This window comes from Collinsella aerofaciens (genome assembly GCF_027679495.1).
Lineage (GTDB): Bacteria > Actinomycetota > Coriobacteriia > Coriobacteriales > Coriobacteriaceae > Collinsella > Collinsella aerofaciens_AK.
Genome location: NZ_JAQEKC010000004.1, coordinates 56,976 through 114,646, shown reverse-complemented (window position 1 = coordinate 114,646; position 57,671 = coordinate 56,976). Strand labels below are relative to the sequence as shown.

Below are 57,671 nucleotides of genomic sequence, written 5' to 3'. Positions count from 1 at the left end.
CCAAGGAGGTCGTCGAGGGCGCTCCCAAGGCTGTTCTCGAGGGTGCCAAGAAGGAGGACGCCGAGGCTGCCAAGGAGAAGCTCGAGGCTGCTGGCGCTGCTGTCACCCTCAAGTAATCAGGCTTTCTCGCCAGATTTCTTTGCAGACGGGGTTCGCATTGCGAGCCCCGTCTTTTTTGTTTTTCGGTCCCTCGACATCGGTTGCTCAAACTGCCATGTTCTGTAATTTGCGTCGTATCGGGCACCCTGCCGTTGGGCAATAAAATTGCACCATTCGAGCAATAATTTGCGTTGACCTGCTGAAGAATTGTCTCTGCCTTGTAGCGACATATAGTTCCAGCGGTAAGATGCTTGGGTATCGCAATTTGGTCTGCGGCCGCCGTGCCGCACGCACAGGGCGCATCTTGCGCCTGCGAAAGGATCTTTGAATAACATGAAAGCAATCATCCCCGCCGCCGGTCTTGGCACGCGTTTTCTGCCTGGCACCAAGTGCACGCCCAAAGAGATGCTGCCGGTGCTCGACAAGCCCGTCATCCAGTACGTCGTCGAGGAGGCGCTCGATCCCGAGGAGGTCGACGATGCCATCATCGTTACTTCTCCCGGTAAGCCCGAGCTACTGAACTACTTCCAGCCCGATCGCTCGCTCGAGAACCTGCTGCGCGAGCGCGGCAAGAACGCCTATGCCGACGCCGTCGCCCACGCTGGCGGTATGCCGGTCGACTTCCGTTATCAGTACGAGCCCAAGGGCCTCGGCCATGCTATTCGCTCTGCCGCCGACGCCGTGGCAGGGGAGAACTTCCTGGTTCTTCTGGGCGACTACGTTGTGCCTAACCGCGACATCTGCGACAAGATGCTCGCCGTTTCCAAGGAGCACGGTGGCGCTTCGGTTATCGCCGTCGCTGCTTGCTCGCCCGAGGAAGTCAGCCGCTACGGCGTTATCGCCGGTGAGCGCGTCGGTTCGCTCGAGGGTGCCGAGGACGTTGCCGATGCAGAGCCGGGCGCTGTCTGGCGCATCGGCGGTCTGGTCGAGAAGCCCGCTCCCGAGGCGGCTCCGTCCAATCTGTACATCGTCGGTCGCTACCTGCTGAGCCCGCTGGTCATGGACCTGCTGGCAGATCAGCAGGCCGGCAAGGGCGGCGAGATCCAGCTCACCGACGCCATGGCCCGTTCGCTCGACCGCGAGGCCATGTATGCCGTCGTCATTGACCCGCTGTCGGGCTACGACACCGGCACTCCCTCTGGCTGGATGGCCACCAACGCCCTCATGGCCGCAAGCGACCCCCGCTTTGCCGATGCCTTCTGGGATGCCATCGACGAGCGCGGCGGATTGATGCGCAAGTAAGCCTTCGGGCATCGACATTTACGGGCGCGGACCTCGGTTCGCGCCCGTTTTTTATAAGAGCTGCGATTGCCGGCTCTCTGTTCACAGAAAATATATGAACAGATGTTCGATACACATACATCTACCTGCGTGTTTTCTGTCGAAAAACTTTGCTACTCCAAAAACTCAATCGCGTCAAGGCTTTTCTTGCCCAACGGTCGGTACCTGATAAACTATTAGGTTGCGATAACTGGCGAAGCTATGCCTCGCCAACCCACCGAGCATTTCCGTGAAGGAGGAAAAACCTGGTGACCTACGCATACACTGCCACTGAGCGCAAGCGCGTCAGCTTCGGGAAAATCCCGGAGGCCATGGAGCTCCCCAACCTTATCTCTGTTCAAAGGGAATCCTTTGAGCGTTTTAAGGACGAGGGCCTTCGTGAGGCGTTCAAGGAATCCAGCCCCATCCAGAGCCAGAACCATGTTCTCGAGGTTACCTTCGGCGAGCATCAGTTCGGCGACCCCGCGCACACCGTCGAGGAGTGCCGCGAGAAGGACATGACCTATCAGGCCCCGCTTCTGACCGACGTCCGTCTCACCAACAAGGAGACCGGCGAGATCAAGGAGCAGCTCGTCTTTATGGGCGACTTCCCCATGATGACCGATCAGGGCACCTTCATCATCAACGGTACCGAGCGTATCGTCGTCTCGCAGCTCGTCCGTTCCCCGGGTGTGTACTACAGCTCCGAGATGGATTCGGGCAAGCAGATCTACAAGGCCCAGATCATCCCGTCCCGCGGTGCCTGGCTCGAGTTTGAGGTCGACAAGCGCGACCAGCTCATGGTCTCCATCGACCGTAAGCGCAAGCAGAGCGCCACGATGTTCCTGCGCGCCCTTGGCATCGCCGTCACCAACGATGACATCATCGAGCTGCTCGGCAACTCCGATGTGATCAAGCGCACCCTGGAGCGCGACACCGCCCTCACTCGCGAGGACGCCCTCATCGAGATCTACCGTCGTCTGCGCCCGGGCGAGCCTCCCACCGTGGACGCTTCCCGCAGCCTGCTCGAGGGCCTGCTCTTCAACCCGCAGCGCTACGATCTGGCCCGCGTCGGTCGTTACAAGGTCAACAAGAAGCTCAACCTCACCACCGAGGAAGAGGTCACGGTGCTCACCGACGAGGATATCGTCGCGACGCTGCGCTACCTGCTGTCCCTCGCTGCCGGCGAGCAGGGCTTCAAGGTCGATGACATCGACCACTTTGGCAACCGCCGCATCCGCACCGTCGGCGAGCTCGTCGCCAACCAGTTCCGTATCGGCATGAGCCGTATGGAGCGCGTCGTCCGTGAGCGCATGAGCTCCCAGGACATCGACGAGATCACCCCGCAGTCGCTCATCAACATCCGCCCGATCGTGGCCTCCATCAAGGAGTTCTTCGGTTCCTCGCAGCTCTCGCAGTTCATGGACCAGGCGAACCCCCTGACCGGTCTGACCCACAAGCGCCGCCTGTCCGCACTCGGCCCTGGCGGTCTTGCCGGCCACAAGTCCGGCTCCAGCCGCCGCACCAACGTGCCGACGGCCGTCCGCGACGTTCACAACTCGCACTACAGCCGCATGTGCCCGATCGAGACCCCCGAAGGCCCCAACATCGGCCTGATCGGCTCGCTCGCCCTCTACGCCCGCGTCAACGAGTACGGCTTCATCGAGGCTCCGTTCCGTCGCGTCGAGAACGGCGTTGCCACCGACCAGATCGACTGGATGACCGCTGACGAGGAAGAGAAGCACGTCATCGCGCCGGCTAACACGCCGCTCGATCCCAAGACCAACGAGTTCATCACGACCGATGCCGAGGGCAAGCTTGTCCGCCCGCACACCGTGATCGCCCGTACCCGCGACTTCGACGGCTCCTTCGGCGCTCCCGCCGACGTGCCCGTCGAGGACGTCGACTACATGGACGTCTCGCCGCGTCAGATGCTCTCCGTCGCAGCCACGCTGATCCCGTTCCTCGAGCACGACGACGCCAAGCGTACGCTGATGGGTGCCAACATGCAGCGTCAGGCCGTGCCGCTGGTTCACCCTGCCGCTCCCTATGTCGGTACCGGCATGGAGCGTCGCGCCGCCCTGGACTCCGGCGAGGTCACCCTGGCCAAGAACGCCGGCGAGGTCATCTATGCCGACGCCTCCAAGATTATCGTCAAGCATGCCGGCGGCATGGACGAGTATCACCTGGCCAAGTACCAGCGCTCCAACCAGTCCACCTGCATCAACCACCGTCCGCTCGTGCGCGTCGGTGACACCGTTGAGCAGGGCGAGCCTCTGGCCGACGGTCCTTCGACCGATCATGGCGAGCTCGCACTGGGCCAGAACCTCACCGTGGCATACATGCCGTGGGAAGGCTTCAACTACGAGGACGGTATCGTCGTGTCTGAGCGCCTGGTGGCCGAGGACCTGCTGACGACCATCAATATCACCCGTCACGAGATCGACGCCCGCGACACCAAGCTCGGTCCCGAGGAGATCACTCGCGAGATCCCGAACCTCTCCGAGGACATGCTTGCCAACCTCGACGAGGACGGCATCATCCGCATCGGCGCCGAGGTCGGCCCTGGCGACATCCTGGTCGGCAAGGTCACGCCTAAGGGCGAGAGCGCTCTGACCGCCGAGGAGCGCCTGCTGCGCGCCATCTTCGGTGCCAAGGCTCACGATGTTCGCGACACCTCCCTTAAGATGCCTCACGGCGCTTATGGCCGCGTCATCGACGTCGTCCGCTTTAGCCGCGAGAACGGCGACGACCTGGCCCCCGGCGTTAACGAGCAGGTGCGCGTCTACGTCGCCCAGCGTCGTAAGATCCAGCAGGGCGATAAGATCGCCGGCCGCCACGGCAACAAGGGTGTTATCTGTAACGTTCTGCCGGTCGAGGACATGCCCTACATGGCTGACGGTACCCCGATCGACGTTATCCTCAACCCGCTGGGCGTTCCTTCGCGTATGAACGTCGGCCAGCTGCTCGAGTGCCACCTTGGCTGGGCTGCTGCCTGCGGTTGGGATACCGAGGATGCCGACTCCGACAAGTATGTCCCCGGTCCGTTCTTCGTCTCGACGCCCGTCTTCGACGGCGCCAAGGAGGACGAGATCGCCGAGGTCATCCGTCGCGCCAACAAGAACATGCTCAACAAGGCCACCGCTGCCTTTGGCGATCACATGCGCCCCGAGTTTGTCACCCAGCTTGACGAGCGCGGCAAGACCCGCCTGTTCGACGGCCGCACCGGCGAGGAGTTCCGCGAGCCCATTACCGTGGGTACGTCCTACATCCTCAAGCTCGGCCACATGGTTGACGACAAGATCCACGCCCGTTCGACCGGCCCTTACAGCCTGGTTACCCAGCAACCGCTGGGCGGCAAGGCTCAGTTCGGCGGCCAGCGCTTCGGCGAGATGGAAGTTTGGGCACTGTACGCATACGGTGCTTCCAACGTCCTGCAGGAGATCCTGACCGTCAAGTCCGACGATACCGTGGGCCGCGTCAAGACTTACGAGTCCATCGTCAAGGGCGAGAACGTCCCGGTTCCGGGTATCCCCGAGTCCTTCAAGGTTCTCGTCAAGGAGATCCGTTCCCTCGCACTGGACATCGAGCCCATGCACGATGCCGACGAGGACGCCTCCGCCCCTGTGACCGCCGAGGAGACCTCTGCTCTCGACGACCTGGCTGCGCTCGCCGGCGTTGACGCCGACGTCGAGGCCCAGGATGCCGAGACCGCCGAGGCACCCGAGGCTGTCGCCGCCACGACCACTGATAAGGAGTAGTTGACTGTGGCAGATTTCGAAGCTACTGATTTTGACTCGGTAAAGATCTCCCTTGCCTCCGCCGACCAGATCCGTTCCTGGTCGCACGGTGAGGTCAAGAAGCCGGAGACCATTAATTACCGTACCCTCAAGCCCGAGAAGGACGGCCTGTTCTGCGAGAAGATCTTCGGTCCCGCCAAGGACTGGGAGTGCTCCTGCGGCAAGTACAAGGGCATCCGCTTTAAGGGCATCGTCTGCGAGCGCTGCGGCGTCGAGGTCACCTCGGCCAAGGTGCGTCGCGACCGCATGGGCCACATCGAGCTCGCCGCTCCCGTGTCCCACATCTGGTACTTCAAGAGCCCCACGAGCTTCCCGATGAGCCGTATGCTCGACATCAAGTCCAAGGACCTCGAGAAGGTTCTGTACTTTGCCAGCTACATCATCACCGAGGTTGACTACGAGGCTCGCGAGGCCGATGCCGATGACCTGCGCGAGGAGCTCGCCGCCGATCTGGAAGAGATCGATGCTGAGTGCGCCCGCCAGATCGAGTCCCTCAAGGAGCAGGGCGACCCCGAGAACTTCGACGAGTTCTCCGACGAGGAGCCGCTGACCCCCGAGGAGATCGCCTCTGGCATCGTCGACATCGAGGAAGAGTGCAAGGACGAGAAGCAGCTCCGCACGGACGCCTTCAACGCCTTCATGAAGCTCAGCGAGCGCGACCTCATTTCCGATGAGCCGCTGTTCCGCGAGATGACCCGCTACTACTCCATGTACTTCAAGGGTGGCATGGGTGCCGAGGCCGTCCGCGACCTGCTCGCTGCCATCGACCTCCCCTCCGAGGCCGAGAAGCTCAAGGCCATCATCGCCGACGAGGACTCCCAGAAGCAGAAGCGCGAGAAGGCCGTTAAGCGCCTCGAGGTCGTTGACGCCTTCCTGAAGGGCGGTAACAGCCCCGCGAATATGATTCTGGACGTCATTCCGGTCATTCCGCCCGATCTGCGCCCGATGGTCCAGCTCGACGGTGGCCGCTTCGCCGCGTCCGACCTCAACGACCTGTACCGTCGCGTGATCAACCGTAACAACCGACTCAAGCGCCTGCTCGACCTGGACGCCCCCGCGATCATCGTGAACAACGAGAAGCGCATGCTCCAGGAGTCCGTGGACGCCCTGTTCGACAACGGCCGTCGTGGTCGCCCGGTCTCTGGCCGTGGCGGTCGCCCGCTCAAGTCGCTCGCCGAGGCGCTCAAGGGCAAGCAGGGTCGTTTCCGTCAGAACCTGCTGGGTAAGCGTGTCGACTACTCCGGCCGTTCGGTCATCGTTACCGACCCTAAGCTGCTGCTGCACCAGTGCGGTCTGCCCAAGACCATGGCGCTGGAGCTCTTCAAGCCCTTCGTCATGAAGCGCCTGGTCGAGCTTGGCAAGGTCGAGAACATCAAGGGCGCCAAGCGCGCTATCGACCGTGGTGCCACCTTTGTGTGGGACATCCTCGAAGAGGTCATCGACGGCCGCGTCGTGCTGCTCAACCGTGCACCGACCCTGCACCGTCTGTCTATCCAGGCCTTTGAGCCGGTGCTGGTCGAGGGCAAGGCTATCCACCTGCACCCGCTGGTCTGCTCGCCCTTCAACGCCGACTTCGACGGCGACCAGATGTCTGTCCACGTGCCGCTGTCCAGCCAGGCTCAGGCCGAGGCCCGCGTGCTCATGCTCTCTGCGAACAACCTGCGCTCGCCGGCATCCGGCAAGCCGGTCAACATCCCCTCGCAGGACATGATCATCGGTGTGTACTACCTCACCCAGGTTCGCGAGGGTCTGCCGGGCGAGAACCACGTGTTCTCGAGCTTCGACGACGCGCTGCACGCCTATGACTGCCGCTCCGAGGTCGACATGCAGGCCAAGATCCAGGTCCGCGTGTCCGCTGCCGATGCCAACGTCATCAACGAGGACGGCACCCGTATCTTCCGCGTCAAGAACGGCAAGAACGAGTTTGTCGACTACGACGTTACCGGCAACAAGACCGCGCGCTTCGAGACCTCTATCGGCCGCATCATCTTCAACCGCCAGTGCCTGCCCGAAGACTATGAGTTCATGAACTACAAGATGGTCAAGGGCGACGTGGCCAAACTGGTTGCGGACTGCTGCGATCGTTACCCCGAGGCCAAGGTCGGCCCGATCCTCGACGCCATCAAGTACTCCGGCTTCCACTACGCTACCCGCGCCGGCCTCACCATCTCGGTGTGGGACGCTCTCATCCCTGCCGAGAAGCAGGAGCTGCTCGATCGCGCCCAGGCCAACGTCGACCAGATCAACGAGTACTTCGAGGAGGGCTTCATCAACGAGACGGAGCGCCACATCGAAGTCGTTAACGAGTGGACCGCTTGTACCGATAAGGTCGCAGCGCTCATGCTCGACATGTTCGACGAGGAGAACCCGCTGTACATGATGGCCGACTCCGGCGCCCGTGGTTCTAAGACCCAGCTGCGTCAGCTCGGCGGCATGCGTGGCCTGATGGCAGACATGTCCGGCGAGACGATCGACCTTCCCATTAAGGCGAACTTCCGCGAGGGTCTGCTGCCGCTCGAGTACTTCATTTCGACCTACGGCGCCCGTAAGGGCCTGGTCGATACCGCATCCCACACCTCGGACTCTGGTTATCTGACCCGTCGTCTGGTCGATGTGGCCCAGGACGTCATTGTCCGCGAGGAGGACTGCGGTACGCACGAGGGCGTCACCTACAACCTCATCATCCCCGGCACCACCGACCTCAACACCGACCTCGTCGGCCGTTGCTTCATTGAGGACGTCGTGGCCCCCGATGGCACCGTGCTCTTTGAGCAGGACGGCTACATCGAGAAGGTCGCCGACATCCAGAAGATGGTCGATGCGGGCCTTAAGAAGGTCAAGCTTCGCGCGCTGCTCACCTGCCGCTCCAAGTACGGCGTGTGCCAGAAGTGCTACGGCTGGGATCTTTCCACCCGTCGTCCGGTCGCTATCGGTACTGCCGTCGGCATTATTGCCGCCCAGTCCATCGGCGAGCCCGGTACGCAGCTTACGATGCGTACCATTCACTCCGGCGGCGTCGCTGGCGTCGACGATATTACGCAGGGTCTGCCTACGGTCAGCCGTATGTTCGATATCGTCGGCAACGTCAACGAGAAGATCCTGGGCCGCGAGGCCGAGCTGGCTCCGTACTCCGGTCACCTCTCGATTAAGCCCGAGAAGTCCGAGTACGTGCTGACGCTCACCGACTCCGAGGATCACACCCGTGTCCTCGACGAGCGTCGCGTCCCCGCTTCGGTGCGCTTCATGCCTGAGATCGAGGACGGCTGCGAGGTTCGCGCCGGCGACCAGATCACCAAGGGCTTCGTCAACTTCCGCAACCTGCGCAAGCTGACCGACATCGAGTCGACGATGCACACCTTCGTCGAGAGCGTAAAGGACGTCTACACCAGCCAGGGCGTCGACCTGAACGACAAGCACATCGAGGTGCTCGCACGTCAGATGCTGCGTCGCGTTCAGATCACTAACCCCGGCGACTCCAAGTACCTGCTTGGTCAGTACGTTGACCGCTACGAGTTCGCCGACGAGGTCGAGCGCGTTGCCCGTCTGGGTGGTCAGGCTCCTGTGGCCGAGCCCGTCATCCTGGGTACGCTCAAGGTCGCGTCCAACATCGACTCCTGGCTGTCGAGCGCTTCGTTCATCCGTACCGCCGGCGTCCTTACCGAGGCTGCTATTGAGGGCAAGGTCGACCACCTGCTCGACCTTAAGTCCAACGTCATCGTCGGTAAGAAGATCCCGGCTGGTACCGGCCTCAAGCCGTACGCCAACGCCAAGCTGACGTATCGCACGGCCGACGGCTACGTGGACATCGACGGCCCGGCTTCGCCCAACGCCAAGTCGCTGCCCGAGTGGGCTCCTGTGGAGCTCAAGGACCTGGACGAGCAGCTCCCGCAGCAGCTCGACTGGGCCGGCTACGACGAGTTCGGTGGTGCTGACGGTTCGTTCACCCGCAACGGCCACACCATCTCCGCCGAGAAGGCTCGCCTGTACCTGTTCGACGACCTGGGCGTGTCGCAGCGCTGGACCAACAAGTTCAGCGAGGTCGGCATCGAGACGGTCGGCGACCTGGTCGGCAAGTCCGAGGAGGATCTGCTGCGCATCGATGGCATCGGTGCCAAGGCGATCGAGGAGCTCCGTGACGGCCTCGAGGCCCACGACCTGCTCTACATCCTCGAGAACAACGACGACGTTGCCGACGAGGAAGACCTCTCGCAGCTGCTGCAGATGGTCTTTAGCCCCGACGGTCCGGACGACATCCTGCTGGGCACCTCCGCCACGCCGACGCATCACGCCGACGCCGACGAGGAGCTCCTGGGCGCCCCGATCGACGACAAGAAGGCTCCCGCCAACGGCGCGATCAACGAGGACATGGCGTCCCTCGACGAGCTGCTCAACCAGCTCGTGGACACCGACGACGCCGAAGAGGCAAAGGACAACGACGAGGAGTAATTTCCTAGTACGTTAACCGTCCTTCCAAAGACCCGTTTCCCAACAGGGAAGCGGGTCTTTTTGTTAAAGAAAACCTGCCAAAAAGGGACAGGTATATTTTGGTAGGTTTTTCCTGCTTGAATTTGAAACATTTCGCCCGACAAGAGCGTATCTAAGGTGAGGGCCTCACTAAGAATTATTAACGTCACCGGGAGGTGATTATGGAAGAACAAGCATTTAGACAGGCGGTCGAGGATCACCGTGATGTCGTGTTTCGAATCGCATTGACGTACCTGCGCGATCGTGCCGATGCCGACGATATTGCCCAGGATGTCTTCTTAAGTTGCTTAAAAGCGATGGACACTTTGAAAGTTGGGAACATCTTCGCCGCTGGCTTATCCGGGTCACGATCAATGAATGTAAATCGCTCTTTCGAAAGCCATGGAGGCGTGTGGAGGATATTGAGAACCTGGCCGATTCGCTTTCGGCGGCGCAGGATGAGACCAAGGCGGTCCTGTCAGACGTTATGCGACTTCCGGAGCGATTCCGCGTTCCCATCGTGCTCTATTACTATCTGGGCTTTTCGACCTCAGAGATTGCCGAGTTGTTGCATGTACCAGCCGCGACCGTTCGAACGCGTTTGGCTCGCGGCAGGTCGAAGCTCAAGTTCATCCTAGAGGAGGGCGACCGTGAAATCCAATCAAATCAAGCAGGCCTTCGAGTCCATCCAAGCCGATAGCAATCTTGCAGATCGCGTTCTTAATACTGCTGCGGGTGAGCCGCTTCATCGAAAGGGCCATGCGAAGCCTCTCTATGTTGCCGTAATCGGGTGTCTTGTCGGAGTGTTGGCGACCGGAGGGGTCGCCTACGCAGTTATCAATTCCAGCTATTTTGCCTCAGCCTGGGGAAACCACGGCAACGGGGATTCCATTACCTGGACCAACGGCGGCTCATCGGGGACTCAATATACCTACACCAGAGAGTTCGGTGACGGCATCGCGCCCCAAAGCCTGGAGGGCACAGTCCAGAAGGTTGATCTGTCCGTCGAGGGTAATGGCTATACGCTCGATATCCATGAGATGGCTATTGACCAAAACGGCTGCGGAGCCGTGACGTTTACGTTGTCCAATCCAAATGGCGTTAACTACTACAAGCCGGCAGCAGAGACAGGCGAACTTGTTCTCTATGGTGAAGAAGAACAAGGCATCGGCACGCCCAGCATGAACTTCGGCGAGGAATGGGCTGACACACGCTGCACCATTGATAAGGACACATCAAGCGCCACGGTCATTAATGGCACGATGTACTTTGCCTCTATGGATCGCGAGCGAGGTTTTCAACATGCGGTCACCTGGAATATCTCGTGGACCGAGGGCGAAGGCGAGGATGCGAAGCCGTTCGAGGCATCGACGCCCGAGTTTAGCGTTGGAGCTTACGTCGATACAAAGGAACTCCGCTCCGATGACTCGCCTCTCGAGATCAGCCCGTTTTCTATCCAGACACACATCGATGATCTGGGCATTGGTGCAGTTGATAATAAGCTGACCGTCAGCTACAAGGATGGATCGGAGCAGATTATCGAAGATGACGACGCAGGGGTGTTCAACTTATATTTTTCTTATGCGCGCAATAGCGGAGAGAACATCTGGCTGCCAACGAAGTTGATCGATGTCGACCAAGTGGTCTCAGTAACGCTTGAGGGCACGAGGTACACGTCAACAGGAGAGACCGAAACAGAAGTACCCTTTACCATCGTTTATTCGTAAAGTCTGGGCCGCTTCCCAAGGGGGGAAGCGGCCTTTTAGCGTTATATGGACGAGTGGATTGGACGTTATTCGTCTGATTCTCGGAAGAACGTGGCAAATGGATGCGGATCACCGTGAAGAGTGGCGTTTTCCCAGATAAAACCGACCGAAATAAACCTGTCCCTTTTTGGCAGGGAACGTTGCCCCGACGAGCACGTCGGATTCCCGGGCCGGGCGGCACAGGGGTTAAGTTTGTCGCGAGTTCCGCACGAGCCGGAGGCCACTTAATGTGGCCTCCGTGCGAGCCAGGACTGTAGAGCAGCAAACTTAACCCCTGTGCCGCCCGGCCCGGGAATCCGCCCACGCGCACAGAAGGGGATTCCTTTTGTGTAGGCTTTGCGGAAATGTGGGTATTTTAGGATACGCCCGGCGGCGTGGTCTGTTGACGACACAGCTAACGCCACGTATCCTATCGAACTGCGTGTTTCGTAGGGGGATGCTGACCCCTCGATTCAAGCCGTTGCACTTTACAGAAAGCTGGAATCATTCGAGAAGGAGTACGCTTTGCCTACTATTAACCAGCTGGTTCGCCAGGGCCGTCGTTCCGTGCCCAAGAAGTCCAAGAACGCTGCTCTGCAGCACAACTCCCAGAAGCGCGGCGTGTGCACCCGCGTCTTCACCACGAGCCCCAAGAAGCCGAACTCGGCTCTTCGTAAGGTTGCCCGTGTTCGCCTCGTCAACGGCATCGAAGTTACTGCTTACATCCCGGGTGAGGGCCACAACCTGCAGGAGCACTCCATCGTGCTCGTCCGCGGCGGTCGTGTCCGTGACCTCCCTGGTGTCCGTTATCACGTCATCCGTGGCGCCTACGACGCTGCTCCGGTCCAGAACCGTATGCAGGCCCGTTCTAAGTACGGTGCTAAGCGCCCCAAGGCCAAATAAGCCAGATAACGTTTTGATACTTTCGCCGTGTGCCGCCTAAGCGCCGCACGGTAGACACTTAAGGAGATTTCACATGCCGCGTCGTGCAGCAGCTAATCGTCGTGAGGTTCAGCCTGACGCCGTTTACAACAACCGCCTGGTGACTCAGCTCATCAACAAGGTCCTTCTTGACGGCAAGAAGGCCACCGCTGAGCGCATCGTTTACACCGCTTTCGAGATCGTTGCCGAGAAGTCCGAGGGTGGCGACGCTCTCGCTACCTTCAAGAAGGCTATGGACAACGTCAAGCCCACGCTCGAGGTTAAGCCCAAGCGTGTCGGTGGCGCTACCTATCAGGTCCCGATGGAGGTCAACTCCCGTCGTTCCACCGCTCTGGGTATCCGCTGGATCGTCAACTTCTCCCGCGCTCGCAAGGAGAAGACCATGGCCGAGCGTCTCGCCAACGAGATCCTCGACGCTTCCAACGGCCTGGGTGCTTCCGTCAAGAAGCGTGAGGACGTCTTCAAGATGGCCGAGGCCAACCGCGCTTTCTCTCACTATCGTTGGTAAGTTAAGGTAAGGAACTAACATGGCTAAGCCTAAGTACAAGCTTTCCGATACCCGTAACATCGGCATCATGGCCCACATCGATGCCGGTAAGACCACCACGACCGAGCGTATTCTTTACTACACCGGTAAGACCCACAAGATCGGTGAGGTCCATGAGGGCGCTGCCACCATGGACTGGATGGTTCAGGAGCAGGAGCGCGGCGTAACCATTACCTCCGCTGCTACCACGTGCTTCTGGAACAAGGACGGTAAGGACTACCGCATCCAGATCATCGACACCCCGGGCCACGTTGACTTCACCGCCGAGGTCGAGCGCTGCCTGCGCGTCCTCGATGGTGCTGTCGCCGTCTTCGACGCCGTTGCCGGCGTTCAGCCCCAGTCTGAGACCGTTTGGCGTCAGGCTTCTACCTTCAACGTCCCCCGCATCGCCTTCATCAACAAGTATGACCGCGTGGGCGCTGACTTCTTCAACGCTATCGAGACCATGAAGGATCGTCTCGATGCTAACGCCGTGGCCGCTCAGGTCCCGATGGGCGCCGAGGACAACTTCTGGGGCGTCATCGACCTGGTCACCATGACTGCATGGGACTTCAAGGCCGACGAGAAGGGTATGACCTACCCCGAGCCGATGGACGAGATCCCGGCTGAGTTTGCCGACATCGCTGCCACCAAGCGCGAGGAGCTCCTTGACGCTGCTGCCAGCTTTGACGACGAGCTCATGGAGAAGATCCTCATGGAGGAGGACTTCACCGTCGAGGAGCTCAAGGCTGCTCTGCGCAAGGGCGTTCTGGCCAACGAGCTCAACCTCGTCTTCGTGGGCTCCGCCTACAAGAACAAGGGCGTCCAGGAGCTGCTCGACGCTGTCGTCGACTACCTGCCCAGCCCGCTCGACGTCGAGGCCGTCACCGGTACCGATCCGGACACCGGCGAGGAGATCCAGCGTCATCCTTCCTTCGACGAGCCCTTCTCCGGCCTGGTCTTCAAGATCATGACCGACCCGTTCGTCGGTAAGCTCACCTATGTCCGCGTTTACTCCGGCCGTGCCGAGTCCGGCTCCTACGTGGTCAACGCTTCCAACGGTCAGCGCGAGCGCCTCGGCCGCATCCTCGAGATGAACGCCGCCGAGCGTATCGACCGTGACGACGCTGCCGCCGGCGACATCGTCGCTTGCGTCGGCTTCAAGAACTCCACCACCGGTGACACCCTGTGCGCCGAGGGCAAGGAGATCGTCCTCGAGAAGATCGAGTTCGCTAAGCCCGTTATCGACGTTGCCATCGAGCCCAAGACCAAGGCCGAGCAGGACAAGATGTCCCTGGCTCTGACCAAGCTCGCCGAGGAGGACCCGACCTTCCAGGTGTCCACCAACCACGAGACCGGCCAGACCATCATCGCCGGCATGGGCGAGCTGCACCTCGAGATCATCGTCGACCGTCTGCTCCGCGAGTTCAAGGTTGACGCTAACGTTGGTAAGCCCCAGGTTGCCTACCGCGAGACCGCTGGTCACGACGTCGAGAAGGCTGAGGGCAAGTTCGTCCGTCAGTCCGGTGGTCGCGGTCAGTATGGCCACGCCGTCATCAAGCTCGAGAAGATGGAGGAGGGCTTCGGCTACGAGTTCGTCAACGCTATCGTCGGCGGCGTCGTGCCCAAGGAGTACATCCCGTCCATCGACAAGGGCATCCAGGAGGCCCTGAACACCGGTGTTATCGCCGGCTTCCCGGTCCTCGACGTTAAGGTCACCCTGTTCGACGGTTCTTACCACGAGGTCGACTCCTCCGAGGCCGCCTTCAAGATCGCCGGTTCCATGGCTATCAAGGACGCCCTCAAGAAGTCCGATCCGCAGCTGCTCGAGCCGATCATGGCTGTCGAGGTCGAGACCCCCGAGCAGTACATGGGCGACGTTATGGGCAACCTCTCCGGTCGCCGCGGCAAGATCGAGGGCATGGAGGATCGCAAGAACAGCAAGCTCATCCGTGCCAAGGTGCCGCTGGGCGAGATGTTCGGTTACGCTACCGACCTTCGCTCCCAGACCCAGGGCCGTGCATCCTACACGATGCAGTTCGACTCTTATGAGCCCGCGCCCAAGTCCATCGTGGACGAGGTCATGAGCAAGAACGCCTAAGTTCGAGCTCCCTGTTACGTAATCCGCGAGAACATCTCTCGCACTCTTTGGAGGTTTAAGTTGGCTACCCAGAAGATCCGCATTCGCCTCAAGGGCTATGATCACGAGGTCGTCGATCAGTCCGCGAAGCTCATCGTCGAGACCGCTCAGAAGACCGGCGCTCGCGTTTCCGGTCCTGTCCCCCTGCCCACCGAGCGCAACCTGTACACGGTTATCCGCTCGCCGCACGTGAACAAGGACTCCCGTGAGCAGTTCGAGATGCGCACCCACAAGCGCCTCATCGACATCCTCGACCCCACCTCGGGCACCGTTGATTCGCTCATGCGTCTCGACCTCCCCGCTGGCGTCGACATCGACATCAAGCTCTAAGCGATATCGCTCATAGCTTAAAGGGCCCCGCTGCCGTAACGGCAGCGGGGCCCTTTTGTTTTGAATGATGGTTTGGACTGCGGGGTAATGCTGTCGAGTAGGTGGTTGCGGCGCCCTATTCGCTCAAGGGACGCAGCGATGCCTCCTCAAAATGGAAGGATCGAAAGCCGTCTTCCGTTTCGATGCACGCGCGACCAAAGCCATCGACCGTTTTAAAGATGCCACGCGCCAGCTCGTCCCCAGCGGGGGAGCGGGCGATAACGTGCTCCCCGATCCAATTGAGGTGAGCGATATATTCGTCGTGGACGGGCGCGAGCGGACCGGCGTCTTCTTCCTTGGCGTTGAGGTGCTCTGCCCAAGCATCTACAGCGTCTATAACTGCGTGATAGACCTCATCGAGGAGCTTGTCGACGGCGGGAACGCTCTCGTTGAGGTCCGAGAGGCCAATTGCCGCCAGGCCGCCATCGGGCACCTCTTGGGGCGTGTAGTTTACGTTGACGCCAATGCCGCAGACGGCGAAAGGTTTGCCTTCGTTATCGCGTGCGGCCTCGACCAGAATGCCGCCGAGCTTGCGTCCTCGCGCGACCAGGTCGTTGGGCCATTTAAGGCGAATCTCGTTTGCAAGACCCTGCTTTTCGAGTGCTTCGAGCACCGCTAGGCCGCTGACGGCGGCAAGACCAGAGTACTTTGCGGGATTAACGCATGGACGCAGGACAATCGAAAGCAATAGGTTGCCGGCGGTTGAATCCCACTTGTGGCCGCGCCGGCCGCGTCCTGCCGTTTGCGCGCGGGCGGCAAGTCCTGTGCCGTGCGGCGCACCCTGTTTTCCTGCCTCGAGCAGGTCATCGTTGGTCGATCCGGTTACGTCGACAATCGTTAATTGGGCATCCATAGCGGCTGCTACCTCCTTATTGAATAAGTGAATGACGCAATGGTGTCGAGAGATAGACACAATGTGAAGCCTTTGTCGCATTTAGACAATTTAATGTTAACACGTCAACAAAGACTGAAATGCGTTATCCTCTCTTGGTCGATGTAAACACGTCAACAACTCAAAGGAGGTTAGTGATGGGTTTCACGATTCTTGGAACAGGTTCGGCACTTCCTGAGCGCAGTGTTTCCAATGACGAGCTGTCTGAGTTCCTCGATACCTCGGATGAGTGGATTTTTACTCGCACAGGTATCAAGAGCCGCCACGTTTGCACCACCGAGTCACTTGACGACCTTGCCGTAGCGGCGAGCGAGCGGGCACTCCAGGTGTCCGGAATCGACGCGAGCCAGCTGGATCTGATCGTCTGCTCGACGACGACGGGTGACCACCTTGTTCCCGCTGAGGCGTGTGCCGTTGCTGAGCGACTAGGCGCGACGTGCCCTGCCTTCGATGTCTCGGCGGCTTGTGCCGGCTTCGTATTTGCGCTCGATGTCGCCGAGGGCTATATCGCCCGCAGCCGTGCCGAGCGTGTGCTTGTTGTTGCTGCCGAGCAGATGACGCGCGCGCTCGACTGGACCGACCGTGCCACCTGCGTGCTTTTTGGCGATGGGGCAGGCGCCGCAGTGATTGAAGCTGGGGGAGACAACCCCCTTGCCGTTGAGCTTTCGACGGCGCCCGACGTCGAGACGTTGCGCGTTCCCGGTCTGGTCGGTACCTCGCCGTTTAAGGCTTCCGCAGATAGCGCGAGCGTGCTGTCCATGAATGGCCGCCGCGTGTTCAAGTTCGGCGTCAACGCCATCTGCGACACGGTCCATAAGCTTGCGATCGATGCGGGCATTTTGGTCGAAGACATCGATCATTTTGTATTCCATCAGGCTAACGAACGAATCCTGAGCCAGGCGGTCAAGCGCCTGGGCGTGCCGGACGAGCGCGTGGTTCGCACGTTGCGCGAGACCGGCAACATTTCGAGCGCATGCATTCCGCTTGCCCTCGACCGGCTGGCAAACGCCGGTGCACTTCACACAGGCGACACCATCGCCTTGGTTGGATTTGGCGCCGGTCTGGATATAGGTGGCTATCTGCTTCGTTGGAAGTAGTCGCACATAGGAAATAAAAACGCCCTAGGGCACAACCAAAGGAGAACTACCATGGCAGATCAGAAGACCTTTGAGCGCGTTTGCGACGTTATCCGCGAGACCGCCGGTCTTGACGATGTCGAGATGAAGCCCGAGTCCACGCTCGAGGAGATTGGTCTCGACAGCCTGGGCACCGTCGAGATCCTCGTTGCCGTCGAGGACGAGTTTGGCATCCAGCTCGATACCGAGGAGAACCCCAAGACGGTCGGCGAGTTCGCCGATACGGTCGAGGAGGCATTGGAGAAGTAGAGATGCTCAAGACTCCTCTCTGCGATCTGCTCGGCATCGAAAAGCCCGTGTTCCAGGGCGGTATGGCCTGGATTGCCGATGCCTCGCTGGCGTCCGCAGTGTCCGAGGCGGGTGGCTTAGGCATCATCGCGGCCATGAATGCCGACGCCGACTGGCTTCGCGACCAGATTCACGAGCTGCGCGCCAGGACGGATAAGCCCTTTGGCGTCAACGTCATGCTCATGAGCCCGTTTGCCGACGAGGTTGCACAGGTCGTGATTGACGAGCGAGTGCCGGTCGTCGTGACGGGCGCCGGCAATCCCGCCAAGTACATGAAGGCGTGGAACGAGGCGGGCATCAAGGTCATCCCGGTCGTTGCCTCGGTGGCGCTGGCGCGCCTCGTGGCACGTCGTGGAGCCACGGCGGTTGTTGCCGAGGGTACCGAATCGGGCGGCCATATTGGCGAGACCTCGACGATGGCACTGGTGCCGCAGGTCGTCGATGCGGTTGACATTCCCGTCGTGGCCGCCGGCGGTATTGCCGACGGCCGCGGCGTGGCGGCCGCCTTTATGCTGGGCGCCGAAGGCGTGCAAGTGGGTACGCGCTTTCTGGTCGCAGACGAGTGCACCGTCTCGGAGCAGTACAAAGAGATGGTCCTGAAGGCCAACGACACTTCGACGCGTGCGACCGGTCGCTCGACGGGACATCCAGTGCGCGCCCTCAAGAGCCCCTTCACCAACGCCTATGCCAAGAGCGAGGGTTCCGGCGCGAGTGCCGAGGAGCTCGGTGCTATGGGAACCGGTGCGCTGCGTAAGGCCGCCAAGGACGGCAACTACGAAGAGGGTTCGTTTTTGTGTGGACAGATTGCCGGCATGGTCAACGAGCGCCAGAGCGCACGCGAAATCGTTGACGACCTGGTCGATGGCGCCGAGCACGTCCTGAAGGGTGCGTGCGCATGGGTGGCGTAGCGTTTTTGTTTGCCGGCCAGGGTGCCCAGCACCCCGCGATGGGCGTCGACTTGATCGAGACATCGCCGGCGGCTGCCGAGGTGTTCGCCATTGCCGATGAGGTGCGCCCGGGGACGAGCGAGCAGTGCCGGAGCGCCTCCAAGGAGGAGCTCTCGCAGACCGAGAACACGCAGCCTTGCGTGTTCGTGCACGACTTGGCTGTCGCCGTCGCCCTGCGCGAGCGCGGCGTGGTGCCTGCCGCCTGTGCGGGATTCTCGCTGGGCGAGGTCGCTGCACTCACCTTTGCGGGGGCGTTCGATACGCGAGCGGGCTTTGGGCTTGTGTGCGAGCGCGCGGCGCTGATGGCCGCGGCTGCCGAGCGCCATCCGGGCGGCATGCGCGCCGTCATCAAGCTCGATGCGGCGCAAGTCGAGGGCCTGGCAAAACAGGCCGGCGTGGACTGCTGGCCAGTCAACTACAACAGCCCCCAGCAGACGGTTGTGGCCGGAGCGCCCGATGCGCTGCAGACCCTCGACGTCCTAGTAAAAGAGGCTGGCGGCCGCGCCATGAAGGTCGCGGTGTCGGGTGCATTTCATAGCCCCTATATGGGCGAGGCGGCCTGTGGCCTTGCCGCATATATTGAGGCCGGTCACGCGCCGTCCCCGTTGCTCATTCCTGTTTTGGCAAATATGACAGCGGCGCCCTATCCGGCGGACCCCCAGACGGCATCGGAGGTGCTGGCCAACCAGGTGAGTCATGCCGTGCGCTGGGTCGACACGCTGCATGCTCTGCAGGATCAAGGCATCGACACATTTATTGAGGTCGGCCCCGGCAAAACGCTGTCCGGCCTGGTCAAGCGTACGTTGAGCGACGTTCGTGTGTATTCGTGCGAGACGGCCGAGCAAGTCGCAGCTATTGCCGACGAGCTCGCATAGTCCACAGGGCTGTAACCCGAAAGGAATGACATGGGCAACTTGAACAATGGCGCGCTCGAGCGCAACGACTCACGTCGCGTGGCACTGGTCACGGGCGGCTCGCGGGGTATCGGCCGCGCCTGCGCTATCGGTCTGGCGGAGGACGGCTTTGATATCGCCGTCGTCTATGCCGGCAGCGTCGATGCGGCGCGCGAGACGTGCGAAGCCTGCGAGGCCGCTGGTGCCACAGCTCGCGCATATCAATGCGACGTGGCCGATCCCGCTGCCGTCAACGCGTGCGTGGAAGCGGTCCTCAACGACTTTGGCTCCATTTGGGCGCTCGTCAACAACGCTGGCATCACCCGCGATGGCCTGCTCATGCGTATGGGTGATGACGCCTTCGATCGCGTGCTCGATGTCAATCTTAAAGGAACGTTTAACACGACGCGCGCGCTCACCAAGTCCTTTATGCGCCAGCGCGGCGGCTGCGTCGTCAACATGAGCTCGGTTGTGGGCCTGATGGGCAATGCCGGGCAGGTCAACTACGCTGCCTCCAAGGCGGGCGTGATCGGCCTGACCAAGGCGGTGGCGCGCGAGCTTGCGCCCCGCGGTGTACGAGTGAACGCGGTCGCCCCCGGGTTTGTCGAGACAGATATGACGGCAAAGCTCTCGGAGAAGGTGCGTACGGTAACCGAGGAGCAGATTCCCCTTAAGCGTATGGCGCAGCCCGAAGAGGTGGCCGGTGTGGTGCGATTTTTAGTGAACGATGCAGCTGCCTACATTACGGGCGAAGTTGTACGCGTCGACGGCGGAATGGCGATGTAGAAACCAGGGCCGAAGAACGGCTTGGATGAGGAGACCATGATGGAACAGAGAGTTGCAATCACCGGTATCGGTGCCGTGTCGCCGCTCGGCAACACCGCGCTTGCCACCTGGGCGGCCATGTGCGCCGGCACGTGCGGCATCGGCCCGATCACGCACTTCGATACCGATGCGTTTGCCGTCAAGGTGGCAGCCGAGGTCAAGGGCTTTGACGGCAACGAGTACTTTGGCAAGCGTGACGCCAAGCATCTCGACCCCTGCGTTCAGTTTGCGATGGCGGCTTCGGACGAAGCCATGCACGATGCGGGCTTTGATGTCGAAGGCGCCATCGATCGCGAGCGCCTGGGCGTCTACGTGGGCTCGGGCGTGGGCGGCATGACGACGCTCGTCGACAACGTCCATACGATTGCCGAACGTGGGCCCCGCCGCGCATCGCCCTATATGATCGCGATGATGATCCCCAACATGGCATCGGGCAATATCGCAATCCGCCACAAGGCAAAGGGCCCGACCCTGCCCGTGGTGACCGCGTGCGCAACCTCGGCCCATGCGGTGGGCGAGGCGTTCCGCGCCATCAAGCACGGCTATGCCGACGCGATCCTCGCGGGCGGCGCCGAGGCCGCAATTATCCCCGATGCCGTTGCGGGCTTTACGTCCTGCCGCGCATTGACCGCCAACCCCGATCCCGCGACGGCCTGCCGTCCGTTCGATGCAGACCGCGACGGCTTTGTGATGGGCGAGGGCGCCTGCGTGCTCGTGCTCGAGAGCATGGAACATGCGCAGGCGCGCGGTGCGCACATTTATGCCGAGGTCGTGGGCTACGGCAACACCGATGATGCCTATCACATCACGAGCCCTGATCCCGAGGCTGCCGGCATTGCCCGCGCGATATCGCTGGCGGTGACCGAGGGCGACGTCAGGCCTTCCGAGGGTCTCTACATCAATGCTCACGGCACATCGACCAAGCTCAACGATTCGTCCGAGACGGCGGGCATTAAGCGTGCGCTCGGCGAGGACGCGGCGCGCGCCGCGCACGTCTCGTCGACTAAGTCGATGACCGGCCACATGATCGGTGCCACGGGCGCCATCGAGGTCATGGCCTGCGCCATGGCGCTCGAGCAGGGCGTGGTGCCGCCGACCATTAACTACCACACGCCCGATCCCGCCTGCGATCTTGACTACACGCCCAATCGCGCGGTTCGCGCCGACCTTACCTGGGCGCTTTCGACCAACCTGGGCTTTGGCGGACACAACGCCGCCATCGCGCTGCGTAGATATGCAAGGAGCTAGAGCATGGATTCCAAAAGACTTGCCGAGATAGCCGATGTTATGGAGGACCGCGGCCTCACGCGCGTACGCGTTGAGGAGCCCGATGGCACCGCGGTCGAACTCGAGCGCGCGAGCGCCGCACAGCCGGTTGCCGTGCCCATGCCCATGCCGAGCGCTATGGCCGCTCCAGTTGCAGCTCCCACAGTCGCGCCTGCCGCACCGGAGCCCGCCGCGCAGACACCTGCCGCCGCACCGGAGCCCAAGGGCACCGAGGTGACCGCTCCCATGGTCGGCGTTTTCTATGCTGCCCCGGCGCCGGGCGACGAACCGTTTGTGCACGTGGGCTCCAAGGTCAAGGCTGGCGAGACCCTTTGCATCATCGAGGCCATGAAGGTTCTCAACGAGGTGACGGCAGAGGCGGATGGCGAGGTGCTCGAGATCTGCGTGGCCGACGGCGACCTCGTGGAGTTCGGCAGCTGCCTCATGAGGATCGGATAGGTGATATCCATGAACAAAGAAGAGCTTAAAGAACTGTTGCCGCATCGCGAGCCGATGCTTTTGCTCGACGAAGCCGAGCTGGTGGGCGACGAGGCCCACGGCAAGATCACGATTACGGGCGACGAATACTTTTTGCAGGGGCATTTTCCGGGAAACCCGGTGGTCCCCGGCGTGATCCAGTGCGAGATGCTCGCCCAAAACTGCTGCGTGCTGCTGATGGGCGATGAGGAGGCGCGCGGCGCGACGCCGTTCTACACGAGTCTGGACAAGGTGCGCTTTAAGCGTCCGGTGCGACCGGGCGACACGGTGGATCTGGTGTGCTCCATCACGCGTGCGCGCGGGCCGTTCCGCTTTGCGACGGGTACTGCAAGCGTCAACGGTGAGGTCTGTTGCCGCGCCGACATGTCTTTTGCACTCATGCACGAAAGTTAAGGAAGGCTTCATGTTCGACAAAGTGCTCATCGCCAACCGCGGCGAAGTCGCGGTCCGTGTTATCCGCGCGTGCCGCGATATGGGCATCAAGACCGTCGCCGTTTATTCCACGGCCGATGCGGACGCGCTGCACGTGCAGCTTGCCGACGAGGCGTATTGCATCGGCGGTCCGCGTCTTGCCGAGAGTTACCTCAACGACGATGCCGTGCTCACCTGTGCCGTAAAGTCGGGAGCTAAGGCAATTCATCCCGGCTATGGCTTTTTCTCCGAGAAGGCGAGCTTCGTGCGCGACTGCGACAAGTATGGCTTGGCGTTTGTTGGTCCTTCGGCCAAGGTGATCGACAGCATGGGCGACAAGGACGCCGCACGTCGAACGGCTGCCGCGGCGGGCGTGCCCATCGTGCCGGGCTGCGATTTGCTCAAAAGTCCCGAGGAGGCAACGGCGGAGGCCGAGCGCATTGGCTGCCCCGTGCTCATCAAGGCGCGTGCAGGTGGCGGCGGTCGCGGTATTCGCAAGGTCGAGCGCGTGGAAGACGCGGCAAAGGCCTTTATTGAAGCACGCGCCGAGGGCGAGGCCGTTTTTGGCGACGGCGAGTGCTACATGGAGAAGTTCGTCGCGCCGGCGCACCATGTCGAGGTGCAGATTATGGCCGATAAGCAGGGCCATGTGTTTTCGCTCGGCGAGCGCGAGTGCTCGGTGCAGCGCCGCAACCAAAAGCTAATCGAGGAGAGCCCTGCGCCGTGCCTCGACGGACACGACGACATTCGTGCTCGCATGCACAAGGCGGCACGCGACCTGGCTCGTGCCGTCGGCTACGAGGGAGCCGGCACCATCGAGTTTTTGTACTCGGACGACGGCAATTTCTACTTTATGGAAATGAACACGCGTCTGCAGGTTGAGCATCCGGTCACGGAGTTTGTGACCGATACCGACTTGGTCAAGTGGCAGCTGCGCGTGGCAGCCGGCCAGTCCCTGCCCTTTGAGCAGGAGGACGTACCGGTCCGTAACCACGCCATGGAGTGCCGCATCAATGCCGAAACGCCGGACTTTCTGCCGTCATGCGGAACGGTCACCGCGTTGCGTGTGCCGGGTGGTCCGCGCGTGCGCTGGGATTCGGCCATGTTTACCGGTGCGAACGTTCCGCCGTACTACGACTCCATGCTCGGCAAGCTTATCGTGTGTGCGCCCACGCGCGACGGCGCCATTCGCAAGATGCGCTCGGCTTTGGGCGAGCTCGTGATTGAGGGCGTGAGCGAAAACAGCGAGCTTCAGCTCGACGTGCTTGCAAACGATGAGTTCTTGTCGGGCATGTACCACACCGATCTGATGGGGCATCTCTATGCTGATGAATAGAAAAGCGAAGACGGTCAACGTCCTCGAGGGACCGATGACCGAGTCGTGCGCCGAGTTTCCCGCGCGCCACGTGTTTATCAAGTGCCCGGAGTGCCGCCGCGTGATCGATGAGGCGCGCCTGCACGACAACCTCGAGGTCTGCCCTCGTTGCGGCAAACACTTTCGCGTGAGCGGGCGCGACCGCATGCGCATGACGATTGACGAGGGCACGTTTGAGGAATGGGATGCCAGTCTGGCGCCGGAGGACTTCCTTTCGTTTCCCGGCTATGCCGACAAGCTCAAGAGCGTGAGCGAACGTTCGGGCGAGCGCGATGCCGTTGTGTGCGGCAAGGGCAAAATCTGCGGTTGCGATACGGCGCTCTTCTTTATGGACGCCAACTTTATGATGGGCTCGATGGGTTCCGTGGTGGGCGAGAAGATCTGTCGCACATTTGAGCGAGCGACCGAGCTTGGATTGCCAGTTGTCGGCTTTACCGTTTCGGGCGGTGCGCGCATGCAAGAGGGCGTGACCTCGCTCATGCAGATGGCCAAGATTTCTGCGGCGGTTAGGCGCCATAGCGAGGCGGGCGGCCTGTATATCACGGTGCTCACTGACCCCACGACCGGAGGCGTAACCGCGAGCTTTGCCATGGAGGGCGATATTATCCTGGCCGAGCCCGATGCCCTGACGGCGTTTGCCGGTCCGCGCGTGATCGAGCAGAACATGCACAAGCGCCTGCCCAAAGGATTCCAGCGCTCCGAGTTTTTGCTGGAGCATGGCTTTTGCGATGCCGTTGTTCCGCGTGGCGAGATTGCGCTCACGGTAGGCGAGCTGCTGGCACTGCACGAAGGGCACGCACCCGGCCTGGGGGCACCGCATGAAATCGTGCATACGGGTCGCCGCGGCAAAAAGCTGGGACACTTGTTCAGGCGCTCGACGGCACCAAAAACCGCGCTCGAGATTGTCAAGCAGACCCGCTCGGCAGATCGAGCCACGGCGGGTGAGATGATCTCGCTGGGCCTCGACGGATTTGTGGAGTTGCACGGCGACCGTTACTTTGGCGACGACGCCGCTGTGGTGGCTGGCATTGGCTGGAAAGACGGACGCCCCGTAACGGTCATCGCCATCGAGCGCGGCACCACGACCAAAGAGCGTATGCGCCGCAACTTTGGCATGGCGCATCCCGAGGGCTATCGCAAAGCGCGTCGCCTTATGCGCCAGGCCGAAAAGTTTGGTCGACCGGTTCTGTGCCTGGTCGATACTTCGGGTGCGTTTTGCGGCATCGGTGCCGAGGAGCGCGGCCAGGGCGAGGCGATTGCCCAGAATCTCATGGAGATGAGCGGCCTTAAGACACCGATTGTTTCCGTTGTTACGGGCGAGGGCGGATCCGGTGGCGCACTGGCGCTGTCCGTGGCTGATCGCATTTTTATGCTTTCGAGCTCGGCCTATTCGGTCGTGAGCCCCGAGGCCTGTGCGTCGATCCTGTGGAAGGATACCGAGCGCGCGAATGAGGCCGCCGAGGCGCTTAAGCTCACGGCCCCCGATCTGTTGGCGCTCGGCATCATCGACGGCATTGTTGACGATAGGGGCCTGTCGCATGAGGAGATCGCCGGTGCCGTCATGTCCTCGGCATTTGATGCCTTCGATACGCTTGGGCAGCTCGACGACGCGACCCTCACAAACCTCCGCTACGAAAAGTACCGCGCAATCGGTCAGTACCGCACGATGTGACAAAGGGACAGCCCGCATGTCATATTGGGAAAGGCGTTCCATGCTACAAGTTTCTAACACCTCGTTTACAACGTCGGTTTCATCAAACGCCATGGCCGTGGTGGACTATCTGTCCAAAAGCATGATGTCGGCGCTGCCGTTTATTGTCTGCGCGGCGTTGTTCCGCACCGTCGCTGTCATTATGGGCGAAGGCATGCTGGGCCTGTGGTCTGCCGATTCCGATATCTATCGCCTGTTCTACAGTTGGCTCTATAACGCCGGCTACTACTTTTTGCCCATTTATCTTGGTTGGGCGGCCGCCCGCCAGCTCGGTTGCTCGGAGCAGCTGGGCATGATGCTGGGCGGCGTATTGATTGCGCCCGATCTGCTCAAGCTCGTCGATGCCGCATCGACGACGGGGGCATCGATGACTTCCGTGTATGGTCTGCTTCCCGCGCCGGTCAACGATTACACGACGACTGTTATTCCGGTTCTCATCTCGGTGCCCGTGCTATGGCGAGTGGAGTGTTTCTTTAAGCGCGTTATCCCTAAGGCCGTGGCGTTTTCGTTTGTTCCGTTTACAACCATGCTTGTCATGGTTCCGGTTTCGCTGTGTATCACGGCGCCGGCGGGCAGCTATCTGGGCATGCTGTTGGGCCAGCTTATGTTTATGCTTGGCAATTCCGGTGGCATCGTGTCGCTGCTCACGCTCATGGGGCTTGCCGCGGGTTGGGAGTTTCTTAAGATTGCAGGCGTCAGCAACGTTGTCCTATCGCTTGCCTATGCTCAGTTTATGAGTGTGGGAACGGATTCGTGCATCCTGATCGCCGCGACGATGGCGACGTTCGCCGTTTGGGGCATGCCCTTTGGCGCGTCGCTCCGCGTTGCGGATAAGGACGAGAAGGCACTCATGCTGGGCTATTCAATCTCGGGTATTCTTGGCGGCGTAAGCGAGCCGGCGCTGTACGGTTGCGGCTTTAAATATGGCAGGTGCCTGACGTGCATGGCCATTGGCGGCGCCGTCGGAGGCCTTGTTGCGGCCGTGGGCCACGTTACGGCCTATACCATCGGCATGACGAATGTCCTTATGGTCATTGGCTTTGCCACGGGCGGCATCTCGAACCTGCTGTGGTGCTGCGTTGCCGGCGGTGTGGCATTTGCGGTGTCTGCGGCGCTGAGCTACTGCTTTGGCGTGGTGCCGGCGCAGGGACAGACGACGGGGGACGGAGCCGATTCACCCGAAACCTCGAAGAGCGTGGCCGAAGCAAGCGCGTAAACCTGTGCGACACAAGGATGATTCCTTTGCCATATTCCAAGGCCGTGGCCCGTGTGGGTTGCGGCCTTTTTTGTATCTGGGGGACAAAGTGGCTACACTACAATCCGTTTGAGCAATAGATATATAGGTAGTACCGTGGGGGCGGATGTAGATGGTCGAGTGGATTGTTAAGCGTGCGCAGGGCGACCGTGCGCGTGTGGGCACGTTAGCTGGCGTGGTGTGTATTCTCGCCAATGTGGCACTATGCGCTGCGAAGGGCGTAATTGGCGTGCTGTCGGGATCGGTTTCGATTGTGGCGGATGCCATGAACAACCTGTCCGATGCCAGCTCGAATATCGTGAGCGTGCTGGGCTTTAAGCTGGCGAGCAAGCCGGCCGACCCCGAGCATCCTTACGGACACGGTCGCTACGAGTATCTCTCGGGTCTGGTCGTGGCGGCGCTCGTGCTGTTGATTGGCGTTGAGCTGGTGAAGTCCTCGGTTGAGCGCGTCATCCACCCCGAACCTGTCGAGTTCTCGCTTGCCCTGGTGGCAGTTCTAGCGCTTTCGATGGTCGTAAAGCTCTGGATGGCGGCCCTCAACCAAAAGCTCGGCGACCGCATTGAGTCCGAGACGCTGCACGCGACCGCGCAAGATTCCAAGAACGATGTTCTTGCCACAGGCGCCGTGTTAGCGTGCGCAATTGTTTCGCAGGTGACGCACATCAATCTTGACGCATGGGTCGGCCTTGCCGTTGGCGCCTATATTGGCTGGAGCGGTTTTGAACTCATCCAGGATACGGTGAGCCCGCTTTTGGGCCAGACGCCCGATCCTAAGCTGGTCAAGCACATTCGAGACAAGATCATGAGCTATCCCGGCGTTTTGGGCGTTCACGATCTGATGGTTCACGATTACGGCCCGGGCAGGAAGTTCGCAAGCGCTCACGCCGAGATGGCAGCCGAGGCCAGCCCTCTGGAAAGCCATGACACGCTCGATAACATCGAGCAGGCGTTTAGGAACGAAGACGGCATGATTGTCACGCTTCACTACGATCCCATCGTGACCGATGACCCCAATGTGGCGAGCATGCGTTTACGCATTAACGCCATGGCTCAACAGATCGATAGCCGCCTTTCGATTCATGACCTGCGCTGCGTGCCGGGTCCTACGCACACCAACGTGATCTTTGACTGCGTGCGACCCTCGGATCTGCAGATGAGTGCCGAAGACTTAAAGCACGCGCTGGCACAACGGGTCGAATCGGAATATCCCAAGTCGATTGCCAAGATTACGATCGACGAAGACTACGTAGGGCATACCCACGAGTAGGGCTGTGCCGGCAAAGCAAGTTATACAGAAGAGGAGAGCATGAAGCGCCTATACCTACTCCGCCACGGCCAGACGGAATTCAACGTCAAAAAGCTCGTCCAGGGTCGCTGTGATTCACCGCTCACCGATCTGGGCCGTCAGCAGACACGGGCAGCGGCCGCATGGCTCAAAGCCCACAGCGTCGTCCCCGACAAAGTGGTCTCATCACCCTTAGGCCGAGCCATGGACACGGCAAGTCTTGTCGCATGCGAACTCCTCGGTCCGGACGCCGCAGTCGAGCCCTGTGAAGGCATTATCGAGCGCAGCTACGGCACCTTCGAAGAAGGCCCCCACGACGCCCTGCCCACCGACGTCTGGGATCCAGGTGAGGACTTAATCCCATTCGGAGGAGAAGGAAGCCAGGCACTGCAAGAGCGCATGGTAGACACCCTCACCAATATCATGGGCTCCGAGGGCATCGAAACCCTCCTAGCAGTAAGCCACGGCAGCGCCAGCCGCCAATTCATCAAGGCTGCAGCCCCAGAGGGCTTCGAGCTCCCAACAAAACTCCCCAACTGCGCCATCATGATCTTCGATTTCGATGGGCAAAAGCCACAAGCAGAAGGCGAACCTCATCAATGTAAGTTCACCCTCCAGCAAATAGTGGACCCCCAACAAAGTCATTAGCCTGAGCGAACAAGGTTTAGCAGACATCAACGTGGCGTTCCCAGTGTGCGGCGGAGGGGGCGGGCCTGAGGCATATTAAGGTTGCTGCTCTACAGTCCTGCTCACGACGGAGAGCACATTAAGTGCTCTCCTGTTCGTGCGGAACTCGCGACAACCTTAATATGCCTCAGGCCCGCCCCCTCCGCCGCACACTGGGAACGTGCCACGCACTTTACCTGCGTAAACAATGTGAGTGAAATATGAATCTCGATGGATACGCCCGCAGCCGTGTATACTAAACAGCTGTGTGTAACCAGGGGAGTATTCTGGCTGGACAAAATGCCTGCTTAATAGGGTTGTCAGGTAGTCCGGACGCAATACAAGGCTGGGGAGCACGTCGTGTAAGTAGTGGTCCTCTAGGGGCGTACGCTCGGTGGTGTACGCATTGTCCCAAGACCACGCGAGAGTTGGGATCATATCTTGATCAGCATGATTCTCGGCCGCAAGATTGGCATGACCCAGGTTTGGGACGAGGACGACAACGTCGTTCCCGTCACGGTCATCCAGGCTGGCCCCTGCGCTGTCTCGCAGGTTAAAACTCAGGCAACCGACGGCTATGACGCCGTCCAGATCGGTTTCGGCGACATCAAGGCCAAGAACGTGAATAAGCCCATGGCTGGTCACTTCGCCAAGGCCGGCGTCGAGCCTGTCCGCTTCCTTCGTGAGGTCCGCGTCGAGAACGGCGAGGAGCACAAGGTCGGCGAGGTCGTCACCGTCGCTGATTTCGCTGATGTCGAGAAGGTCGACGTCATCGGTACCTCCAAGGGTAAGGGCTTCCAGGGTCGCATCAAGCGCTGGGGTCAGCGCCGCGGTCCTATGACGCATGGTTCTCACTTCCAGCGTCACCCCGGTTCTATCGGTCAGTGCGCCTATCCTGCGCGCGTCCTCAAGGGCGTCAAGATGGCCGGTCACATGGGTAACGAGCGCGTTACCGTCAAGAACCTTTCCGTTGTCCGCATCGATGCCGAGCAGAACCTCATCTTGGTCAAGGGCGCTGTCCCGGGTGCCAAGAATGGTCTCGTCGCCATCCGTATGGCCTAAGGGCCCAGCCCATTTAGCCCAGCGTCATACCAAGGAGAACACTTAAATGGCAAAGTTTGAAGTAAAGAACAGCGAGGGCAAGAAGGTCGCCGAGGCCGAGCTCGCCGCTGAGGTGTACGGCATCGAGCCGAACATCCACGTTATGCACCACATCGTCAAGTGCCAGATGGCCTCTTGGCGTCAGGGCACCCAGTCTGCTAAGGGTCGCTCTGAGGTTTCCGGTGGCGGCAAGAAGCCTTGGCGTCAGAAGGGCACCGGCCGTGCCCGCCAGGGTTCCATCCGTGCTGCCCAGTGGCGTCACGGTGGCGTTGTCTTCGCCCCCAAGCCCCGTTCCTACGCTAAGCGTATGAACAACAAGGAGGTCAAGCTGGCTATGCGCTCCGCGCTGTCCGCCAAGCTGGCCGATGGCGAGCTCGTGCTCGTCGACGACTACGGCTTCGAGAAGCCTTCCACCAAGGCTGCCGTCGCCATGCTCAAGGCCCTCGGTCTTGAGGGCAAGCGTCTGACCATCATCGTTCGCGATGAGGACGTCAACGCCTACCTGTCGTTCCGCAACATTCCCAAGACGTTCATCATCACCGCTGACGAGGCCAACACCTACGATCTCGTCAACAATAACGCTGTGCTGATGCCCGCCGACATCGCCGCTCACTTCGGGGAGGTGCTTGCATAAATGACCGCCCACGAGATCATCATCCGTCCGATCGTGTCCGAGCGTTCCTTCTCCGGCATGGAGCTGAACAAGTACACGTTCGAGGTCGCCAAGGATGCTAACAAGTATCAGATCAAGGACGCTGTCGAGGAGATCTTCGGCGTCAAGGTCGTTCGCGTGAACACCCTGACGGTCAAGCCCAAGACCAAGCGCGTGCGCTATGTCGCCGGCAAGACCCGTTCTTGGAAGAAGGCCATCGTCACGCTGGCCGAGGGCGACACCATCGAGGTCTTTGGCAACCAGGCCTAAGACTCGCTGCTGTTGAGTGAGCTCATGCCTCCCAAATAGGGGAGGCGGGAGCTCAAGGTTTTGGGCGTATAAAATGGACACGCCCGGAACCGTGTATACGTCCGGTGTCATCGCACCCGAGGCAGAACCTCGAATCCCTGTCTGCGATGGCTAACGGATTCCTATTGAAAGGGATTGTAATGGCTGTAAAGCACCTTAAGCCGACCTCCGCTGGTAGGCGTTGGCAGACGATCTCCGACTTCTCCGAGATCACCTGCACCAAGCCCGAGAAGTCTCTTCTCGAGCCCCTGCCCAAGAAGGCCGGTCGTAACAACAACGGCCGCATCACCACCCGCCACCAGGGCGGCGGCGTGAAGCGTCGTTACCGCGTGATCGACTTCAAGCGCAACAAGGACGGCGTGCCCGCCAAGGTTGCCACGATCGAGTACGATCCGAACCGTTCCGCTCGCATCGCTCTGCTGCACTACGCTGACGGTGAGAAGCGCTACATCCTGGCCCCCAAGGGCCTCGAGGTCGGTCAGACCATCATGTCCGGTTCTGACGCCGACATCAAGCCGGGCAACGCTCTGCCCCTCGCCGACATCCCCGTCGGTACGCTCATCCACGCCGTCGAGTTCCAGCCGGGCAAGGGCGCTGCTATCGCCCGTTCCGCCGGTAACTCCTGCCAGCTGATGGGTAAGGAGGGCAAGTACGCCATCGTCCGTATGCCTTCCTCCGAGATGCGCCGCATCCTCGTTACCTGCCGCGCCACCGTCGGTGAGGTCGGCAACGCCGATCACTCCAACATCGTCATCGGCAAGGCCGGCCGTAAGCGTCACATGAACGTGCGCCCGACCGTCCGCGGTACCGTCATGAACCCTGTCGACCACCCGCACGGCGGTGGCGAGGGCAAGAACCACACCTCTGGTCGTCCCTCCGTTACCCCCTGGGGTAAGCCGACGAAGGGCCTTCGTACGCGCAAGAAGAAGAAGGTCTCGAACCAGCACATCATTCGTCGCCGTAAGAAGTAATTTCGGATACCGAGTTTTAGGAGAAAGCACTTATGAGCAGAAGTCTCAAAAAGGGCCCGTTCGTGGAGACTCGCCTTCTCTCGCGTATCACCGCGATGAACGAGGCTGGCAAGAAGGACGTCGTGAAGACCTGGTCCCGCGCGTCCACCATCTTCCCCGAGATGGTTGGTCACACCATCGCCGTCCACGACGGCCGCAAGCATGTGCCCGTGTATGTTACCGAGTCCATGGTTGGTCACAAGCTCGGCGAGTTCGCGCCGACTCGTACGTTCCGTGGCCACAAGGCCAAATAGGGGGTTAACCGTAAATGGCAACTAAGTCTATTGAAACTGAGGCCACCGAGGTTCGCGCCGTCGCTAAGTACGTGCGTGTTTCCCCCAGCAAGGCCCGCCTGGTGGTCGATCTGATCCGCCGCAAGCCTGTCGCTCAGGCCTTCGACATCCTCCACTTCTGCGACCGCGCCGTCGCCGTGGATGTCGAGAAGGTTCTCCGTTCCGCCGTTGCGAACGCCGAGAACAACAACGGTCTGCGTGCCGACAACCTGGTTGTCGCCGCTGCCTATGTTGACGAGGGTCCGACGCTTAAGCGCATCCGTCCCCGCGCCAAGGGTTCCGCTTCTCGCATTCTGAAGCGTACTTCCCACATCACCGTCGTCGTTGCTCCTCGAAAGGAGGCGTAAAGCTGTATGGGTCAGAAAGTCTACCCCACCGGCTTCCGTCTTGGCATCACCGAGAACTGGCGCTCCCGCTGGTTCGCAGAGAAGGATTACGCTAAGACCCTCGGTAACGATCTCGAGATCCGCAAGTACCTCGAGAAGCGTCTTTCCCGCGCAGCTGTCTCCCGTGTCGAGATCGAGCGCGCTGGTGACAAGGTGAAGGTCATCATCCTCACTGCTCGCCCCGGCGTTGTCATCGGTAAGAAGGGTGCCGAGATCGATACCCTCCGTACCGAGCTCGAGAAGGTCGCTGGCGTCTCCAAGGGCCAGCTCTCCGTCGACGTTGTCGAGATCAAGCGCCCCGAGCTTGACGCCAACCTCGTTGCTCAGTCTATCGCCGAGCAGCTCGAGGGCCGCGTTGCCTTCCGTCGCGCTATGCGCAAGGCTGTCCAGTCCGCCCGCAAGGCCGGCGCTAAGGGCATCCGTATCCAGTGCTCCGGTCGTCTCGGCGGTGCCGAGATGGGCCGTCGTGAGTGGTACCGTGAGGGTCGCGTGCCTCTGCACACCCTTCGTGCCAAGATCGACTACGGCACGGCTGTCGCCAGCACCACCATGGGCGCTTGCGGCGTGAAGGTCTGGATCTACCTGGGCGAGAAGCTCCCGGGCCAGCCTGTTCCCAACCCTGCACTCGAGGGCTCTTCCCGTCCTCGTCGTCGTAACTCCGAGAGGAGGGGTCAGTAGTGCTTGCCCCTAAGCGTATTCTTCACCGCAAGGTGCAGCGTGGCTCCATGAAGGGCCAGGCCAAGGGTAATACCGAGCTGCATTTCGGCGAGTTTGGTATCCAGGCTCTCGAGGCCCATTGGATCACCAACCGTCAGATCGAGGCCGCTCGTATTGCCATGACCCGCTACATGAAGCGTGGCGGTCGTGTCTACATCACGATCTTCCCCGATAAGCCCATCACCAAGAAGCCTGCCGAGACTCGCATGGGTTCTGGTAAGGGTAACCCCGAGGAGTGGGTGGCCGTCGTCAAGCCCGGCCGCATCATGTTCGAGGTCAAGGGCGTGCCCGAGGAGGTCGCTCGCGAGGCTCTGCGTCTTGCACAGCACAAGCTTCCCATCAAGACCAAGATTGTTGCTGCTAAGAACGCTGAGCAGCGCATCGAGAAGGAGATGGCTGAGGAGGCCGCTCTCGAGGCCAAGTGGGCTGCTGAGGACGCCGCCGCCGCCAAGGAGGAGAACTAATGAAGCCCGCAGAGATTCGTGAGCTCTCGGACGCTCAGCTCGTTGAGAAGCTGAAGGAAATGCGCGCCGAGCTCTTTAACCTTCGTTTCCAGATGGCCACCAGCCAGCTGGACAACACCGCTCGCGTCAACACCGTGAAGAAGGACATCGCTCGCGTCCTCACGGAGCAGCGCGCCCGCGAGATCGCAGCGGAGAAGTCCGCTGTCGCCGAGTAGGACCTAAGGAGAGAACATGACTGATTCGCGTAACTCGCGTAAGGTCCGTACGGGTGTCGTTACCTCCGTCTCCGGTGCCAAGACCATTGTTGTCACCATCACCGAGCGCAAGCGTCACCCCAAGTACGGCAAGATGATGACCAGCTCCAAGAAGCTGCACGCTCACGACGAGGAGTGCACGGCTGGCGTGGGCGACACCGTCCGCGTTATGGAGACCCGTCCTATGTCCAAGATGAAGCGTTGGCGCCTCATCGAGGTCGTCGAGCGCGCTAAATAAGCAGTCGCTCTTACGACTTGTACGTTTCCGAAGATGTGCGTATGCCTGGCTTGCATACCACGGGCCGCGTAAAGGCAGCGCACCTCTCTTCGGTTCTTAGTTCGGAGGAACATCTACCATGATTCAGATGCAAACCATGCTGAACGTCGCCGACAACTCCGGCGCTCGCAAGATTCGCTGCATCAAGGTGCTTGGCGGTTCCAAGCGTCGTTATGCAGGCATCGGCGATGTGTTCATCGGTGCTGTCCAGGAGGCTACCCCTGGCGCCAACGTCAAGAAGAAGGACGTTGTCCGTTGCGTCGTCGTTCGCACCGTTAAGGAGATCCGCCGCAAGGATGGCTCCTACATTCGCTTTGATGAGAACGCCTGCGTTGTCATCAACAACGATGGTTCGCCCGTCGGCACCCGTATCTTCGGGCCCGTCGCTCGCGAGCTTCGTGACAAGAAGTACATGAAGATCGTCTCGCTCGCTCCCGAGACCCTGTAGTTAGGGGAGATATATGTATATCAAGAAGGGCGATAAGGTCCAGGTTCTCTCTGGTAAGGATCGCGGCAAGCAGGGCGTTGTCCTGCGTGCTCTCCCTGCAGAGAACAAGGTCGTTGTCGAGGGCGTTTCGGTCGTCAAGAAGGCCGTCAAGCCCAACGCTGCCAACCAGCAGGGCGGCATCGTTTCGCAGGAGGCTCCCATCGATGCCTCCAACGTCAATCTCGTTTGCCCCGAGTGCGGTAAGGTTACCCGCGTCGGTCACGAGAAGGACGGCAAGAACAAGCTGCGCGTCTGCAAGAAGTGCGGCCACAAGTTCTAAGCTGCCCGCAACATCAAGTTGCTAGTAAAGGCCCGGATGTCCCACGGCACCCGGGCCTTTTTCTATCCCTACTCATTGGGGACAGACTTAAATGAGTGGCCGTTGATTGGCGGTCATTGGGGACAGACTTAAATGACTAGTCGTTGGGGACGTTCTTAAACGGCTAGTTGATGGGGACAGTCTTTAGATTTGTATATCTGGCCATCTGGGATAGGCTTCAACGAAAGCGGCACTTAGGGACTGTCCCTAGGTGCCGGCACATAGGGACGTTCCCTTTTTGCCGGCAGTTTGGGACGATCCTTTGATGTCTGATGCCCCCAGAGGGGTGAAGTAATACAGCTGGGTCTGTCTTTTAGGGCTTTGGTGTTCCGCCCCTTTATGTTTCACAAGGATCGTCGCATGCGCATTTACGCGCATAGCCTTGCGCGATAATGCGCATAGCCGCGCAAACATCTGCCAACTATGGCTAAATAATGACCGATAAGCAAATAAATACGCAAACACGAGCAGATACGCGCGCAATTGTGCGACTATAGGGTTGTTAGAAATGAAGGACTTCCGATGACTCAGGAGGCACATCATGGCAGATTCCAAACAGGCTCCGCTCGACGCCGAGGCAGCCGCAAAGGCGGCGTTTGCCTCGGTCCAGAATCAGCCGTTCCCAAACGACATCTTTACGGCTCCCGAGCTTTGCTGGGCAGTGATCGGGTGCGGTGTTATCGCCAACCAAATGGCCCAGTCCCTCGCGCTGGCCGGCCGCAAGCTTGCGGGCGTCGCCAACCGCACGCTGTCAAAGGCTCAAGCTTTTGCCGAGCAGTATGGCATCGAGAAGGTCTATGACACGGTCGAGGACCTCTATGCCGATCCGAACATTGACGCAGTCTATATCACCACGCCGCACAACACTCATATCACCTACCTGCGAGCCGCTCTGGCAGCTGGTAAGCACGTGCTCTGCGAAAAGGCCATTACCCTCAATTCCGCCGAGCTCGACGAGGCCCGCGCCATTGCCGACGAACATAACGTGATCCTCATGGACGCCACCACGGTGCTTCACATGCCCTTGTATCAGGAGCTGCGCCGCCGCATGGATGCCGGCGAGTTTGGCCGCATGAACCTCGCCCAACTCAATTTTGGTAGCTATAAGGAGTACGGCGACCTGACCAACCGCTTTTACAATCGCAACCTTGCCGGCGGCGCCATGCTCGACATTGGCGTGTATGCCCTGTCCGTCATGCGTCTCTTTATGGCAAGCCAGCCCGCTGAGGTCGTTTCGCTGGGCAACAACTGCGAGACTGGCGTTGACGTCGCGGGTGGCATCGTCTGCCGAAATGCCGAGCAGCAGCTGGGCGTCGTGAGCCTTACGCTCCACTCCAAGCAGCCCAAGCGCTCGGTCATCAGTTTCGACAAGTGCTATATCGAGGTCAACGAGTATCCGCGCGCCGACCATGCGACCATTGTGTGGACTGTTGACGGTCGCCGTGAGGAGGTCCACGCTGGCACCGAGGCCTACGCACTGTGCTACGAGATGGCCGACCTGGAGAAGGCCGTCGCCGGCGATGATTCGAAGCGCGAGCTTCTGGGCTATGCTTCCGATGTTATGGAGCTTATGACCAAGCTCCGCGCCGATTGGGGAGTCGTGTACCCCGAGGAGGAGTAAGCGATGCTTGCGGAAGATAGGCTCAACGCGATCGTGTCGATGGTGCAGCAGGCCGGCTCGGTTACCGTGCCTGAGCTTGCTGAAGCCCTGGGCGTGACGGCGTCTACCATTCGGCGCGACCTGCAGGCGCTCGACCGTGCACACCGTATCGCCAAGGTGCACGGAGGCGCGACGAGTCTGGAGCGTGCGCACGTGACGCGCGACCTGACGATCAGCGAGCGCAGTGATCTCCATAACGATGACAAGGAGCGCATCTGCGCCCGTGCGGCGGCGCTTGTGGAGCCCGAGAGCTTTGTGTACATCGATTCAGGTTCGACGACGCTTAGGCTCATCGAGCATCTTCCGCGCCTTGAGGGCGTCACCTATGTGACCGATTCTGTGCTCCATGCTCAGCACCTCGCTCTGCGCGGCATGCGCACCGTGGTGCTGGGCGGCGAGCTCAAACCCGAGACCGAGGCGCTCGTTGGCCCCGATGCCTTGGCAACCTTAGACCGCTACAACTTCAACTGTGGCTTTTGGGGCTCTAACGGCATTGCCGCCGAGCAGGGCTTCACGGCGCCCGATATCGAGGAAGCACAGGTCAAGCGTATCTCGATGCGCCATACCGCCAAACGCTTCGTAATCTCGGACGCCAGTAAATTTGGCATGGTGGCGCCCGTCAAGTTCGCGGACTTCCGCGACGCAACGATTATTACCGCAGGCGAGGTCCCCGCCAAGTACCGGGCAATGGGCAACGTCATCACGGTCTAACAGCGAGACAAGGCCAAAACCACCACGAAGGTGCCTGTCCCCATTGTGGTGGTTAGTAACGAAAACTGAGTAGTTTTCTCAATAGAAAAGCGGCAACGTCCATCACGGGCGTTGCCGCTTTCGTTGTCTGCCGGTTTGTCTAAGTCTGTAACAACTGGACCGTTAAAAGTGGGCTAGGTGTTACAGATTGAGATTTTCCCTTGAGGGGGATTCGAATGTCTCGATCTGTAACAGATAGACCGGAAAATGGGTTCTAACTGTTACAGATCGAGACGTTTTGGGACCGCGGCTGAGCCATTGCGGCAAAACCACCACAAAGGTGCCTGTCCCGATTGTGGTGGTTTAGGGCTCCCAGGGGCAGGGGGCTTCGATGTGGATGTGCTCGCCGGTTACGGGATGCGTGAAGGACACGCTGTGGGCGTGGAGCATCAGGCCGCAGGGGCGCGGCGTTCCGTACAGGTCGTCGCCAACCAGGGGATGATGCTCGCTTGCCAGGTGCACACGGATTTGGTGCTTGCGGCCGGTGAGCAACTCGACATCGATATACGAGCGCGTGGGCAGGCCACGACGGCTCTTAAGGCGTTTGAGCACCTTCACGCGCGTTTGAGACGGCTTGCCGCTGGCGCCGACGCGCATCTTTCGGCTGTCGTGACGGTCGCGGGCGATGGGCTTGTCGATGAGCTTTTCGTTCCAGTCGATCTTGCCCTCGGCGAGCGCCAGATAGTGCTTTTCGAAAGCGTGGTCGATGACCATCTGGTCAAAGGAGGGCTGCGTCTGCTTGTCGAGCGAAAACAGCACCACGCCGGTGGTGTCACGGTCCAAGCGGTTGAGCGGCTGCATGTCGGTCGCGGCAAAGCCGTCGCCCATCGCCAGCAGCAGGTCGCTGGCGTAGTCGGTGAGCGTGCGCTCGCCGGTGCCGTCGCCGTGGACGATCATGCCAGCGGGCTTGTCGATGGCCATGAGCCAGGCGTCGCAGTAGAGGACTTGAGGTTCTTCGTTCACGTGTAAGCCTTTCGGTTAGCTGATTCCCACAAACATGCAGCCCGAGGTCGCCCCGCGCAGGCGGGCGGCGGGCTTGCGGCCGGCTTGTGCCGCCTCGACGGCGCGACGGACGCGAGCGACGGCACGGCCAATCTCATCGGCCTCGAGCAAAGTTCCGTCGACCATGAAACGACGCACGCCGGCATCGAGCAGCTGAGGGACCTGCGGCGTGAGGTCGATGGGGTAGGCATCGTACAGGCGAGAGCGGCCGTGGATGTCGGTTCGGACGGGCATGACCTTTCCGTCGATATTCTTGAGCGAGAGCTTGCGGGCGCGCAGGCGGCAGTTGACGCAATCGTGGATGCAGCCGTTGGCAACCTGCAGAATGCAGTGCTCGCTTGTCATGACGCGCGGGCGGCCAAAGACGGTGATGCCCAGAGCCGCGGGCGCGGCGGCGCCGAGCGAGACAATCTCGTCGAGTGTGATCTCGGGCGAGAGCCAAAACGCACCGGCTCCGCGCTCGGCAAGCGCCTCCATGCAGGGCGTGTTGTGCACCGGCAGGCAAGAGCGAATCTCGGCCGTGGCGCCGGTCTGCGCGGCTACGGCGAGCTCGGAGATATTGCCGACGGCGACGGTGGCTCCGGCATTGATCCAGGGGTCGACGCGCTCGTGGTCAACAGCGCGGCAGACCTCGTCGAGTACGGGCACGATACCCTGCTCAAATGCATCGGCAGGGGAGAGTCCGACAGCATCGAGCGCATCGGTGGTCATGTAGATGCGCGTGGCGCCCTCGGCACGAGCCGCCTCGGCGGCTTCGAGTGTGGTGACGGCGGCGCAGATCTGCGGCTCATCGCGGTAATGCTCGGGCATGGCGCGCGTACATTTGTCGAGTACCGGCAGCTCGAGCGTTTTCGCGCGCTCCTCGTACGGCGCCAGAATGGCCTCCTCCAATGCTTTGCAGGCGGCGGCGCGCACCTTGTGCACGGCGGAGAAGCCCATGCCGCAGCCCTCATCGAGCGCCACATCAAAGCTCGCTGCCTCAAAGGGCGAGGAGCCCATGCGGCCCACATGCTCAACCAGGTCTGCCGCCTCGACGGCGCGGGTCTTGGCGGCCTCGACGGTAAAGCCCGTGGCCGTGGCCGCAAGCGAAGGATCATCGCAGCAGCTGAGTGTGACAGTAAACGGCTCACCCAGGCGCGCCACCACGGACACATCAACGGCGCGGCGGCGCAGCACATCGCGCTTGAGCGCGGCGCCGGCAGCGTCAATGGCGCGCTGGCTTCGAATCACGCGCACGCGGCAGCCCTCGGGCATGCTGCGGGGCACGCGGCATTCGATGATGTCGCCGGCGGCGGCATCATCAGCGGCAATGGTGGTCAGGAACTGGTCAAATTCGTTATCGTGGCGAAGCTCCAGCAGGTCGCCCTTGCCCACGGGCTCAAACAGCTCAATGCGGGCGATGGCAGCGCGGCGACGGCGGTCGTCGGGTTTGAGCCCGCGCACATCGCGGTTGGCCAGACGGCTGCCCAGCACCGTGCCTACGATCTGGCCGCGGTTGTTGGATCGCTCGTAACTCATCATCTCGTCGCCCGAGGTGCCGTCCTGATAGGCGTGCGTAAAGTCGCGGTTAAAGCAACGCTTGAGCTGGCGCTGGCGGGCGGCCTCCTCGTCCTTGGCCACGGTGGCTCCGGCCAGCATATCGTCAATTTCGTGACGGTACACATCGACGATGGAATACACGTAATCGGGGGCCTTCATGCGGCCCTCGAGCTTGAGCGATGCGGCGCCGGCGTCATACAGACGGCGAACAAGCTGCGAAGTGTTGGTGTCGCGCGGGCACAGTGCGCGCTCGCGACCGGCAGGGGAAAGCGCGCGGCCGTTCTCGTCGATCAGCTCGTAAGGCAGGCGACAGGGCTGAGCGCACATGCCGCGGTTGGCAGAGCGGCCCGCCATGGCAAAGCTCGAAAGCAGGCACAGGCCCGAGTAGCAAAAGCAGATGGCGCCATGGCTAAAGACCTCAAGGTCCACATCGGGCGCGGCGTCGTGGATGGTGGCGATCTCGTCAATGGAGAGCTCACGCGAGAGGGTCACACGGTCGGCGCCCTGCTCGCGACACCAAAGGGTTCCGCGGTCGTCGTGGATGTTCGCCTGGGTCGAGATATGCGTCTCGATGCCGGGCATCGTGCGCTTGACCTCAAAGAACAGGCCCCAGTCCTGGATAATGAAGGCGTCGGCGCCCAGCGTGGAGCAGCGATGGATGAGTTGCAGCGCATCGCCCATCTCGGACTGCTTGATGACAATGTTGACCGTGACGTAGACGCGCGACCCGGCTAGATGTGCGGCGCGGCAGGCTTGCTCAAAGGCCTCGTCGGTAAAGTTGGTGGCCTTGCGGCGGGCGTTGAAGCTGCCCATGCCGCAGTAGATGGCGTCTGCCCCGGCGGCGAGCGCGGCGGCAAAGGGCTCGGGCCCTCCGGCGGGCGCCAAAAGCTCGGGTCTGCGGTTGGTGGTTCGACTGGCGGTTGCGGTCATATCCTGCCTTTCAAAATGCTCAGATACTCAAAAGTATAGTGGCGCCGTTGCGGCAGGCTATGCCCGTGCTCCAAGCGGGATAAAGTCTTCAGCAGCTTGGACTGGCTGCTCCACATGAGAACCGTTCAGCGGTTCGGGGAGACCGTTGGGCGATAAAATATTCTCGCAAGCTGATAATATTCTTGCATCGCGCGGAAACCTTGAGTACTATCCCAATCAAGCGCGGTGTTCAGACCGAACTGTGCCTCCCGGTGCGAACGCCGCGCTCACGCTCTCTATCTGATCGTAAGGAGAAAAACATGAGCAAGACCGTCGTGTCTTCCGATAACGCACCCGCAGCCATCGGCCCGTATTCCCCTGGTATCCAGACCGGCAACATGGTGTTTCTGTCCGGCCAGCTGGGCATCGATCCCGCGACCGGCAAGATGCCCGAGGGCGTCGAGGCCCAGGCCAAGCAGTCCCTCGCCAACGTCGAGGCCCTGCTGACCGCTGCCGGCGCCACCTTTGCCGATGTCGTCAAGACCACGGTCTACCTGGCCGACATTGCCGACTTCACTGCCGTGAACGAGATCTACGCCTCCAAGTTCGAGGCCCCGTTCCCCGCGCGCAGCGCCTTCCAGGTTGCCGCCCTTCCGGCTGGCGGTCTGGTTGAGATCGAGGTCGTCGCCGCTCTCTAAGGCGTTGGCAACAACTAAACATGACATGCAAAAAGACCCTGCAGTGCGAGCTGCAGGGTCTTTTGTCAAGCGATGCGACAAAAATGATCCGTTTTCCTCCGCTCCCAAGGAATCAGCGGGTTAGCCTTCCTTGCGGACTTTTTGCAGGTAGCGGTAGACGCTGGGCTCCGAGATGCCCAGCGCGGTGGCGGCGCAGGCCACGGCTCCCTTGAGCATGAACACCCCGTTGCCGTTGAGGTGGCGAATGACGTCCACGCGGTCGCTCTGACCAAGCGACGCTACATCCAGCCCGCGCGCGCTCAGCAACTCGGTAATGCTGCGGTCGATGAGCTCCTGTGTAGACTCCGAAAGACTTTCGACTTCGATAGACGCAGGCTCCGCCTGCCTGGGCACAGCGTCGAAGCATGCCATGAGCTGCTGCGCCATGGCGTTGATGGAGCGCACGGTCGAGAGGTCGGTGTTGACGCAGAGCATACCGACGATCTCGTCATTCTCGCGGATAAAGTACGTCGCCGACTCCAGCGTCTTGCCACCGGCACCGCGCCCCTCGTAGCCCGTAATAAACGGCAGGTCGCGATACTTGGCGTCGTGCATGATCTTGAGTGCCAGATCGGTGGCGGGGCCGCCGACCTTGCGGCCGCTCACGATGCCGTTGCGAATATCGACGATGGCGTGGTCGGGATCCGAGAAATCGTGCAGCACGATTTCGCTGTTTTTGCCGAGTATCTGCTCCAGAAAATCGACCATCGGCAAAAAGCGGCGTACGGTCTCGTTCACGGGCAACTCCTTGGGGTGAAATCGGAAATGTTCATAACAATTTTTTCTCATGGTAACACGCTGCCCATCATCTCGTATATCCGCAGGTACATTGCGTAATACAGATGAGCGGTAGATATTTGGCGGTAAACGGTTGACCAAAAGAAAAGTTAGATGTTATTTTGACCAGACACTTTCCTGACCTGCGGAAATGCGTTATTTCAGCTGAAGAATAGTCTGATAACAAAAAATTATTATTGAGAATGAGAATCATCTTTAATACGATATGCAATGAAGGCACAACCTCAACCCCGCGCTGCGTCACAATAGAGCGTTAGATGCGAAAACAACTACTTCGAGGATTGGTGGTCAAATGACCCAGGAGACGGTTACGAACGGCACTGAAGCCCTGTTCACTCGTGAAGGCATGCCTCCCGTTAAGGAAATGATCCCGTGTGCCCTTCAGCACGTACTGGCTTCGTTTGCCGGTATCATCACCCCGGCGGTCATCATGGCCGGCGTCTACGGCTTTAATAGCCAGCAGAGCACCGACATCATCCAGGTCGCGCTCATTCTTTCGGCAATCGACACGGCCCTTCAGGCCTTCGCTCCCTTCCGTCGCATCGGCGGCGGCCTGCCCATCGTCATGGGCGTTTCGTTCGCGTTCCTCCCGGCCCTCCAGGCCATGGGTGCCTCGGGTTTTAGCTTTGGTGCGCTGCTGGGCGGCGAGATCGTCGGCGGCGCCGTCGCGGTCCTCTTTGGTCTGGCTTACAGCAAGATTAAGTGGCTATTCCCGCCCGTCGTGACCGGTACGGTCATCTTCTCCATTGGCGTCTCTCTCTATCCCACGGCTGTCAAGTATATGGCCGGCGGTATGGGTACGCCGCTGTGGGGCACCCCGCAGGCCTGGTGCGTCGCTCTTATCACCTTCGCCGTGGTCTTTGCGCTCGCCAACTTTGGCAAGGGCACGCTCAAGCTGGGATCCGTGTTCTTTGGCATGATCGTTGGCATGATCGTTTCGATCCCCTTTGGCATGATCGACTTCTCCAGCGTCGCCACCGCTCAGGTCTTCGCCCTTCCCAAGCTCATGCCCTACGCGCTCGAGTTTGATCCCGAGGTCTGCATTACCCTCGCTGTCGTGTTCCCCATGGTCGCCATCCAGGTTATCGGTGACGTTTCCGCCGCCTGCCTGGGCTCCATCGACCGTATGCCCACCGAGCGCGAGCTCTCCGGCGCTATTGTGTCCCAGGGCCTCACCTCTATGGTCGGCGGCCTGCTGGGCGGTCTTCCCACCAGCGCCCTTGGCCAGAACGTGGGCATCATCTGCTCCAACAAGGTCGTCAACAAGTGGGTCTTTGTGATCATCGCGGCCGTCTTTGCCATCGCCGGTCTGTTCCCGCAGCTCTCTGCCGTGCTCTCCGCCATCCCGCAGCCTGTCATCGGCGGCGCGACCGTCGGCGTCTTTGGCACCATCACCATGAACGGTGTGCGCATGTTCACCCGCGAGGGCCTCACGCAGCGCACCACCACCATCGTCGGCACCTCGGTCGTCTTTGGCCTGGGTATTTGGATGGCCAGCGGCTGCCTCGCCGGCGAGGGCATGCCCACCTGGGTGTCCACCGTCATCGGCTCCAACGCCGTGACCCCCACCGCCATCATGGCCATTGTCCTTAACCTGATCCTTCCGCAGACGCCGGTCGTGGCTCAGCACATCGATGCCGCCAAGGATGCCGCTGTGGATCTGGTCCTGCCCGAGAGCAAGAAGTAACCAATTCGGTGCTATTCGCTGGCGGACGCATCGCTTCGTCCGCCGGCGCCATGCGGCGCCAAGCCGCACTTCAAAGGGCTTGTCCCTTTGGTGAAGCGTTGACGGGAGAGGGCCCGTTTCCGGTGTAGGCCGGCGCTTCGCACTTCCGCCATGTCAGAGGTGTCAAACCCCGCCCCTGATGTTGAAGGGAGCATTTATGCTTCTGGTCGCTAACGGTTCCGTCTTTACCCGCAACGCTCAGACTCCGTTTATTCCCAACGGTGCGGTCGCCATTGACGGAGATACGATCGTCGAAGTGGGCCCCGAGCGCGAGCTCAAGGCCAAGTACCCGGATGCCGAGTACGTCGACGCCCAGGGCAACCTCATCATGCCCGGACTTATCAACTGCCACACCCACATCTACTCGGGTCTGGCCCGCGGCCTTGCCATTAAGGGCTGCAACCCCACCAACTTCCTGGAGAATCTTGAGCAGCAGTGGTGGAAGATTGACGACAACCTGACGCTCGACGGCACCAAGGCCAGCGCCTATGCCACGATTCTGGATTCCATCCGCGACGGCGTCACCACGATCTTCGATCACCACGCGAGCTTCTGCGAGATTCCGGGCAGCCTCTTTACCATTAAGGACGCCGCTCAGGAGCTGGGCATGCGTTCGTGCCTGTGCTACGAGGTTTCCGACCGCCGTGGCCAGGAAAAGTGCGATCAGGCTATTGCCGAGAACGCCGAGTTTGCCCAGTGGGCCGCCAAGGAGCGTCGCGATAACGACAACCACATGATCGCCGCAATGTTTGGCGGTCACGCCACCTTTACGCTGTCGGATGAGACCATGGATAAGATGGCCGAGGCCAACAACGGTCTGACCGGCTTCCACATCCACGTGTGCGAGGGCATGAACGATGTGTGGGATTCCCGCCTCAACCGCGGCGGCATCAGCCCCGTCGAGCGCCTGCTGCAACACAACCTGCTCGGCCCCGACACCATGCTGGGCCACTGCATCCACGTGACGCCCGCCGAGATGGATATCGTCAAGGAGTCCGGCACCTGGCTGGTTAACAACCCCGAATCCAATATGGGCAATGCCGTGGGCTGCGCCCCCGTGCTCGAATTCTTCCGCCGCGGCATCCCCGTGTGCATGGGCACCGACGCCTACACCCACGATATGCTCGAGAGCCTTAAGGTCTTCTTGATCATTCAGCGCCACAACGCCGCCATGCCCAACGTGGGCTGGTGCGAGGCCATGACCATGCTGTTCGAGAATAACGCCAAGATGGCCAGCAAGTACTTCGATCGCAAGCTCGGTGTGCTTGAGCCCGGCGCTGCCGCCGACGTCATCGTTATGGACTACAAGCCCTTTACGCCGCTGAGCGAGGAGAACATCGACGGCCACATGCTCTTTGGCATGATGGGCAAAAACTGCCGTACCACCATCATCAACGGCCGCGTCCTGTACAAGGATCGCGAGTTTGTCGGTATCGATGAGGAAAAGATTAACGCGTGGACCATGGCCGAGTCCAAGAAGCTCTGGAGCACGCTCAACGATCGCACCTACTAATTCACAAGTAGATTCGCGCGCGTCGGATGTTTCGCCACATCCGGCGCGCGCATAGGCGGCCTCCGCGGGGTCGCCGGCGCTGTGCTAGCGCTACACCGTATTTGCGCCCGCCGCGCGGTCTCGCCGGGCGTTACAGAGAGGAACTCATTATGAGCGACATCATGAGGCCGATCCCGTTTTCGCAGCTGATGAACTGGATCATCGAGGAGCACAAGACTCAGGGCGCCGTCTTTGGCGTGCGCAAGATGGTCACGACCAACCAGGAGGGCGCGCTTCCCATTTTTGACGAGCGCATCGAGACTCCGTTTGGCCCGGCCGCCGGTCCCAATACGCAGTTGGCCCAGAACATTGTGGCATCCTACGTGGCCGGTTCCCGCTTCTTTGAGCTCAAGACCGTTCAGGTTATGGACGGCGAGGAGCTCTCCAAGTGTGTCAACAAGCCCTGCATTGTGGCGCAGGACGAGTGCTACAACTGCGAGTGGTCGACCGAGCTCGAGGTTCCGCAGGCTTTTGCCGAGTACGTGAAGGCATGGTTTGCCTGCCACCTGATCGCTCGCGAGTACGGCCTGGGCAGCCCGGACGGCTTTGTCTTCAACATGTCCGTGGGTTATGACCTGGAGGGCATCAAGAGCCCCAAGGTCGACGCCTACATCGAGGGCATGAAGGACGCCAGCGGCTCCGACGTCTGGAACGAGTGCCGCGCATGGGCGCTCGCCAACCTGGACAAGTTTGAGCATGTCGACGCCGCGTTTGTCGAGTCCATCCCGGCACGCGTCTCCAACTCCATCACCGAGTCTACCCTGCACGGCTGCCCGCCCGCCGAGATCGAGCGCATCGCGACCTACCTCATCACCGAGAAGGGCCTCAACACCTACATCAAGTGCAACCCCACGCTGCTGGGCTATGAGTTTGCACGTCAGCGCCTCAACGAGCTGGGCTTTGACTACATCGTCTTCGACGATACGCACTTCCGCGAGGACCTGCAGTGGGCCGACGCCGTGCCCATGTTCGAGCGCCTGATTGCCCTGTGCGCCGAGCGCGGCCTGGAGTTTGGCGTCAAGCTCACCAACACCTTCCCCGTCGACGTGACGAGGAACGAGCTGCCTTCCACCGAGATGTACATGTCCGGCCGTTCGCTGTTCTCGCTGGCCATCGAGGCTGCCCGTCGCATTACCGAGCAGTTCGATGGCAAGCTGCGCATCAGCTACTCCGGCGGTGCTACGGTCTACAACATCCGCGCCCTGTACGATGCCGGCATTTGGCCCGTCACCCTGGCGACCGACGTGCTCAAGCCCGGTGGCTACGAGCGCTTTAGCCAGATGGCCGGCGAGTTTACCGACCTGGATGGCAAGCCGTTCGCGGGTGTCTCTCTCGAGGCTGTGACTGCGATCCAGACCGACTCACTCACCAACCCGCTCTACAAGAAGCCGCTGCGTCCGCTGCCCGACCGCAAGGTCGCCGGCAAGAGCCCTCTTTCCGATTGCTTTACCACGCCGTGCCGCACGAGCTGCCCCATCCAGCAGGATATTCCCGCCTACCTGGCGGCCGTTGACGAGGGCCGCTACGAGGACGCACTCAACATCATCATCGAGCGCAACGCCCTGCCGTTCATTACCGGCACCATCTGCCCGCATCCCTGCGGCCGTGCCTGCGAGCGTGCGTTCTACGAGCCCGAGGGCGCCCAGATTCGCGCCAGCAAGCTCAAGGCCGCCCGCGAGGCCATGACCGCCGTGCTGCCCAAGCTGCGCGCCCAGGCCATCGCCAACGACGGCGAGCGCAACGTTGCCGTTATCGGCGGCGGCCCGGCCGGCCTGGCGACGGCGTTCTTCCTGACGCGTGCCGGCGTGCCCGTCACCATCTTTGAGGCCCGCGATTCGCTCGGCGGCGTGGTCCGTCACGTGATTCCCGAGTTCCGTATCGCGAGCGACGATATCTCCCACGATGCCGAGCTCTGCCTAGCCTTTGGCGCCAAGGTGCAGCTCAACGCTCGCGTTGATTCCATTGACGAGCTCAAGGACCAGGGCTTTACCGACGTGGTCGTGGCCACCGGTGCCTGGATGCCCGGCTCTGCGGGCCTGGGCGAGGGCGCCGAGCTCGACGTGCTGGAGTTCCTCGAGGCCGCCAAGAAGGGCGAGAAGCTCGAGCTGGGCGAGGACGTCGTGGTCATTGGCGCCGGCAACACCGCCATGGACGCGGCCCGCGTGGCCAAGCGCCTGGCCGGCGTGAAGAACGTGCGCCTGGTCTACCGCCGCACCAAGAAGCAGATGCCCGCCGATGAGGAAGAGCTCGATCTTGCTCTTGCCGACGGCGTTGAGTTCTGCGAGCTGCTGGCACCTAAGGCACTCAACGGCGCCGTGCTGACCTGCGATGTTATGGAGCTTGGCGAGCCGGATGCAAGCGGCCGCCGCAGCCCCGTCGCCACGGGCGAGACTGTTGAGCTTCCCGCCACCACGGTGATCTGCGCCGTGGGCGAGGGCATCGACGCCAGCCTGTACGATGCCGCGGGCGTCGAGCACGACCGTCGCGGCCGCCTTGCCGCTACCTCCACCGGCGTCGAGGGCGTCTGGGCTGCGGGCGACTGCCGCCGCGGTCCTGCCACCGTGGTCGAGGCTATCGCCGATGCCGCCGAGGTCGCCCGTGCCATCGCCGACGTGGACTTTAACAAGTACGCCGACTGCAACGAGCAGGCCGGCCGCGAGGACACTTGCTACGAGCGCAAGGGGTCGCTGTGCCGCGACAAGCGCAACTGCACCAAGACCCGCTGTCTGGGCTGCGGCTCGGTGTGCGAGGTCTGCTGCGATGTGTGCCCCAACCGCGCCAACGTGGCAATTAAGGTGCCGGGCCTGGCCAAGCATCAGGTCGTCCATGTCGACGGCATGTGCAATGAGTGCGGCAACTGCGCCGTGTTCTGCCCTTACCAGGAGGGTCGTCCCTACAAGGACAAGCTCACCCTGTTCTGGAGCGAGGAGGACATGGAGAACTCCGAGAACGAGGGCTTCCTGGCCGTGGACGAGGACCACTTTAAGGTTCGCGTCGCCGGCACGGTCCGCACCGTCTCGGTCGATGCCGTCAACACCGGTCTTCCCGAGGCCGTCCGCCTGACCATCAGGGCTGTGCGCGACAACTATTCGTACCTTCTTAAGAAATAGGCGAGTCTCTTATGGCCAAATCCATTCAACATAACGTGGCCTACGTTGCCTGCGGAAGCGGTTGCGCCTCCGCAGGCGGCGACGCCCACTGCAGCGAAGGCTGCATTGGCTGTGGCGCCTGCGTCACGGCCTGCCCCCACGGCGCCATTGCGCTGGTCGATGGCATCGCCCGCGTGGACCGCTCCAAGTGCACGGGCTGTGGCCTGTGCAGCATGGCGTGCCCGCAGCGCGTGATTGCCTTCGTTCCCGGCTACCAGAACATCCTGGTGCGCTGCAACAACACCGATAAGGGCGCCATCGCCCGCAAGATCTGCGACACGAGCTGCATCGGTTGCGGCATGTGCGCCAAAAAGTGCCCTGCCGGCGCTATCCGCATCGAGGACAACTGCGCCCATATCGACGGCGCGGACTGCCTGTCGTGCGGCATGTGCGCCGTCATCTGCCCGCATGGCGCCATCCACGACCGCACCGGCATCGCCGCCGGCGTGTAGAAGGGAATCACCATGGCACAGGAATTCACTTTTACCGTTAACGGTGTCGAGCACACGACGACGGAGAATAAACCACTGCTGCGCTATCTGCGCGACGACCTGCACATTCACTCCGCCAAGGACGGCTGCTCCGAGGGCGCCTGCGGCACCTGCACCATCCATGTGGACGGTGCGGCCGTCAAGGCGTGCGTGCTGACCACCGCTCTTGCCGCCGGCCGCAACATCGTGACCGTCGAGGGCCTGCCCGAGGACGTGCGCGAGGCCTTTGTGTACGCCTTTGGCGCCGTGGGCGCCGTGCAGTGCGGTTTTTGCATTCCCGGCATGGTCATGGCGGGTGCGGCGCTCATCGCCGAGGACCCCGAGCCCACCGAGGAGCAGATCAAGTACGCCATTCGCGGTAACGTCTGTCGCTGCACCGGCTACAAAAAGATTATCGAGGGCATCTCGCTGGCCGCTGCGGTGCTCCGCGGCGAAAAGCAGATCGACGAGGACCTGGAGCGCGGCGATGACTACGGCGTGGGCAAGCGCGCCTTCCGTATTGACGTGCGCAAGAAGGTGCTCGGCGAGGGCAAGTATCCCGACGACATCGACGAGCTCGATCAGCCGGGCCTGACCTATGCCAGCGCCGTGCGCTCCAAGTATCCGCGCGCCCGCGTGCTCTCCATCGACACCTCCAAGGCCGAGGCCCTGCCCGGTGTGGTGGGCGTCCTGCGCGCCGAGGACGTGCCGGTCAACCAGGTCGGCCACCTTATCCAGGACTGGGACGTCATGATCGCTCAGGGCGATATCACCCGCTGCGTGGGCGATGCCATCGTGCTGGTGGTCGCCGAGGACGAGGCGACGCTCGAGAAGGCAAAGAAGCTCGTAAAGATTGACTACGAGCCGTTGGAGCCCGTGCGCAACATTGTGGAGGCCAGGGCCGCCGACGCCCCGCGCCTGCATGACAGCTTCTTTGCCTTTGGCAACACAGTGGAGCTCAAGGACAACGTGTGCCAGAGCCGTCATGTGACGCGCGGCGACGCCGCCAAGGCGCTGGCCGAAAGCGCGTTCACCGTGACGCAGCGCTTTACCACGCCCTTTACCGAGCATGCCTTCTTGGAGCCCGAGTGTGCCGTTGCCTTCCCGTACAAGAACGGCGTCAAGGTGCAGTCGACCGACCAGGGTGCCTACGATACGCGCAAAGAGTGCGCTCACATGTTTGGCTGGGATAGCGAGCCCGAGCGCGTGGTTGTAGAGACCATGCTCGTGGGTGGCGGCTTTGGCGGCAAGGAGGACGTGTCCATCCAGCACTTGGCCGCGCTCGCCGCCTATAAGTTCCAACGTCCTGTGAAGTGTAAGCTCACGCGTGCCGAGTCGCTCGCTTTCCATCCCAAGCGCCATGCCATGGACGGCACCTTTACGCTGGGCTGCGACGCCGAGGGCAACTTTACCGGCCTAGACTGCGAGATCAACTTTGACACCGGCGCCTACGCGTCGCTGTGCGGCCCGGTGCTCGAGCGCGCCTGTACGCATGCCGTCGGCCCCTACAAGTACCAGAACACCGACATCCGCGGCTTTGGCTACTACACCAACAACCCGCCCGCCGGTGCGTACCGCGGCTTTGGCGTTTGCCAGTCCGAGTTTGCGCTCGAGAGCCTGATCGACCTGCTGGCAGAGAAGGTCGGCCTGGATCCGTGGGAGATTCGCTACCGCAACGCCATCGAGCCGGGCGAGGTTTTGCCCAACGGTCAGATTGCCGACTGCTCCACGGCGCTGAAGGAGACACTGCTCGAGGTCAAGGATGCCTACTATGCGCATCCCGGACACGCCGGTATCGCCTGCGCCATGAAGAACGCCGGCGTGGGCGTTGGCCTGCCCGATGCCGGCCGCTGCAAGATTCGCATCGAGGACGGCGTGGCCGTGGTCTATGCCGCCACGTCCGACATCGGCCAAGGCTGCAACACCGTCTTTTTGCAGGACGTTGCCGAGGCATGCGGCCTGCCGCTTCGCTGCATCGCCAACGGCGAGTGCTCCACCGAGAACGCTCCCGACTCCGGCACCACGTCTGGCTCGCGTCAGACGGTCGTGACCGGCGAGGCCGTGCGCGGTGCCGCCTTCCTGCTGCGCGATGCCATGCTTGACATCGAGGCCGGCAAGCATGCACCCGATGCTCCTGTGAGCGCCCATGGTGATGGCATCAAGATCGAGTACGACGACGGTCGCGCCTATCAGCTGCACACACAGGAACTCGTCGCCGGCCAGGGTATGCATCCTCAAGATCCCGCTGCCGCCATCAAGGCGCTCGAGGGCTGCGAGTTTGGGTACGTGTACCTGGAGCCGACCGACAAGCTGGGCGCCGACGTTCCCAACCCCAAGAGCCACATCTGCTACGGCTTTGCCACGCATGTGGTCATTCTGGATGATGACGGTCGCGTGAGCGAGGTCTATGCCGCGCACGATTCCGGCAAGGTGGTCAATCCCATCTCCATCCAGGGTCAGATCGAAGGCGGCGTGCTCATGGGTATGGGCTATGCGCTTACCGAGGATTGGCCGCTCAAGGACTGCGTGCCCCAGGCAAGGTACGGCACGCTCGGACTGTTCCGTGCGCCCGAGATTCCGGATATCCACGCCATCTACGTGGAGAAGGATGAGCTGCTGCCCGTGGCATACGGCGGCAAGGGCATCGGCGAGATCGCAACAATCCCCACGGCGCCCGCCGTACAGAACGCCTATCGCGCATTTGACGGCAAGCTGCGTCCGGATCTGCCCATGGTGGATACGCCCTACAGCCGCGCTCGTCACCGCGGGTAGGGTAGAGCGCGGACGGCATTGCTGACGGGCAGTTCGCGCTCAGCATCAACTACATACGCTGCGCCTTTGGCCCCGGCTCCATCGCGAGTCGGGGCCTTTTGTTTGGAGCGCCTCCGCATACGGAAACTGCATCCCGGAATCCAGCCTCGGAACGGGATTAACTTTCCCAACGGGGCCGCATGCGGAAACTGCGTCCCGGAATCGTGCCTCAGAATGGGATGTGTTTTCCGCTGGCCGGCCGTTTGGAAAGTGCATCCCAGTTTGAGCGTTTATTCCGGGATGCGGTTTCCGCTGAAGGACTCAACCGGAAAGCACGACCCGTTCCGAGACCTGATTCCGGGACACGCTTTCCGCCAGGCCCGCCATCCGGAAAGTGCATCCCGTTTTGAGCGTCCAGGCTGGGCCGCGCTTTCCGTTGGCGTGGCCGTTGGGAAAACGCGGCCCAGATAGGGGGGATGCGATCCGGCGATGCACGGCCTAGCAGCTCCTACAGCTCCACGTCGTTGAGCCACGTCGGCAGCGCGGTCTGCCGGATGCCTGCCGTCTGCAGCTTTTTGGCGAGCATTCCTGCCGAGCGGACCTCGTTCATGTTAAAGCGCAGCAGAGGGTGGCCGTAGAGCGATAGGTGCGCCTCGCGCTGTCGTTCGGCAACGAGCGCCTCGGCGGTGGTGCGTCCGGCCAGCATGGTCTGGTCGGTATATTTGATGAGCCCGTCGAGCTCGCCCAGCGTGAGTTCCCGCGCCTGGCGCTCCCAGGCAAAGTCCGTTCGTATGGGCTTGGCCGAATCGAAGGGGTCCGTCAACTCGTATTGAAGCCAGTCGGGCGCAAAGCCCGTCTCGATCATGACGGCTCGGGCGACCGATTCCCCGCCGCTCTCGGCGCGGGCGTCGGCATATCGAAGCGTTGTGAGGGCGGTGCGAATCGCGCGACCATTGCGGGCAGTCGCTCGTTGCTCAACGGCCTCCATCAGCTGTTCCGGCGCAAGGCCGAGCTTTGAGATCGCCGAATCGGCAATGGGCATGCCGTCGGCAAAACCAGTTTGCAGCAGGCAATCTGTGGCCGTTTGGATGGGCGGCGTTACCGATATGCCGGCTCTGCGTATTGCTCCGGCCGGCTCAATCTGGTGTCGCTGAATATGTGCGCCCGGACGAGCCGACGGCTTTGTCGAGCTGCAAACATGCACGACATTCAGATGTCGCCACGAGACCTCGAGCCCCAGCAGGCAAGCTGCCGAAAACGAGCAGAACGTCCAATCGGGGTGGATGATCGCAAGGGCGCGAATAATCTCGCAATGACGCTGCGCCCGGTTGAGCTCATCCCAGCGCATTTTGCGCGCGAACAAACCCGGCATGGGGGAGACGACCGCGCTGCCGATGCGCCGAAGGAGCGCTTTTCGGATCGCCGCGCTCGGGGGAATCAGACAGCGCTCCTCTTGTTCGGCTTGGTTCAACAGCTGGTCGATGAGTTGGTCATTGCAATGGGTCATGAGCTACCGCCTTCTTTTGGGTAGCAAAAACGTACCAGCTGGAACTTGCCGCTCAGCTGACCAAAAGCTGACCAAAATCTAACCATGCAGGTAGATGACCTGCTTTTGGCGACATATTTCTTGTTTGAATCGGTGGGCGGTAATCGGCGACCGTGAACGGTAGCTGGATATGAAGTCTTGGTAAGTATCGGGACGTGTACTTTTCCGAAAAAGAGCAATCTATCTGCTGTTTTGTGTTTCTGGACCGCATATTTGAAGGCATGTGATAAGGGCGGCGGATCGTTGCATTGTATCTGCGGAAACTGTGTCCCGGAATTGCCACTCGGAATGGGACGTGCTTTCCGGATCAGCCCTCAAGCGGAAACTGTGTCCCGGAATCGAGCCTCGGGGTGGGACGCACTTTCCGGATGGCATGTTTGGCGGAAACTACGGCCCAGTTTTTGGCTCCAGAACGGGATACATTTTCCGGAACGGTCCACGTGCGGCGGTGTATCGCCCCTTTTCGTGCGCCGCTTGTCGAATTACGTTATAGCTAGCTATATTATAGGAAGGTATAATATAGCTAGCTATAACGCAAAGGAAGGATGGCCCTATGTTTATCGGAAGAACAGTGGAAATGTCCGAGCTCAATCGACTGTATGGCACGGGCTCCTTTGAAATGCCTGTGATTTACGGCCGCCGTCGTGTGGGTAAAACGCGCCTTATCACAGAGTTCATCCAAGGCAAGAAGGCTATTTACTTTCAAGCTCGTCGTACCAATGCGGAGGCAAACCTGCACGGCTTTAGCCAGGCGATACTTGCAGGCTCGGTTGGTGCTGCAGGCGTGTCGTTTCGTAGTTTTGACGAAGCGTTCGATGCATTGGCCACCATGGCTCGCACGGAACGTTTGGTTGTCGTGATTGACGAGTATCCCTATCTCGCCCAATCGAATCCCGAAATCAGCTCGTTGCTGCAAGATAAGATCGATCACCTGTACAAAGAGACCAAGCTCATGCTTATCCTGTGCGGGTCGTCGCTTTCGTTTATGGAAGAGCAGGTGCTGGGCTACGAGAGTCCGCTATACGGTAGGCGTACGGCCCAGTTTAAGATCATGCCGCTCGATTTTATGACGACCCTCGGCCTGTGGCAGAGCATGAGTCGCGAAGACGCTGCAGTTTGCTATGGCATGACGGGCGGCATTCCTGCATATATCGAGAAAGTCGATCCTGCCGCACCGCTCAAGGACAACATCAAACGTCTTTTTCTTACTCCTACGGGCTATCTCTTTGAGGAGCCGAGTAACCTGCTATTGCAAGAGTGCCGCAATCCCGAGCAATATGATGCGATTGTGCAGGCAATTGCCCAGGGGCGCTCGAAGATCTCGGAGATTGCGAGCTCCACGGGAATCCCTGCGAGCAACGTAAAGAGCTATGTGGATAAGCTGGCGTCGCTTGGGATTGTCGAGCGCGAGCTGCCCCTAAACGAGACGAGCAATAAGCGAGCCGTGTATCTGCTGAGCGACCAGATGTTTAGGTTCTGGTACAAGTTTGTTCCGCAGAACATCGGGCTGATTCAAAACGATATGGCCGAGATGGCGTATAAGCGCATTGAGCCGCACGTATCGGATTACATGGGTACGGTCTTTGAGCTTATATGCAGGCAATACGTGTACGAACTTGCGCGGGCGGGCCAGCTCGATGTGGTTCCGGCGAGCGTCGGGCGCTGGTGGGGGACGGATAATCGCACGCATACGCAGGAAGAAATCGACTTGATTGTTGACGATGGCGAGGGCACTGCGCTGTTTGCGGAGTGCAAATGGCGCAATGAACCGGTGGGCGAAGACATGCTGCAAAAGCTCGTGCACCGAAGCGAGCTCTTTAGGCGGCAGCATAAAAGCTACGTGATCTTCTCGAAGCGTGGCTTTACGCAAGGATGCCAGGAAGCCGCAGAGAGCAGGGGAGACGTCAAGCTGATTTCGTTTGCCGAGATGTGCGAGCGGAGATAACCAAGCGCTCTGATGCGATGCTCGGAATGGGTCGCGCTAAGGATGCCAAGCGTAAAACCTTCAATGAAAATGGCGTAAAAACTACATCTGTCATGGCGTAAAAACTACATTGAAAGTAGCGTAAAATCAGCATTGAGAATGGCGTAATTTCGCATATCGCGTGATAGAGAGGGACGGCCGTCTGTGGATGCACCAAAGAGATTGACCCAAAAGGGATATAGGCCCCGGCTCATAGAGGAGCGCCTCGACACCCTTATGCGGGCGTTTGGCTGTGTGGAGATCAACGGCCCCAAATGGTGCGGCAAGACCTGGACGGCGCTCTCTCGCTCGGCGAGCGTCTCCAGGCTCGATGAGCCTGCGCAGCGTGCGGCGGCAGAGGTCGACCCAAGCCTGGCGCTCATCGGCGATGCGCCACACCTGGTCGATGAATGGCAGGAGGTGCCCGAGGTTTGGGATGCCGCCCGGCGTTTCGTGGACGCGAGCGGCAACGAACGGGGGACACTTTTGCTCACGGGCTCGACCGCGCTCAAAAGCGAGGAGCGCAGCCATGTTCGTCATTCCGGCACGGGTAGGATCGCCCGTCTGTCAATGCGCCCCATGGCCCTGTGTGAGTCGGGCGACGGCGAGCCGCTCGTGTCACTGGCAAGCCTCTTTAAGGGCGAGGATTTTGCCCCTCAGCGTCGCGAGAGCACGGTGGATGACGTCGCCCGCTGGTGCTGCAGGGGCGGTTGGCCTGCAAATCTTGGGCTTTCGGAAGATCTTGCGCGAGAGACGGCAAGCCAGTACGTGCACTCGGTGCTCGACGTCAACGTGCTGGACGAGGGTATGTCGCCCGAGCTTGCACACGGCCTTTTGCGAGCTCTTGCCATGAACGAGAGCCAGGCTGTCACGTACAAGACGCTCGTAAAGGACGCCTCGTACGGTGAGGCGGGCCCCGACGAGAGGACCATCGCTGCGTACTTGGACCTCTTCAACAGGCTCAAGCTGACCGAGGACCTGTGCGGATGGGAGCCGCCCATGCGCTCGAAGGCCCGCGTTCGCGTGCGCCCCAAGCGCTACTTCTGTGACCCGTCACTTGCGGCGGCGTTGCTGGGGGCTACCCCTGAGCGGCTGCTTGGCGATATGCAAACGCTGGGGATGCTCTTTGAGAATCTCGTCCTGCGCGACATGCGCGTGTTCCTTTCCACCTACGGCGGTGTCGACAACAGTGTCCATTATTTCCGAGATGAGAAGGGCCTTGAGGTCGATCTGATCGTTGAGCACGACGGGCGCTGGGGAGCCATCGAGGTCAAGCTGAGTGATGCGAAAGCAGACGATGGAGCGAGAAATCTCAAGGCGCTGGAGAGGAAAGCGCTCTCCAATCCTGCCGCCCAGAATGCCGCGCCGGCGTTTTTGGCGGTCGTGGTTGGAAAGGGGAGTATTGCCTACACACGCGACGACGGCGTGGCGGTGATTCCCATGGCGGCACTTGGGGCGTAGTGGTTTTGCGGGCGTGCCGTGCTTCCTTTACCGAAAATCCATTTGGTAAACCAGATGCTCGCGGATAGAATAAAGTTGACGGCAGCCCAAGGGTGATAGCTGGGCAGCGCTGTTGCTTGGTCAAGAGGTCAGTGCCTTAATGGCAGCGACTTGTTATGCTTCGAATGCTGCTTGAGTGCCTCGGAAAGTTCGATAAGCGCCGTGAAGAGCGAGACCAAAGCAACCAAGAGCTCTACGAGCTCTGATGGGCCCGGGATGACCGCTGATTCAAGTCACCGGGCCCAAATCTTTTTCATGCATTTGAATAGAGCGGGCGATTCTCTTGGGGCCGTCTGCATGGCGTGCGACCAGCGCATGGTATTGCGCCCCGCTTTCATGTCCGCACGGGCGCCTATCCTTACGGCAATGTAGCCGCCTATGTAGCAAGCGGCAGTTGACGGAGAAAGGCCCTAACCGTGTCAGCTGAAAAGATGCCGTGTATCTCGGCTATCGATACGACGAACTTTGCGCGCCAGATTGTGCTGGACTTTGAGTTTGCGCCGGTGCCAAAGCAGCGCCAGCGCCGTGGGCTGCGCAATGAGATTATCGAGGTCGGC

Annotated in this window: 50 protein-coding genes and 2 pseudogenes (2 of these 52 cut by a window edge); 47 read left to right on the top strand and 5 right to left on the bottom strand. The window is 60.9% G+C overall.

Annotation, left to right across the window (positions count from 1 at the left end; genetic code table 11):
• From rplL to rpsJ, 11 genes and pseudogenes are all read left to right on the top strand, one after another.
• Positions 1-116 carry the final stretch of a 50S ribosomal protein L7/L12 gene (rplL, locus tag PGW49_RS02670; RefSeq protein ID WP_006235005.1) on the top strand. It extends 262 nt beyond the left edge of the window, so only the last 116 of its 378 coding nucleotides appear in the window; the start codon falls outside the window, past its left edge; its stop codon occupies positions 114-116.
• Positions 117-432: 316 nt separating this feature from the next.
• Complete coding sequence (locus tag PGW49_RS02665) at positions 433-1,341, top strand: UTP--glucose-1-phosphate uridylyltransferase (RefSeq protein WP_055250255.1); 909 nt, start codon at positions 433-435, stop codon at positions 1,339-1,341.
• A gap of 287 nt (positions 1,342-1,628) precedes the next feature.
• Positions 1,629-5,120: a DNA-directed RNA polymerase subunit beta gene (gene rpoB, locus PGW49_RS02660; RefSeq protein ID WP_270225425.1), complete on the top strand. Its 3,492-nt coding sequence runs from the start codon at positions 1,629-1,631 to the stop codon at positions 5,118-5,120.
• A gap of 6 nt (positions 5,121-5,126) precedes the next feature.
• A complete protein-coding gene (locus PGW49_RS02655; RefSeq protein WP_270225424.1) occupies positions 5,127-9,605 on the top strand; it encodes a DNA-directed RNA polymerase subunit beta' in 4,479 nt (1,492 codons plus the stop codon).
• 200 nt (positions 9,606-9,805) lie between these two features.
• Positions 9,806-9,898 (top strand): annotated as a pseudogene (locus tag PGW49_RS10450) (RNA polymerase subunit sigma); the annotation flags it as partial.
• Between the two features lie 29 nt (positions 9,899-9,927).
• Positions 9,928-10,323 carry an RNA polymerase sigma factor gene (locus PGW49_RS02650; protein ID WP_270225423.1) on the top strand — a complete coding sequence of 132 codons (396 nt, stop codon included), beginning with the start codon at positions 9,928-9,930 and terminating at the stop codon, positions 10,321-10,323.
• Positions 10,274-11,350 (top strand): DUF4179 domain-containing protein, encoded by a 1,077-nt coding sequence (locus PGW49_RS02645; RefSeq protein WP_270225422.1) that lies wholly within the window; start codon positions 10,274-10,276, stop codon positions 11,348-11,350. The genes PGW49_RS02650 and PGW49_RS02645 overlap by 50 nt, the downstream gene beginning before the upstream one ends.
• A 543-nt stretch (positions 11,351-11,893) precedes the next feature.
• Positions 11,894-12,271, top strand: coding sequence for a 30S ribosomal protein S12 (rpsL, locus tag PGW49_RS02640; protein ID WP_006235012.1), 378 nt, complete (start codon positions 11,894-11,896; stop codon positions 12,269-12,271).
• A 73-nt stretch (positions 12,272-12,344) separates the two neighbouring features.
• Positions 12,345-12,818, top strand: a complete 474-nt coding sequence (rpsG, locus tag PGW49_RS02635; RefSeq protein WP_006235013.1) for a 30S ribosomal protein S7 — start codon at positions 12,345-12,347, stop codon at positions 12,816-12,818.
• Positions 12,819-12,837: 19 nt separating this feature from the next.
• Positions 12,838-14,937 (top strand): elongation factor G, encoded by a 2,100-nt coding sequence (gene fusA / locus PGW49_RS02630; protein ID WP_022094183.1) that lies wholly within the window; start codon positions 12,838-12,840, stop codon positions 14,935-14,937.
• Between the two features lie 60 nt (positions 14,938-14,997).
• Complete coding sequence (gene rpsJ, locus PGW49_RS02625) at positions 14,998-15,306, top strand: 30S ribosomal protein S10 (protein WP_022094184.1); 309 nt, start codon at positions 14,998-15,000, stop codon at positions 15,304-15,306.
• Between the two features lie 115 nt (positions 15,307-15,421).
• Here the strand turns inward: rpsJ and PGW49_RS02620 are convergent, their stop codons facing one another.
• Complete coding sequence (locus PGW49_RS02620; protein ID WP_270225421.1) at positions 15,422-16,198, bottom strand: biotin--[acetyl-CoA-carboxylase] ligase; 777 nt, start codon at positions 16,196-16,198, stop codon at positions 15,422-15,424.
• Between the two features lie 176 nt (positions 16,199-16,374).
• On the opposite strand from PGW49_RS02620, the gene PGW49_RS02615 reads away from it, so the two are divergent.
• The 27 genes and pseudogenes from PGW49_RS02615 (at position 16,375) to PGW49_RS02485 (ending at position 37,433) form a co-directional block, all read left to right on the top strand.
• On the top strand, positions 16,375-17,334 hold the full coding sequence (locus PGW49_RS02615; RefSeq protein ID WP_270225420.1) for a 3-oxoacyl-ACP synthase III family protein: 960 nt from the start codon (positions 16,375-16,377) through the stop codon (positions 17,332-17,334).
• A 51-nt stretch (positions 17,335-17,385) separates the two neighbouring features.
• Positions 17,386-17,622 carry an acyl carrier protein gene (locus PGW49_RS02610; RefSeq protein ID WP_270225419.1) on the top strand — a complete coding sequence of 79 codons (237 nt, stop codon included), beginning with the start codon at positions 17,386-17,388 and terminating at the stop codon, positions 17,620-17,622.
• Between the two features lie 2 nt (positions 17,623-17,624).
• Positions 17,625-18,569 (top strand): enoyl-[acyl-carrier-protein] reductase FabK, encoded by a 945-nt coding sequence (gene fabK / locus PGW49_RS02605; RefSeq protein ID WP_270225418.1) that lies wholly within the window; start codon positions 17,625-17,627, stop codon positions 18,567-18,569.
• The gene (locus PGW49_RS02600) at positions 18,557-19,483 is read left to right on the top strand and encodes an ACP S-malonyltransferase (RefSeq protein WP_270225417.1); all 927 of its coding nucleotides are present in this window, start codon (positions 18,557-18,559) and stop codon (positions 19,481-19,483) included. The genes fabK and PGW49_RS02600 overlap by 13 nt, the downstream gene beginning before the upstream one ends.
• Before the next feature lie 30 nt (positions 19,484-19,513).
• The gene (gene fabG / locus PGW49_RS02595; protein ID WP_270225416.1) at positions 19,514-20,287 is read left to right on the top strand and encodes a 3-oxoacyl-[acyl-carrier-protein] reductase; all 774 of its coding nucleotides are present in this window, start codon (positions 19,514-19,516) and stop codon (positions 20,285-20,287) included.
• A 39-nt stretch (positions 20,288-20,326) separates the two neighbouring features.
• The gene (gene fabF, locus PGW49_RS02590) at positions 20,327-21,574 is read left to right on the top strand and encodes a beta-ketoacyl-ACP synthase II (RefSeq protein ID WP_270225415.1); all 1,248 of its coding nucleotides are present in this window, start codon (positions 20,327-20,329) and stop codon (positions 21,572-21,574) included.
• Between the two features lie 3 nt (positions 21,575-21,577).
• Entirely contained in the window at positions 21,578-22,051 is a 474-nt protein-coding gene (gene accB, locus PGW49_RS02585) for an acetyl-CoA carboxylase biotin carboxyl carrier protein (RefSeq protein WP_022094191.1), read from the top strand.
• A 9-nt stretch (positions 22,052-22,060) separates the two neighbouring features.
• The gene (gene fabZ / locus PGW49_RS02580) at positions 22,061-22,483 is read left to right on the top strand and encodes a 3-hydroxyacyl-ACP dehydratase FabZ (protein WP_006235025.1); all 423 of its coding nucleotides are present in this window, start codon (positions 22,061-22,063) and stop codon (positions 22,481-22,483) included.
• 10 nt (positions 22,484-22,493) lie between these two features.
• On the top strand, positions 22,494-23,837 hold the full coding sequence (locus PGW49_RS02575) for an acetyl-CoA carboxylase biotin carboxylase subunit (protein ID WP_270225414.1): 1,344 nt from the start codon (positions 22,494-22,496) through the stop codon (positions 23,835-23,837).
• Complete coding sequence (accD, locus tag PGW49_RS02570) at positions 23,824-25,548, top strand: acetyl-CoA carboxylase, carboxyltransferase subunit beta (RefSeq protein ID WP_270225413.1); 1,725 nt, start codon at positions 23,824-23,826, stop codon at positions 25,546-25,548. The genes PGW49_RS02575 and accD overlap by 14 nt, the downstream gene beginning before the upstream one ends.
• Before the next feature lie 40 nt (positions 25,549-25,588).
• Positions 25,589-26,803, top strand: coding sequence for a PTS transporter subunit EIIC (locus PGW49_RS02565; RefSeq protein WP_270225412.1), 1,215 nt, complete (start codon positions 25,589-25,591; stop codon positions 26,801-26,803).
• A 151-nt stretch (positions 26,804-26,954) separates the two neighbouring features.
• Positions 26,955-28,109, top strand: a complete 1,155-nt coding sequence (locus PGW49_RS02560) for a cation diffusion facilitator family transporter (RefSeq protein WP_270225411.1) — start codon at positions 26,955-26,957, stop codon at positions 28,107-28,109.
• Positions 28,110-28,148: 39 nt separating this feature from the next.
• Positions 28,149-28,775, top strand: a complete 627-nt coding sequence (locus PGW49_RS02555; protein ID WP_270225410.1) for a histidine phosphatase family protein — start codon at positions 28,149-28,151, stop codon at positions 28,773-28,775.
• Between the two features lie 459 nt (positions 28,776-29,234).
• Positions 29,235-29,855 (top strand): 50S ribosomal protein L3, encoded by a 621-nt coding sequence (gene rplC, locus PGW49_RS02550; protein ID WP_035137484.1) that lies wholly within the window; start codon positions 29,235-29,237, stop codon positions 29,853-29,855.
• Positions 29,856-29,901: 46 nt separating this feature from the next.
• Positions 29,902-30,528, top strand: coding sequence for a 50S ribosomal protein L4 (gene rplD / locus PGW49_RS02545; protein WP_006235032.1), 627 nt, complete (start codon positions 29,902-29,904; stop codon positions 30,526-30,528).
• Positions 30,529-30,816, top strand: coding sequence for a 50S ribosomal protein L23 (rplW, locus tag PGW49_RS02540; protein WP_022094197.1), 288 nt, complete (start codon positions 30,529-30,531; stop codon positions 30,814-30,816).
• Between the two features lie 179 nt (positions 30,817-30,995).
• Complete coding sequence (gene rplB, locus PGW49_RS02535; protein ID WP_022094198.1) at positions 30,996-31,826, top strand: 50S ribosomal protein L2; 831 nt, start codon at positions 30,996-30,998, stop codon at positions 31,824-31,826.
• Between the two features lie 32 nt (positions 31,827-31,858).
• Positions 31,859-32,119: a 30S ribosomal protein S19 gene (gene rpsS / locus PGW49_RS02530; protein ID WP_006235035.1), complete on the top strand. Its 261-nt coding sequence runs from the start codon at positions 31,859-31,861 to the stop codon at positions 32,117-32,119.
• A gap of 14 nt (positions 32,120-32,133) precedes the next feature.
• Entirely contained in the window at positions 32,134-32,505 is a 372-nt protein-coding gene (gene rplV, locus PGW49_RS02525; protein ID WP_006235036.1) for a 50S ribosomal protein L22, read from the top strand.
• Between the two features lie 6 nt (positions 32,506-32,511).
• The gene (gene rpsC, locus PGW49_RS02520; protein WP_006235037.1) at positions 32,512-33,222 is read left to right on the top strand and encodes a 30S ribosomal protein S3; all 711 of its coding nucleotides are present in this window, start codon (positions 32,512-32,514) and stop codon (positions 33,220-33,222) included.
• A pseudogene (gene rplP / locus PGW49_RS02515) lies at positions 33,222-33,638 on the top strand (50S ribosomal protein L16); the annotation flags it as partial. The gene rpsC and the pseudogene rplP, both read left to right, overlap by 1 nt.
• An 86-nt stretch (positions 33,639-33,724) precedes the next feature.
• Positions 33,725-33,940, top strand: coding sequence for a 50S ribosomal protein L29 (rpmC, locus tag PGW49_RS02510; RefSeq protein ID WP_006235039.1), 216 nt, complete (start codon positions 33,725-33,727; stop codon positions 33,938-33,940).
• Positions 33,941-33,956: 16 nt separating this feature from the next.
• On the top strand, positions 33,957-34,217 hold the full coding sequence (rpsQ, locus tag PGW49_RS02505; RefSeq protein ID WP_006235040.1) for a 30S ribosomal protein S17: 261 nt from the start codon (positions 33,957-33,959) through the stop codon (positions 34,215-34,217).
• A 118-nt stretch (positions 34,218-34,335) separates the two neighbouring features.
• Complete coding sequence (rplN, locus tag PGW49_RS02500) at positions 34,336-34,704, top strand: 50S ribosomal protein L14 (protein ID WP_006235041.1); 369 nt, start codon at positions 34,336-34,338, stop codon at positions 34,702-34,704.
• 13 nt (positions 34,705-34,717) lie between these two features.
• Positions 34,718-35,023, top strand: a complete 306-nt coding sequence (gene rplX, locus PGW49_RS02495; RefSeq protein ID WP_006235043.1) for a 50S ribosomal protein L24 — start codon at positions 34,718-34,720, stop codon at positions 35,021-35,023.
• A 580-nt stretch (positions 35,024-35,603) separates the two neighbouring features.
• Entirely contained in the window at positions 35,604-36,683 is a 1,080-nt protein-coding gene (locus tag PGW49_RS02490) for a Gfo/Idh/MocA family protein (RefSeq protein ID WP_270225407.1), read from the top strand.
• 3 nt (positions 36,684-36,686) lie between these two features.
• Complete coding sequence (locus tag PGW49_RS02485; RefSeq protein ID WP_270225406.1) at positions 36,687-37,433, top strand: DeoR/GlpR family DNA-binding transcription regulator; 747 nt, start codon at positions 36,687-36,689, stop codon at positions 37,431-37,433.
• Positions 37,434-37,775: 342 nt separating this feature from the next.
• Here the strand turns inward: PGW49_RS02485 and PGW49_RS02480 are convergent, their stop codons facing one another.
• Together PGW49_RS02480 and PGW49_RS02475 are read right to left on the bottom strand one after the other, a co-directional pair.
• Positions 37,776-38,435: an RluA family pseudouridine synthase gene (locus PGW49_RS02480; RefSeq protein WP_253276020.1), complete on the bottom strand. Its 660-nt coding sequence runs from the start codon at positions 38,433-38,435 to the stop codon at positions 37,776-37,778.
• 15 nt (positions 38,436-38,450) lie between these two features.
• On the bottom strand, positions 38,451-40,943 hold the full coding sequence (locus PGW49_RS02475; RefSeq protein WP_270225405.1) for a peptidase U32 family protein: 2,493 nt from the start codon (positions 40,941-40,943) through the stop codon (positions 38,451-38,453).
• 299 nt (positions 40,944-41,242) lie between these two features.
• On the opposite strand from PGW49_RS02475, the gene PGW49_RS02470 reads away from it, so the two are divergent.
• Positions 41,243-41,620: a RidA family protein gene (locus PGW49_RS02470; protein WP_270225404.1), complete on the top strand. Its 378-nt coding sequence runs from the start codon at positions 41,243-41,245 to the stop codon at positions 41,618-41,620.
• A 120-nt stretch (positions 41,621-41,740) separates the two neighbouring features.
• Here the strand turns inward: PGW49_RS02470 and PGW49_RS02465 are convergent, their stop codons facing one another.
• Positions 41,741-42,397, bottom strand: coding sequence for a helix-turn-helix transcriptional regulator (locus PGW49_RS02465; protein WP_270225403.1), 657 nt, complete (start codon positions 42,395-42,397; stop codon positions 41,741-41,743).
• A gap of 352 nt (positions 42,398-42,749) precedes the next feature.
• Here PGW49_RS02465 and PGW49_RS02460 point away from each other — a divergent pair, with 352 nt between their 5' ends.
• The 5 genes from PGW49_RS02460 to xdh all read left to right on the top strand — a co-directional run bounded on the left by PGW49_RS02460 (position 42,750) and on the right by xdh (position 52,126).
• The gene (locus PGW49_RS02460; RefSeq protein WP_035137475.1) at positions 42,750-44,144 is read left to right on the top strand and encodes a uracil-xanthine permease family protein; all 1,395 of its coding nucleotides are present in this window, start codon (positions 42,750-42,752) and stop codon (positions 44,142-44,144) included.
• Between the two features lie 196 nt (positions 44,145-44,340).
• Positions 44,341-45,696 carry a putative aminohydrolase SsnA gene (ssnA, locus tag PGW49_RS02455; protein ID WP_250786768.1) on the top strand — a complete coding sequence of 452 codons (1,356 nt, stop codon included), beginning with the start codon at positions 44,341-44,343 and terminating at the stop codon, positions 45,694-45,696.
• A gap of 149 nt (positions 45,697-45,845) precedes the next feature.
• Complete coding sequence (gene ygfK / locus PGW49_RS02450) at positions 45,846-48,845, top strand: putative selenate reductase subunit YgfK (protein ID WP_270225402.1); 3,000 nt, start codon at positions 45,846-45,848, stop codon at positions 48,843-48,845.
• Between the two features lie 11 nt (positions 48,846-48,856).
• A complete protein-coding gene (locus PGW49_RS02445; protein WP_270225401.1) occupies positions 48,857-49,336 on the top strand; it encodes a 4Fe-4S binding protein in 480 nt (159 codons plus the stop codon).
• A 12-nt stretch (positions 49,337-49,348) separates the two neighbouring features.
• Positions 49,349-52,126: a selenium-dependent xanthine dehydrogenase gene (xdh, locus tag PGW49_RS02440; RefSeq protein ID WP_270225400.1), complete on the top strand. Its 2,778-nt coding sequence runs from the start codon at positions 49,349-49,351 to the stop codon at positions 52,124-52,126.
• Positions 52,127-52,613: 487 nt separating this feature from the next.
• Here xdh and PGW49_RS02435 read toward each other — a convergent pair whose 3' ends face one another.
• Positions 52,614-53,612 (bottom strand): hypothetical protein, encoded by a 999-nt coding sequence (locus PGW49_RS02435; protein ID WP_270225399.1) that lies wholly within the window; start codon positions 53,610-53,612, stop codon positions 52,614-52,616.
• 592 nt (positions 53,613-54,204) lie between these two features.
• Between PGW49_RS02435 and PGW49_RS02430 the strand changes: the two genes are divergently transcribed.
• The 3 genes from PGW49_RS02430 to PGW49_RS02420 form a co-directional block, all read left to right on the top strand.
• Entirely contained in the window at positions 54,205-55,596 is a 1,392-nt protein-coding gene (locus PGW49_RS02430) for an ATP-binding protein (protein ID WP_270225397.1), read from the top strand.
• Positions 55,597-55,869: 273 nt separating this feature from the next.
• A complete protein-coding gene (locus PGW49_RS02425; RefSeq protein WP_270225396.1) occupies positions 55,870-57,075 on the top strand; it encodes an ATP-binding protein in 1,206 nt (401 codons plus the stop codon).
• Positions 57,076-57,530: 455 nt separating this feature from the next.
• Positions 57,531-57,671, top strand: partial view of a 3'-5' exonuclease gene (locus tag PGW49_RS02420; protein WP_270225395.1) — the start only. Its footprint extends 594 nt past the window's final position; the window shows 141 of its 735 coding nt (coding positions 1-141); the start codon lies at positions 57,531-57,533; its stop codon lies off the right edge, out of view.

Coding starts and splice junctions, on each gene's coding strand:
- PGW49_RS02435 (WP_270225399.1), bottom strand. CDS start 53,612: ATGACCCATTGCAATGACCAACTCATCGACCAGCTGTTGAACCAAGCC.
- fabG (WP_270225416.1), top strand. CDS start 19,514: ATGGGCAACTTGAACAATGGCGCGCTCGAGCGCAACGACTCACGTCGC.
- accB (WP_022094191.1), top strand. CDS start 21,578: ATGGATTCCAAAAGACTTGCCGAGATAGCCGATGTTATGGAGGACCGC.
- PGW49_RS02665 (WP_055250255.1), top strand. CDS start 433: ATGAAAGCAATCATCCCCGCCGCCGGTCTTGGCACGCGTTTTCTGCCT.
- PGW49_RS02610 (WP_270225419.1), top strand. CDS start 17,386: ATGGCAGATCAGAAGACCTTTGAGCGCGTTTGCGACGTTATCCGCGAG.
- PGW49_RS02470 (WP_270225404.1), top strand. CDS start 41,243: ATGAGCAAGACCGTCGTGTCTTCCGATAACGCACCCGCAGCCATCGGC.
- PGW49_RS02490 (WP_270225407.1), top strand. CDS start 35,604: ATGGCAGATTCCAAACAGGCTCCGCTCGACGCCGAGGCAGCCGCAAAG.
- ssnA (WP_250786768.1), top strand. CDS start 44,341: ATGCTTCTGGTCGCTAACGGTTCCGTCTTTACCCGCAACGCTCAGACT.
- PGW49_RS02615 (WP_270225420.1), top strand. CDS start 16,375: ATGGGTTTCACGATTCTTGGAACAGGTTCGGCACTTCCTGAGCGCAGT.
- fabF (WP_270225415.1), top strand. CDS start 20,327: ATGGAACAGAGAGTTGCAATCACCGGTATCGGTGCCGTGTCGCCGCTC.
- PGW49_RS02460 (WP_035137475.1), top strand. CDS start 42,750: ATGACCCAGGAGACGGTTACGAACGGCACTGAAGCCCTGTTCACTCGT.
- PGW49_RS02560 (WP_270225411.1), top strand. CDS start 26,955: ATGGTCGAGTGGATTGTTAAGCGTGCGCAGGGCGACCGTGCGCGTGTG.
- rpmC (WP_006235039.1), top strand. CDS start 33,725: ATGAAGCCCGCAGAGATTCGTGAGCTCTCGGACGCTCAGCTCGTTGAG.
- rpsQ (WP_006235040.1), top strand. CDS start 33,957: ATGACTGATTCGCGTAACTCGCGTAAGGTCCGTACGGGTGTCGTTACC.
- fabK (WP_270225418.1), top strand. CDS start 17,625: ATGCTCAAGACTCCTCTCTGCGATCTGCTCGGCATCGAAAAGCCCGTG.
- PGW49_RS02555 (WP_270225410.1), top strand. CDS start 28,149: ATGAAGCGCCTATACCTACTCCGCCACGGCCAGACGGAATTCAACGTC.
- accD (WP_270225413.1), top strand. CDS start 23,824: ATGCTGATGAATAGAAAAGCGAAGACGGTCAACGTCCTCGAGGGACCG.
- ygfK (WP_270225402.1), top strand. CDS start 45,846: ATGAGCGACATCATGAGGCCGATCCCGTTTTCGCAGCTGATGAACTGG.
- rplB (WP_022094198.1), top strand. CDS start 30,996: ATGGCTGTAAAGCACCTTAAGCCGACCTCCGCTGGTAGGCGTTGGCAG.
- rplW (WP_022094197.1), top strand. CDS start 30,529: ATGACCGCCCACGAGATCATCATCCGTCCGATCGTGTCCGAGCGTTCC.
- PGW49_RS02445 (WP_270225401.1), top strand. CDS start 48,857: ATGGCCAAATCCATTCAACATAACGTGGCCTACGTTGCCTGCGGAAGC.
- rpsC (WP_006235037.1), top strand. CDS start 32,512: ATGGGTCAGAAAGTCTACCCCACCGGCTTCCGTCTTGGCATCACCGAG.
- PGW49_RS02575 (WP_270225414.1), top strand. CDS start 22,494: ATGTTCGACAAAGTGCTCATCGCCAACCGCGGCGAAGTCGCGGTCCGT.
- PGW49_RS02565 (WP_270225412.1), top strand. CDS start 25,589: ATGCTACAAGTTTCTAACACCTCGTTTACAACGTCGGTTTCATCAAAC.
- rpsG (WP_006235013.1), top strand. CDS start 12,345: ATGCCGCGTCGTGCAGCAGCTAATCGTCGTGAGGTTCAGCCTGACGCC.
- xdh (WP_270225400.1), top strand. CDS start 49,349: ATGGCACAGGAATTCACTTTTACCGTTAACGGTGTCGAGCACACGACG.
- fabZ (WP_006235025.1), top strand. CDS start 22,061: ATGAACAAAGAAGAGCTTAAAGAACTGTTGCCGCATCGCGAGCCGATG.
- rplD (WP_006235032.1), top strand. CDS start 29,902: ATGGCAAAGTTTGAAGTAAAGAACAGCGAGGGCAAGAAGGTCGCCGAG.
- fusA (WP_022094183.1), top strand. CDS start 12,838: ATGGCTAAGCCTAAGTACAAGCTTTCCGATACCCGTAACATCGGCATC.
- PGW49_RS02620 (WP_270225421.1), bottom strand. CDS start 16,198: ATGGATGCCCAATTAACGATTGTCGACGTAACCGGATCGACCAACGAT.
- PGW49_RS02475 (WP_270225405.1), bottom strand. CDS start 40,943: ATGACCGCAACCGCCAGTCGAACCACCAACCGCAGACCCGAGCTTTTG.
- rplV (WP_006235036.1), top strand. CDS start 32,134: ATGGCAACTAAGTCTATTGAAACTGAGGCCACCGAGGTTCGCGCCGTC.
- rplN (WP_006235041.1), top strand. CDS start 34,336: ATGATTCAGATGCAAACCATGCTGAACGTCGCCGACAACTCCGGCGCT.
- PGW49_RS02485 (WP_270225406.1), top strand. CDS start 36,687: ATGCTTGCGGAAGATAGGCTCAACGCGATCGTGTCGATGGTGCAGCAG.
- rpsS (WP_006235035.1), top strand. CDS start 31,859: ATGAGCAGAAGTCTCAAAAAGGGCCCGTTCGTGGAGACTCGCCTTCTC.
- PGW49_RS02600 (WP_270225417.1), top strand. CDS start 18,557: ATGGGTGGCGTAGCGTTTTTGTTTGCCGGCCAGGGTGCCCAGCACCCC.
- rplX (WP_006235043.1), top strand. CDS start 34,718: ATGTATATCAAGAAGGGCGATAAGGTCCAGGTTCTCTCTGGTAAGGAT.
- PGW49_RS02430 (WP_270225397.1), top strand. CDS start 54,205: ATGTTTATCGGAAGAACAGTGGAAATGTCCGAGCTCAATCGACTGTAT.